This window comes from Rhizobium sp. FG113 (assembly GCF_057809895.1).
Genome location: NZ_JBMDKV010000022.1, coordinates 1 through 56,054, shown reverse-complemented (window position 1 = coordinate 56,054; position 56,054 = coordinate 1). Strand labels below are relative to the sequence as shown.

The 56,054-nt window shown below is 58.1% G+C and carries 58 protein-coding genes and 1 pseudogene (1 of these 59 running past the window's edge); 32 read left to right on the top strand and 27 right to left on the bottom strand.

Annotation, left to right across the window (positions count from 1 at the left end; translation table 11 throughout):
* On the top strand, positions 1-892 hold the 3' portion of the coding sequence (locus ACODTZ_RS31435; RefSeq protein ID WP_489030666.1) for a PAS domain-containing hybrid sensor histidine kinase/response regulator. The gene continues 2,327 nt to the left of window position 1, outside the view; 892 of the gene's 3,219 nt are visible here — the last part of the coding sequence; the start codon falls outside the window, past its left edge; the stop codon is at positions 890-892.
* A 12-nt stretch (positions 893-904) separates the two neighbouring features.
* Here ACODTZ_RS31435 and mnmC2 read toward each other — a convergent pair whose 3' ends face one another.
* Positions 905-1,645, bottom strand: coding sequence for a tRNA (5-methylaminomethyl-2-thiouridine)(34)-methyltransferase MnmC2 (mnmC2, locus tag ACODTZ_RS31430; protein ID WP_489030633.1), 741 nt, complete (start codon positions 1,643-1,645; stop codon positions 905-907).
* Between mnmC2 and ACODTZ_RS31425 the strand changes: the two genes are divergently transcribed.
* From ACODTZ_RS31425 to ACODTZ_RS31380, 10 genes are all read left to right on the top strand, one after another.
* The gene (locus ACODTZ_RS31425; RefSeq protein WP_489030631.1) at positions 1,644-2,822 is read left to right on the top strand and encodes an NAD(P)/FAD-dependent oxidoreductase; all 1,179 of its coding nucleotides are present in this window, start codon (positions 1,644-1,646) and stop codon (positions 2,820-2,822) included. The two genes, mnmC2 and ACODTZ_RS31425, sit on opposite strands and share 2 nt — an antisense overlap.
* Before the next feature lie 223 nt (positions 2,823-3,045).
* Positions 3,046-3,768, top strand: a complete 723-nt coding sequence (locus tag ACODTZ_RS31420) for a DUF1045 domain-containing protein (protein WP_489030630.1) — start codon at positions 3,046-3,048, stop codon at positions 3,766-3,768.
* A 98-nt stretch (positions 3,769-3,866) separates the two neighbouring features.
* A complete protein-coding gene (puuE, locus tag ACODTZ_RS31415; RefSeq protein WP_489030628.1) occupies positions 3,867-4,790 on the top strand; it encodes an allantoinase PuuE in 924 nt (307 codons plus the stop codon).
* Positions 4,790-5,287, top strand: coding sequence for a 2-oxo-4-hydroxy-4-carboxy-5-ureidoimidazoline decarboxylase (gene uraD, locus ACODTZ_RS31410; RefSeq protein WP_489030626.1), 498 nt, complete (start codon positions 4,790-4,792; stop codon positions 5,285-5,287). The genes puuE and uraD overlap by 1 nt, the downstream gene beginning before the upstream one ends.
* A gap of 60 nt (positions 5,288-5,347) precedes the next feature.
* Positions 5,348-5,641: a nucleotidyltransferase family protein gene (locus ACODTZ_RS31405; RefSeq protein WP_489030625.1), complete on the top strand. Its 294-nt coding sequence runs from the start codon at positions 5,348-5,350 to the stop codon at positions 5,639-5,641.
* Positions 5,642-5,682: 41 nt separating this feature from the next.
* Complete coding sequence (locus tag ACODTZ_RS31400; RefSeq protein ID WP_489030623.1) at positions 5,683-5,973, top strand: nucleotidyltransferase family protein; 291 nt, start codon at positions 5,683-5,685, stop codon at positions 5,971-5,973.
* Complete coding sequence (locus tag ACODTZ_RS31395) at positions 5,970-6,332, top strand: HepT-like ribonuclease domain-containing protein (RefSeq protein WP_047506317.1); 363 nt, start codon at positions 5,970-5,972, stop codon at positions 6,330-6,332. Before ACODTZ_RS31400 ends, ACODTZ_RS31395 begins: the two co-directional genes overlap by 4 nt.
* A gap of 1 nt (position 6,333) precedes the next feature.
* Positions 6,334-6,834 (top strand): ureidoglycolate lyase, encoded by a 501-nt coding sequence (locus ACODTZ_RS31390; protein WP_489030620.1) that lies wholly within the window; start codon positions 6,334-6,336, stop codon positions 6,832-6,834.
* Positions 6,831-7,187 carry a hydroxyisourate hydrolase gene (gene uraH / locus ACODTZ_RS31385; RefSeq protein ID WP_489030618.1) on the top strand — a complete coding sequence of 119 codons (357 nt, stop codon included), beginning with the start codon at positions 6,831-6,833 and terminating at the stop codon, positions 7,185-7,187. The genes ACODTZ_RS31390 and uraH overlap by 4 nt, the downstream gene beginning before the upstream one ends.
* 3 nt (positions 7,188-7,190) lie before the next feature.
* Positions 7,191-7,931, top strand: coding sequence for a metallophosphoesterase family protein (locus tag ACODTZ_RS31380; protein ID WP_489030617.1), 741 nt, complete (start codon positions 7,191-7,193; stop codon positions 7,929-7,931).
* Between the two features lie 2 nt (positions 7,932-7,933).
* On the opposite strand, the gene ACODTZ_RS31375 is transcribed toward ACODTZ_RS31380, so the two are convergent.
* From ACODTZ_RS31375 to ACODTZ_RS31330, 10 genes are all read right to left on the bottom strand, one after another.
* Positions 7,934-8,338 carry a type II toxin-antitoxin system HicB family antitoxin gene (locus ACODTZ_RS31375; protein WP_112982988.1) on the bottom strand — a complete coding sequence of 135 codons (405 nt, stop codon included), beginning with the start codon at positions 8,336-8,338 and terminating at the stop codon, positions 7,934-7,936.
* A gap of 2 nt (positions 8,339-8,340) precedes the next feature.
* Entirely contained in the window at positions 8,341-8,418 is a 78-nt protein-coding gene (locus tag ACODTZ_RS31370; protein ID WP_489030664.1) for a hypothetical protein, read from the bottom strand.
* Between the two features lie 362 nt (positions 8,419-8,780).
* Positions 8,781-10,628, bottom strand: a complete 1,848-nt coding sequence (locus ACODTZ_RS31365) for a TniQ family protein (RefSeq protein ID WP_489030615.1) — start codon at positions 10,626-10,628, stop codon at positions 8,781-8,783.
* Positions 10,629-10,630: 2 nt separating this feature from the next.
* Positions 10,631-11,812, bottom strand: coding sequence for an ATP-binding protein (locus ACODTZ_RS31360; protein ID WP_489030613.1), 1,182 nt, complete (start codon positions 11,810-11,812; stop codon positions 10,631-10,633).
* Between the two features lie 306 nt (positions 11,813-12,118).
* Positions 12,119-14,344, bottom strand: coding sequence for an integrase (locus tag ACODTZ_RS31355; protein ID WP_489030611.1), 2,226 nt, complete (start codon positions 14,342-14,344; stop codon positions 12,119-12,121).
* Between the two features lie 18 nt (positions 14,345-14,362).
* Positions 14,363-15,127 carry a hypothetical protein gene (locus ACODTZ_RS31350; RefSeq protein ID WP_489030609.1) on the bottom strand — a complete coding sequence of 255 codons (765 nt, stop codon included), beginning with the start codon at positions 15,125-15,127 and terminating at the stop codon, positions 14,363-14,365.
* Between the two features lie 163 nt (positions 15,128-15,290).
* Positions 15,291-15,974 (bottom strand): hypothetical protein, encoded by a 684-nt coding sequence (locus ACODTZ_RS31345; protein WP_489030607.1) that lies wholly within the window; start codon positions 15,972-15,974, stop codon positions 15,291-15,293.
* A gap of 60 nt (positions 15,975-16,034) precedes the next feature.
* Complete coding sequence (locus tag ACODTZ_RS31340; RefSeq protein WP_489030605.1) at positions 16,035-16,361, bottom strand: hypothetical protein; 327 nt, start codon at positions 16,359-16,361, stop codon at positions 16,035-16,037.
* A 29-nt stretch (positions 16,362-16,390) separates the two neighbouring features.
* Entirely contained in the window at positions 16,391-16,780 is a 390-nt protein-coding gene (locus tag ACODTZ_RS31335) for a hypothetical protein (RefSeq protein WP_112432438.1), read from the bottom strand.
* Between the two features lie 965 nt (positions 16,781-17,745).
* The gene (locus ACODTZ_RS31330) at positions 17,746-18,285 is read right to left on the bottom strand and encodes a type II toxin-antitoxin system VapC family toxin (RefSeq protein ID WP_489030603.1); all 540 of its coding nucleotides are present in this window, start codon (positions 18,283-18,285) and stop codon (positions 17,746-17,748) included.
* 120 nt (positions 18,286-18,405) lie between these two features.
* On the opposite strand from ACODTZ_RS31330, the gene ACODTZ_RS31325 reads away from it, so the two are divergent.
* Positions 18,406-18,600: a hypothetical protein gene (locus ACODTZ_RS31325; protein ID WP_489030601.1), complete on the top strand. Its 195-nt coding sequence runs from the start codon at positions 18,406-18,408 to the stop codon at positions 18,598-18,600.
* 177 nt (positions 18,601-18,777) lie between these two features.
* Here the strand turns inward: ACODTZ_RS31325 and ACODTZ_RS31320 are convergent, their stop codons facing one another.
* Positions 18,778-19,329: an RNA 2'-phosphotransferase gene (locus ACODTZ_RS31320; RefSeq protein WP_489030599.1), complete on the bottom strand. Its 552-nt coding sequence runs from the start codon at positions 19,327-19,329 to the stop codon at positions 18,778-18,780.
* A gap of 530 nt (positions 19,330-19,859) precedes the next feature.
* On the opposite strand from ACODTZ_RS31320, the gene ACODTZ_RS31315 reads away from it, so the two are divergent.
* Positions 19,860-20,459 carry a hypothetical protein gene (locus ACODTZ_RS31315; protein WP_489030597.1) on the top strand — a complete coding sequence of 200 codons (600 nt, stop codon included), beginning with the start codon at positions 19,860-19,862 and terminating at the stop codon, positions 20,457-20,459.
* Between the two features lie 9 nt (positions 20,460-20,468).
* Positions 20,469-22,343 carry an AAA family ATPase gene (locus ACODTZ_RS31310; protein WP_489030595.1) on the top strand — a complete coding sequence of 625 codons (1,875 nt, stop codon included), beginning with the start codon at positions 20,469-20,471 and terminating at the stop codon, positions 22,341-22,343.
* Between the two features lie 28 nt (positions 22,344-22,371).
* On the opposite strand, the gene ACODTZ_RS31305 is transcribed toward ACODTZ_RS31310, so the two are convergent.
* Positions 22,372-23,067: a hypothetical protein gene (locus tag ACODTZ_RS31305; RefSeq protein ID WP_489030593.1), complete on the bottom strand. Its 696-nt coding sequence runs from the start codon at positions 23,065-23,067 to the stop codon at positions 22,372-22,374.
* An 88-nt stretch (positions 23,068-23,155) separates the two neighbouring features.
* Positions 23,156-25,135 (bottom strand): DNA cytosine methyltransferase, encoded by a 1,980-nt coding sequence (locus ACODTZ_RS31300; RefSeq protein WP_489030591.1) that lies wholly within the window; start codon positions 25,133-25,135, stop codon positions 23,156-23,158.
* A gap of 199 nt (positions 25,136-25,334) precedes the next feature.
* Between ACODTZ_RS31300 and ACODTZ_RS31295 the strand changes: the two genes are divergently transcribed.
* Positions 25,335-25,709: a hypothetical protein gene (locus ACODTZ_RS31295; RefSeq protein ID WP_489030589.1), complete on the top strand. Its 375-nt coding sequence runs from the start codon at positions 25,335-25,337 to the stop codon at positions 25,707-25,709.
* Between the two features lie 611 nt (positions 25,710-26,320).
* Here the strand turns inward: ACODTZ_RS31295 and ACODTZ_RS31290 are convergent.
* Entirely contained in the window at positions 26,321-27,817 is a 1,497-nt protein-coding gene (locus tag ACODTZ_RS31290) for a mechanosensitive ion channel family protein (protein WP_489030663.1), read from the bottom strand.
* A gap of 536 nt (positions 27,818-28,353) precedes the next feature.
* On the opposite strand from ACODTZ_RS31290, the gene ACODTZ_RS31285 reads away from it, so the two are divergent.
* Positions 28,354-29,484, top strand: a complete 1,131-nt coding sequence (locus tag ACODTZ_RS31285) for an aromatic ring-hydroxylating oxygenase subunit alpha (protein WP_489030587.1) — start codon at positions 28,354-28,356, stop codon at positions 29,482-29,484.
* Positions 29,485-29,500: 16 nt separating this feature from the next.
* On the opposite strand, the gene ACODTZ_RS31280 is transcribed toward ACODTZ_RS31285, so the two are convergent.
* Positions 29,501-30,427 (bottom strand): LysR family transcriptional regulator, encoded by a 927-nt coding sequence (locus ACODTZ_RS31280; RefSeq protein WP_489030585.1) that lies wholly within the window; start codon positions 30,425-30,427, stop codon positions 29,501-29,503.
* A 122-nt stretch (positions 30,428-30,549) separates the two neighbouring features.
* Here ACODTZ_RS31280 and ACODTZ_RS31275 point away from each other — a divergent pair, with 122 nt between their 5' ends.
* From ACODTZ_RS31275 to ACODTZ_RS31215, 13 genes are all read left to right on the top strand, one after another.
* Complete coding sequence (locus ACODTZ_RS31275; protein ID WP_489030583.1) at positions 30,550-32,058, top strand: amidohydrolase family protein; 1,509 nt, start codon at positions 30,550-30,552, stop codon at positions 32,056-32,058.
* Positions 32,059-32,121: 63 nt separating this feature from the next.
* Positions 32,122-33,318 (top strand): Gfo/Idh/MocA family protein, encoded by a 1,197-nt coding sequence (locus tag ACODTZ_RS31270; RefSeq protein ID WP_489030582.1) that lies wholly within the window; start codon positions 32,122-32,124, stop codon positions 33,316-33,318.
* Positions 33,296-34,288 carry a PDR/VanB family oxidoreductase gene (locus tag ACODTZ_RS31265; protein ID WP_489030661.1) on the top strand — a complete coding sequence of 331 codons (993 nt, stop codon included), beginning with the start codon at positions 33,296-33,298 and terminating at the stop codon, positions 34,286-34,288. Before ACODTZ_RS31270 ends, ACODTZ_RS31265 begins: the two co-directional genes overlap by 23 nt.
* A gap of 75 nt (positions 34,289-34,363) precedes the next feature.
* Positions 34,364-34,705 (top strand): hypothetical protein, encoded by a 342-nt coding sequence (locus ACODTZ_RS31260; RefSeq protein ID WP_489030580.1) that lies wholly within the window; start codon positions 34,364-34,366, stop codon positions 34,703-34,705.
* A 105-nt stretch (positions 34,706-34,810) separates the two neighbouring features.
* Positions 34,811-36,136: an aspartate ammonia-lyase gene (locus ACODTZ_RS31255; protein WP_489030659.1), complete on the top strand. Its 1,326-nt coding sequence runs from the start codon at positions 34,811-34,813 to the stop codon at positions 36,134-36,136.
* A gap of 97 nt (positions 36,137-36,233) precedes the next feature.
* Positions 36,234-37,004: an aspartate racemase/maleate isomerase family protein gene (locus ACODTZ_RS31250; protein WP_489030578.1), complete on the top strand. Its 771-nt coding sequence runs from the start codon at positions 36,234-36,236 to the stop codon at positions 37,002-37,004.
* Positions 37,005-37,028: 24 nt separating this feature from the next.
* Positions 37,029-38,324 (top strand): Zn-dependent hydrolase, encoded by a 1,296-nt coding sequence (locus ACODTZ_RS31245; RefSeq protein ID WP_489030576.1) that lies wholly within the window; start codon positions 37,029-37,031, stop codon positions 38,322-38,324.
* The gene (gene pyrC / locus ACODTZ_RS31240; RefSeq protein WP_489030574.1) at positions 38,321-39,415 is read left to right on the top strand and encodes a dihydroorotase; all 1,095 of its coding nucleotides are present in this window, start codon (positions 38,321-38,323) and stop codon (positions 39,413-39,415) included. Before ACODTZ_RS31245 ends, pyrC begins: the two co-directional genes overlap by 4 nt.
* A 479-nt stretch (positions 39,416-39,894) precedes the next feature.
* On the top strand, positions 39,895-40,665 hold the full coding sequence (gene ehuA, locus ACODTZ_RS31235; protein WP_489030657.1) for an ectoine/hydroxyectoine ABC transporter ATP-binding protein EhuA: 771 nt from the start codon (positions 39,895-39,897) through the stop codon (positions 40,663-40,665).
* Between the two features lie 11 nt (positions 40,666-40,676).
* Positions 40,677-41,357 carry an ectoine/hydroxyectoine ABC transporter permease subunit EhuC gene (gene ehuC / locus ACODTZ_RS31230; protein WP_489030572.1) on the top strand — a complete coding sequence of 227 codons (681 nt, stop codon included), beginning with the start codon at positions 40,677-40,679 and terminating at the stop codon, positions 41,355-41,357.
* Positions 41,354-42,013: an ectoine/hydroxyectoine ABC transporter permease subunit EhuD gene (ehuD, locus tag ACODTZ_RS31225; RefSeq protein ID WP_489030570.1), complete on the top strand. Its 660-nt coding sequence runs from the start codon at positions 41,354-41,356 to the stop codon at positions 42,011-42,013. The genes ehuC and ehuD overlap by 4 nt, the downstream gene beginning before the upstream one ends.
* 68 nt (positions 42,014-42,081) lie before the next feature.
* Positions 42,082-42,924 (top strand): ectoine/hydroxyectoine ABC transporter substrate-binding protein EhuB, encoded by an 843-nt coding sequence (gene ehuB / locus ACODTZ_RS31220; protein ID WP_489030568.1) that lies wholly within the window; start codon positions 42,082-42,084, stop codon positions 42,922-42,924.
* 623 nt (positions 42,925-43,547) lie between these two features.
* Positions 43,548-45,293, top strand: a complete 1,746-nt coding sequence (locus tag ACODTZ_RS31215; RefSeq protein WP_489030567.1) for a hypothetical protein — start codon at positions 43,548-43,550, stop codon at positions 45,291-45,293.
* Positions 45,294-45,380: 87 nt separating this feature from the next.
* On the opposite strand, the gene ACODTZ_RS31210 is transcribed toward ACODTZ_RS31215, so the two are convergent.
* From ACODTZ_RS31210 to ACODTZ_RS31160, 11 genes and pseudogenes are all read right to left on the bottom strand, one after another.
* Positions 45,381-45,983, bottom strand: a complete 603-nt coding sequence (locus ACODTZ_RS31210; RefSeq protein WP_489030565.1) for a response regulator transcription factor — start codon at positions 45,981-45,983, stop codon at positions 45,381-45,383.
* 176 nt (positions 45,984-46,159) lie between these two features.
* Positions 46,160-46,882, bottom strand: a pseudogene (locus ACODTZ_RS31205) (HPP family protein); the annotation flags it as partial.
* Positions 46,875-47,234, bottom strand: a complete 360-nt coding sequence (locus tag ACODTZ_RS31200; RefSeq protein WP_489030563.1) for a hypothetical protein — start codon at positions 47,232-47,234, stop codon at positions 46,875-46,877. The pseudogene ACODTZ_RS31205 and the gene ACODTZ_RS31200, both read right to left, overlap by 8 nt.
* A 216-nt stretch (positions 47,235-47,450) precedes the next feature.
* Positions 47,451-48,455: a GlxA family transcriptional regulator gene (locus ACODTZ_RS31195; RefSeq protein WP_489030561.1), complete on the bottom strand. Its 1,005-nt coding sequence runs from the start codon at positions 48,453-48,455 to the stop codon at positions 47,451-47,453.
* Between the two features lie 346 nt (positions 48,456-48,801).
* Entirely contained in the window at positions 48,802-49,572 is a 771-nt protein-coding gene (locus tag ACODTZ_RS31190) for a CbtA family protein (RefSeq protein ID WP_489030559.1), read from the bottom strand.
* Between the two features lie 12 nt (positions 49,573-49,584).
* Complete coding sequence (locus tag ACODTZ_RS31185) at positions 49,585-49,797, bottom strand: CbtB domain-containing protein (protein WP_489030557.1); 213 nt, start codon at positions 49,795-49,797, stop codon at positions 49,585-49,587.
* Positions 49,798-49,828: 31 nt separating this feature from the next.
* Positions 49,829-50,155, bottom strand: coding sequence for a nitrile hydratase accessory protein (locus ACODTZ_RS31180; protein ID WP_489030555.1), 327 nt, complete (start codon positions 50,153-50,155; stop codon positions 49,829-49,831).
* Positions 50,156-50,165: 10 nt separating this feature from the next.
* Complete coding sequence (gene nthA, locus ACODTZ_RS31175) at positions 50,166-50,807, bottom strand: nitrile hydratase subunit alpha (protein WP_489030655.1); 642 nt, start codon at positions 50,805-50,807, stop codon at positions 50,166-50,168.
* A 2-nt stretch (positions 50,808-50,809) separates the two neighbouring features.
* Positions 50,810-51,547, bottom strand: a complete 738-nt coding sequence (gene nthB, locus ACODTZ_RS31170) for a nitrile hydratase subunit beta (RefSeq protein ID WP_489030554.1) — start codon at positions 51,545-51,547, stop codon at positions 50,810-50,812.
* 25 nt (positions 51,548-51,572) lie between these two features.
* Positions 51,573-52,073, bottom strand: coding sequence for a DUF1097 domain-containing protein (locus ACODTZ_RS31165; protein WP_489030552.1), 501 nt, complete (start codon positions 52,071-52,073; stop codon positions 51,573-51,575).
* Positions 52,074-52,107: 34 nt separating this feature from the next.
* A complete protein-coding gene (locus ACODTZ_RS31160; RefSeq protein WP_489030550.1) occupies positions 52,108-53,079 on the bottom strand; it encodes a CobW family GTP-binding protein in 972 nt (323 codons plus the stop codon).
* 464 nt (positions 53,080-53,543) lie between these two features.
* On the opposite strand from ACODTZ_RS31160, the gene ACODTZ_RS31155 reads away from it, so the two are divergent.
* The 3 genes from ACODTZ_RS31155 (at position 53,544) to ACODTZ_RS31145 (ending at position 56,043) form a co-directional block, all read left to right on the top strand.
* Complete coding sequence (locus ACODTZ_RS31155) at positions 53,544-55,010, top strand: catalase (RefSeq protein WP_489030548.1); 1,467 nt, start codon at positions 53,544-53,546, stop codon at positions 55,008-55,010.
* 9 nt (positions 55,011-55,019) lie between these two features.
* Complete coding sequence (locus ACODTZ_RS31150) at positions 55,020-55,670, top strand: HD domain-containing protein (RefSeq protein WP_489030546.1); 651 nt, start codon at positions 55,020-55,022, stop codon at positions 55,668-55,670.
* A gap of 160 nt (positions 55,671-55,830) precedes the next feature.
* Entirely contained in the window at positions 55,831-56,043 is a 213-nt protein-coding gene (locus ACODTZ_RS31145; protein WP_489030544.1) for a DUF1275 family protein, read from the top strand.
* Positions 56,044-56,054 lie beyond the last annotated feature (11 nt).

Below are 56,054 nucleotides of genomic sequence, written 5' to 3'. Positions count from 1 at the left end.
CAATGTGCGCGGCGCGCGCGTGCTTGTTATCGACGACAACGCGGTCAACCGCCAGATCCTGACCGAGCAGCTCACGCAATGGGGCTTCGATGGCGCGGCCGCCGAAGACGGTGTCGAGGGGCTCGCCATTCTCGAGGAAGCATCCGCACTCGGTGTTTCCATCGATGCGCTTGTTCTCGACTACCAGATTCCCGGCATGAACGGCGCCGATATCGCCCGCCTGCTGCGCGCCGACGAACGCTTCGCCGACCTGCCGATCGTCTTCCTGACCTCGATGGATATCTCGGGCACCGAGAAGGAATTCGCGGCGCTGAACGGCCAGGCGCATCTGATGAAGCCGGCCCGCGCCAACGTGTTGCGCAACACGATCGTCGATGTCGTGCGCACCAACAGGATCAGGCTGGCGCCGACGCTGCGCCCCGTCATCGAGGCGCCGCCGCTTGAGCCTGAATTGTTGCCGGAAGCTCTCAGCGAAAGAGCGCCGCCATCCTTCATCGACGTGCTCGTCGCCGAGGACAACGAGGTCAACCAGATCGTCTTCACGCAGATCCTGCAGGCGACAGGGCTGAACTTCCTCGTCGTCAAGAATGGCGAGGAGGCTGTCGAGGCCTGGGAAGCCTATACGCCGCGCATCATCATGATGGATGTGTCGATGCCTGTCATGAACGGCCACGACGCGGCGCGGCGCATCCGCGAGCTCGAGCGCGGCCAGGGGCACCGCGTGCCGATCATCGGTGTCACGGCGCACGCGCTCGACGCCGACCGCGATCTCTGCCTCGACGCCGGCATGGATGACTACATGGCCAAGCCGATCAGCCCCGAACTGCTGGAAGAGAAGATCGCGCTCTGGCTCGGCAAGGAAGGCCGCGCGAGCGGGGTTTCGCTGAGCTAGGCTAGAGTTGGTCTAGCTCTCGGCGCGCTTGACGCCGCACAGCATTTCGCGCTTGCCGGCGAAACCCGGACGACGCTCGACCGCGAAGCCGGCGGCGCCCAGATTGCGGCGGACGAAACCGGCTGCGGCGTAGGTCGCGAAGGTGCCGCCTGGGACAGTCTTCTCACAGACCAGCGTCATTAGCTCCTGCGACCACATGTCGGCATTTCGCGATGGCGCGAAGCCATCCAGATACCAGGCATCGAAACTCGCCTCGGCCGCCGCCACGCCATCGAGCGCCCGGCCGCAGACGACGCTCAGCGTGGTCTGCTCGTCGAGCTTCAAGGACACGATGCCCTCGGGCTGATCCGGCCAGGCCGAGACCAGCGCGATGCGCTCGGCGTCGATCTCCGGCCAGTGCGACAGCGCGCGGTCGATCTCGTCGCGCCGCATCGGGTAGAGCTCGAAGGACATGAAGTGCAGATGCTGGCCTTCCGCGCGCTTCAGCTTCCAGTTTCTGAAGGTCTCGGCGAAGTTCAGGCCGGTGCCGAAACCGAGCTCGCCAATCAGGAAGCTCTGCGCCTGAGCCCATCGCTCGGGCAGGCCGTTTCCGGCGAGGAAGACATGGCCGCATTCGAGGCGGCCGTCGGTCTGGCAATAAAAATGGTCGCCAAAGGCCGGCGAATAGGGCATATCGCCGTCGCGCCATTCAAGCGGCCGGTTCGCCATCTCAGCCTGTGCCAAATTAATCTGATCGGGATCGATGTCTGTCATGTCAACAGCCGATAGTCCGGCCTTGCCCTCGGGTCAATTGTCCACTGATCTGTTGATCGTCGGCGGCGGCATCATGGGGCTCTGGGCGGCCGTCTACGCCGAGCGGATGGGGATCGACGCGGTGCTGATCGATGCCGGCGTGCTTGGAGGCGGGGCGAGCGGCGGGTTGCTGGGCGCGCTGATGCCGCACATGCCGGACAAATGGAATTCGAAGAAGCAGTTTCAGTTCGATGCGCTGGTGGCGCTGGAGGCCGAGGTGGCGCGGCTGGAGGCCGAGACGGGCCTCTCAACGGGCTATCGCCGCTCCGGCCGCCTGATCCCGCTGCCCAAGCCGCATCTGCGCGATATCGCGCTCGGGCATTCCGGCGATGCCGACAGCCACTGGAATGCCGGCGAGCGACGCTTCCATTGGAAGGTGATCGATACGCCTGATGTATCCGGCTGGCCGGACGCTTCCGGTATGGAGGGGGGCTTCGTGCATGACACGCTGGCCGGCCGGGTGGCGCCACGGTCGCTGACGGGTGTGCTCGCAGCCTTTCTCCGCCGCGCCAGACATGTGCGCATCATCGAGAATTCAGCCCTTCGCGGCATCGATGCCGGACGCGGGGTTGCCGACACCGATGCTGGGCCGATCGCCTTCGGACATTGCATTATTGCGGCCGGTTACCAGTCGTTTCCGCTTCTGGCGCGCGACACGGCGGGCCTGACACAGCCGCTCGGGCAGCCGGTGAAGGGGCAGTCGGCGCTTTTGAAGGCGGATATCGATCCTGGCCTGCCGACCATCTTCCGCGATGGGCTTTATGTGGTGGCGCATGAGGGCGGGCATGTCGCGATCGGCAGCACCAGCGAGAATCGCTTCGACGCACCCTTTTCGACCGACGGACAGCTGGATGTGCTGGTCGAGAAGGCGCGGGCGCTGGTGCCCTTGCTGCGCAATGCGCCCGTTATCGAGCGTTGGGCCGGGCTGCGCCCCAAGGCGATCGATCGCGACCCGATGATCGGTCCGCATCCTGCGCATGAGAAATTGCTGGCGCTGACCGGTGGCTTCAAGGTCAGCTTCGGCCTTGCGCATCGGCTGGCCGAGGCGGTGGTGCATATGGCAACCGGCACCGCGATACCGTTCGCGGTGCCCGAGAGTTTTCAACTGATCAATCATATTCACGTCGCTTCACGCTAAAGTGCCTCGCGATCGCTTGAATTTTCTCGTTTCGCTTACGCTTTTCCGTTTTTCGCTGTCTAATCCTGAATTCAGCGGCCACTTTCGCGAGATATTTGGCAATTCACGTTAAACGTGAATTAGCACTCGCTGTCCTTCGTCAATCTGTCATGCAAATCGCCTATCTGCTTGCAAAACGGCGGCGCGCTGACGAGTCGCGCCTGGTGCCGACGGAGAAAATTGCATGCGATACGCCATATGCTTCACGCCCGCCGCGAATGACCCGCTGTCGCACGCGGCCGCCAATTGGCTCGGCCGAAACGTGTTTTCCGGCGAAATGGTGGAGCCCACGGCAATCCGAGGGCTCAGCATTCACGAGGTCGCCTTTCATACGGCGGTGCCGCGGCGCTACGGTTTTCACGGCGCGCTGAAGGCACCCTTCCGGCTTGCGGCCGATATGTCGGAGCCGCAACTCTTGCGGGAACTGATGCGCTTCTGCGGCACGCTGACGCCGTTTTCCATTCCGCGGCTCGAGGTCGCGCGCACCGGTAGCATCTTCAGCCTGGTGCCTTCGCTGCCCTGCGACAACGTCCAGTATTTGGCGTCCTCGATCGTGCAGCAATTCGACCAGTTCCGCGCGCCGCTCAGCGATGCCGATATCGAGCGAAGCGATCCGGATGGGCTTTCGGCGGCGCAGTTCGCCAATCTGCATCGCTGGGGATGCCCCCATGTGATGGACGAATTCCGCTTCCACATGCCGTTGACCGGTCCGGTCAGCCTGGTCGACATGTCGCGCATCGAGCGTTCGCTGCGCAGCGTTTTCGAACCGGTTCTCATCGATCCCGTGAAGATATCGAACGTGGCGCTGATGGTGGAAGAGGGCAATGGCGGGCCGTTCCGGGTGCATTCGCTGCATCCGATGGGCAAGGTCAGCGCGCGGCGCGAGCGGGTTCCCGTTCCGGCCTAAGCGATTGTGCCATAAAGGCAAAACTCTGTTGCGCAGTTTCCGTCTCGACATTCGCTCTTGAGGTGTTACCGTTCGCCGACTTTCTGGAAGGTGATTTCATGGTATCCGAGACTTACCCGCGCAATCTCGTCGGCTACGGCCGCAACACCCCCGACCCGAAATGGCCCGGCGGCGCCAATATCGCCGTGCAGTTCGTCATCAATTACGAAGAGGGCGGCGAGAGCTGCATTCTGGATGGCGACGCAGCCTCGGAAAACCTGCTGTCGGAGATCGTCGGCGCCGCTCCATGGCCCGGCCAGCGCAATCTCAACATGGAATCGATCTACGAATACGGCTCGCGGGCCGGTTTCTGGCGGCTCTTCCGGATGTTCACGGAGCTCAAGGTGCAGGCGACCGTCTATGGCGTCACGCAGGCCATGGCGCGCAACCCCGAGGCGGTGGCGGCGATGAAGGAAGCGGGCTGGGAAATCGCCAGCCACGGCTACCGCTGGTTGGAATACAAGGATTTCCAGGAAGAGCTGGAGCGCAAGCATATTCTGGAAGCCGTGCGGCTGCACACCGAACTAACAGGCGAGCGGCCCTATGGGATGTATCAGGGCAAGCCATCCGACAACACGCTGCGGCTGGTGCAGGAAGAGGGCGGCTTTCTCTACTCGTCGGACAGCTATGCCGACGATCTGCCTTTCTGGGTGAAGGGCGTGGATGGCAAGCCGTTCCTGATCATTCCCTATACGCTCGAAACCAACGACATGCGCTTTGCCACGCCGCAGGGCTTCAATTCGGGCGACCAGTTCTTCACCTATCTCAAGGACGCGTTCGACACGCTCTATGAAGAGGGTGAGGCGGGCAGCCCGAAGATGATGTCGATCGGCCTGCATTGCCGGCTTGTCGGCCGCCCGGGCCGCGCCGCGGCGCTGAAGCGCTTCATGCAATATGTGCTCGACCACGAGAAGGTGTGGATCCCGCGCCGCATCGAGATCGCCGAGCACTGGCACAAGCACCACAGACCGGAGACCATCTGATGATCGCACGCGACGAATTCATCTCCCGCTTCGGCGGCGTCTTCGAACACTCGCCCTTCATCGCCGAGCGCGCCTTCGACGACGGCTTCGTCGGCGAGACGCTGGATGTCGACCGCGTGCATACGGCGCTGGTTGCGATCTTTCGCGCCGCAAGCCCGGAGGAACGCCTCGGCGTTCTGCGCGCCCACCCCGATCTCGCCGGCCGCCTGGCGATCGCCGGTGAGCTGACGGAGGAGAGCAAAAAGGAACAGGCCGGCGCCGGGCTCGGCCGGCTGAGCCCTGATGAGCACCAGCGTTTCACCGAACTCAACCGAGCCTATGTCGAAAAATTCGGCTTTCCCTTCATCATCGCGGTGAAGGGTCTCGACAAACAGGCAATCCTTTCGGCCTTCGAAAAGCGCATCGACAACAGCCGCGATGCGGAATTCGAAACGGCGACGGCGCAGGTGGAGCGCATCGCGCTCCTGAGGCTCGAAGCGCTTCTGCCGACACGCTGAGCGACACCGCTTTTCTCTTGTCCGTCCGCCGCTTATAGTCGTCGAGAGGGAGCAAAGACGGTGAGACCATCGGAAGTGCTGGAGAGAAACAGGCAGGCGATCCGCGAGGTGACGACGCGCTTCAACGCGACGAACCCGCGTGTGTTCGGTTCGGTGGCGCGGGGTGAGGATCGGGCGGATAGCGATCTGGATATTCTGGTTGATGCGTTGCCCGGCGCGACACTTCTTGATCTCGGTGGTTTGCTCGATGAACTCGAGCAGATGATGCTGGGTACGCCGATACACCTTATGATACCGGGCGACTTTCCCGAAGATGTCCGGCGGCGCGTTCTCGAAGAGGCCAAGCCGATATGAGTTCGACCATTGTTCTTGCCGAGTGGTAACGTGAGAAGATGATGAGACCGTCCGAGGTGCTGGAGCAAAACAGGCAGGCGATCCGTGAGGCGACCAAGCGCTTCAACGCGGCGAACCCGCGTGTCTTCGGCTCGGTGGCGCGCGGCGAGGATCGGGCGGATAGCGATCTTGATATTCTCGTCGACACACTGCCGGGGACGTCTCTTTTCGATCTCGGTGGGTTGTTGGAAGAGTTGAAGGATATTCTGGGGGTGAAGGTGGATCTGGTGACGCCGGGCGGTTTGCCTGAGAACATTCGCGAGCGTGTTCTTTCTGAAGCGACCCGCATATGAGCGCGGAGAGGCTGGTCGATTATATCGGCAGGATGCAGGCCGCCGCCGAACAGGCGCGGATGCTCACCGAAGACATGGACGAGCAGGCTTTCCTGTCCGACGTGCGCACGCAGCTTGCGGTGACCATGTCGCTGGTGCTGCTCGGCGAGGCGGCATCGAGGATCGCCAGCAATCATCCGGAGTTTCCCCGTGAGCATGAGCAGATACCCTGGGCGCAAATCCGGGGCATGCGCAATCTCATGGTCCATGACTATTACCGGGCCGATCTGCCCGCGATCTGGACCACCGTGCGTCGCGACCTGCAGACGCTGATTTCCGAGCTCGAATCCCTACGCCACTGGCGCATACAAGGCGAATGACGTGACAGACTTTCTCGATATCCAGCCGCTGACCAAAGCCGCCTTCGCGCCCTTCGGCGAGGTCATCGAAGCCGATCCTGATACGATGCGGTATATCAACAACGGTACCACGGAGCGGTTTCATGCGCTGGCGTCTGCCGACGTCGTGGGCGAGGGCGCGCGTGTGATCATCAACCTGTTTCGCGGGCAGCCGCGTGATTTTCCCTATGAAGTCGGCATGATGGAGCGGCATCCCCTTGGGAGCCAGAGCTTTTCGCCGATATCAGGACGGCCTTTTCTGGTCGTGGTGTCAGAGGACGACGGCGGCAAGCCGGGGCGGCCGCAGGTGTTCCTGGCGCGGGGCGATCAGGGCGTGAATTATGGGCGCAATGTCTGGCATCATCCCTTGATGTCGCTCGGCGCGGTCAGCGGTTTCCTGGTTGTCGATCGCGACGGGCCGGGCAACAATCTGGAAGAATATTTTTTCGACACTCCCTTTGTCATCAGCGAGCCCATTTCATGACCGGATTGACCACTCATGTCCTCGATACCGCCTCCGGCAAGCCGGCCGAGGGGCTGAAGATCGAGCTGTTTTATATCGAGGCCGAGGTTCGCCGGCATGTGAAGACCGTCGTCACAAATGCCGATGGCCGCGTCGATGGCGGGCCGATTCTTGTCGGCGAGAGTTTCAAGGCCGGGACCTACGAGCTTCTGTTTCATGCCGGCGATTATCTGCGCGGCACCGGTGCAGCACTCCCGCATCCCGCCTTCCTCGATCTCGTACCGATCCGTTTCGGCATCGCCGATGAGAGCGCGCATTATCACGTGCCGCTCTTGATCTCGCCCTATGGCTACTCGACCTATCGCGGGAGCTGAGTGATGCGTTTTGCCGCGATTGCCGATGTGCACGGCAACCATCTGGCGCTGGAAGCTGTGCTTGCCGATATCGAAGCGCTTGGGATTTCCGAGATCGTCAATCTCGGCGATTGCCTGAGCGGGCCGCTCGATGCGGGCAAGGCGGCGACTAGGCTGATGTCGCTCAATGCGCTGACGGTGCGGGGCAATCACGACCGCTACCTGATCGAAAGCCCCGCCGACGCCATGCCCTCCTGGGAGCAGCACGCCTATGGGCAACTGTCGGCCGCGCATCTCGCCTGGCTGCGGAGCCTGCCGTTCAGCGCCGTCTATCGCGACGAGGTCTATCTCTGCCACGCCACACCTGGGCATGACGAAACCTATTGGCTGGAATCCGTCTCGCCAGACGGTCATGTCTTCCTGAAGCCTCTCGAAGAGATCGAGGCGTTGGCCGAGGGGATCGAGCAGCCGCTGATCCTCTGCGGCCACAGCCATGTGCCGCGCATGGTGCTGCTCGGTGACGGGCGCCTGATCGTCAATCCCGGCAGCGTCGGTTGCCCCGGCTACAGCGACGACACACCCTATGAGCACAAGGTCGAAACAGGACATCCGCTAGCCTCCTACTGCATCATGGAAAAGACCGCGTCCGGCTTCGTGCCGCAGTTCCGCACTGTTGCCTATGACCACATGGCGATGTCGCGGCTGGCGCGGGAAAACGGGCGCCCGGATTGGGCGGGTGCGCTGGCGACGGGGTGGGTGCGGTAAAGCTAAGCCGCCGCGTTGCGCTCGATCTCATGCTTCGCGGCCTTGGCGAGAAAGGCGGAGCGCGACAGGCCGGCTGCGGCGGCGACCGCGTCGATGCGGGCCAGAACATCTTCCGGCAGCGTCACATTGATGCGCACGGCCCTGCTGGACGCTGCTTTCAGCGAGACGAGGATAACGACGCCGTCCTTATTCTCTGGGTTGGCCATGACGGTTTCGAGCGAAGAGGGTTGTGGAAGCGTCTCGCCGTCCTCGATCAAGCCTTCGACGTGAAATGCCAGGGCTTCCTCGGCCATTTCGCGCGCCTCGTCCAGTGTCGAGCCAGCCGTGATGGCGCCGGGAAAATCCGGAAAGGAGACGCCGTAGTCGCTCTCCGCGTCCTTGTGGATCAGTCCGATATAGTTGCGCATGATCACCTCAACTTCAGGCCCGACTGGTTCTCGATGCTGCGCAGCGTCCCGATCGGAATGTCCCGTTTGGGATGCGGCACCGTCACGCGGCCTGGCTTGTCCGCATGTTTGAACTGGGTATGACTAAAACTGGCGATTGCTGGCCTTGCGGCCGACCTCGAACCAGCCGGCTTTCAGCAGCAGGGCAATGACGTCGGCGCTCTTCATTGGGCGAAATTATACACAATGATGTGTATAATGCAAACTGAGAAGACAGTTCAGAAACGGCACGGTTTCAATTTTTTCCATTGAAAACATTGGGAAATTTCCAAATCATACCCGAGTAGATGTCATTCCTGTGGTGTCAGATACGACACGATTTCGGAAAAATCGCTGTAAACAAGGCGCAAAAAAGCCCCGACATGCGATGCCGGGGCGTGGTCTGGACTACGATTTTGGCTGACTAAGACTTGCGATTTTCGGACCTATATCTCTCGATCTCAGCGCGGCGGTAGAAGGTTCCGTTCCTTCTCTGACCGATCGCCCATACCGGGTGAATGCCCGAATTTTCCAGTGCGACCTTCAGGTTCCGATGCGGCATCCAACCTTCCGACGCTTCCGAGAGAGTCACGTATTCGCGACGAAACGCAGCATACGCTTTGTGCTCGACCACGTAATAAGGAACGCCATTCAAGCTCTGGGTGACTTCCCTCAGTTCGAAAAGGCCCGAGTAGAACAGCGGCTTGCCGATGGAATATGTCAACCTGAGCTCGCGCAGGAATTCGTGGCATTTAACACCAAGCGATGGCGGTGCGAAGACGAGCCTCACCTGGTTCGCGCTAACCAGCAGCCGATCGATTCCGATGCGCGAAGAATCTTTGCAGAGGTATCTCGTCGATACCTTGCCCTCTAGGATCGCTCCAAAGACTTCGACGATCGAGCAGACCGCCTTATGGGCCGCCGCCCCAACGTGAACCAGTTCCGAGGACTCGTCACGCACTTCAAGACCTCCAACCAGCTTTTCCATGAATTCGTCGACGGCTCTCCGAGAGAACTTCGGCTTGTGTTTCTTCAGTAGCTTCGGCTTCTGCGTCAGCAGACCCGCCTTGATCATCTTCTGCACCGTAGGCAGCGTAACGCCAAGGCGCCGGGTGATCGCTTCGATATCGATCTCATCATGGTACTCGGCTACGGCAGCCGCTACATCCGCGGCGGCGCAAATTACATAGTTGTCCGTTTTCCTACGATCGGCTTTGCTCAGGACACCATGCTGCTCGAGGATGCGACGCAGTGTCCGGCTATCGATACCTGTCTCACGCATTGCAGTGTGCGCGGTATGCCAGTTGCGGACGCCGCCGCCGCCGATGAATGGATCCTCGGGGCCGATCGGCACCTCCGACATCGCGCACTCGCGCACGAAATCGATGAGCGGACGCAGCGCCGGCACTTCAACGTGGTCGGTAAGTACGTCCTGGAGTTCTCCATAGAGTGCGTATCCCTTCGAGAACTTGCTGCGGCTGATGAAGTCCTCATTCAGTTTCGAAAGGCACTCGCGGAATTTGCCCCTGTCCGCCAACAGCTCGAACCCGCTAAGCCGGAGGGCGCGCGACACCGGCACTCTGGCAGCGAGCCGAAGATCAGGACTGCGCGCTAGTCGTTCGATGCGCCCGGCGACAATACAGAGCTTCTGGGCCATTGGGTATGATAGGCCATGAAGAAACTCCAAGGACTGAGCCGATCCGACAGCCAGGCTCTCTGCGAAATACAGGTCATAAGCATGGAGCTGCGCTTCCGAGCAACTCGCGATGGCATGCTCCACCTCCGCTTTTCTCTTGCGAAGATACAACGCAAAATCGAAGCGGTCGCTGTTGGGGTATTTGAATGAGGACGTGAAGATCGGCGTGCTGTGTTCCACACAGATCTCGTTGAAACTCAGAAGCCAATCCCAACGGACGTGCGGTCGAGCTTCCCAGCGTCCGGATCCACTACGGATCTCGCTCTCAATGCAACGCGGGCAGAAACGCGGATTGCGGAGGTTCAGATGCCAACCGTTGAACTCACGATCGCCGTAAGCAACTAGTGTACCTCGCACATGGAGATTTCGTGAGGCCAGCGTCTGCGCATCGATCCCACTGAGAGCGGAGAGGCCTTCAAGCGTTCTGGGATGCATGAGGTGGTGGTCCTGCCGAAAGTTCATGTGCCGGAGAAAGTCGCGGATGCTTGGGGCGGCATTTGCCGCCACAAGCCTGGATACGAACATCTGCAAGGGTTCCGAATCCGCTAGGACCGGCACGTGAGCGAGACGAGCCATGTTCAAGCCTCCTTCTTTCTGGATCTCGACGGCTTGGTCTCGCGCGGCGCCTTGGCGATGACGTGGGCCAAGGACTGGCGGGGGTCGACCTTGTCCCAGTCAGGGACGAGAAACACATTGGCTGACGGGCGGCAACCGAACTTGAAGGCATAGTCGGCGGCATAGTGCTTGATCTTGACTTCGGGTCTCGATCCGGTATCGGGAGCACGATTTTCATGCTCAGTCTGGGCACGTTCCGTAGCCCCCTGGATAGCCTGGATAATGGTGCCGCAAGCACCCTGGTAGGCGTGGATCAGGCGGTGCGCGAAATCGAGGTTGTCCGTTTCGCCGAGTACGAGGCCCTCGTCCTGCACCATGTAACGCTGGAGGGTCAGCAGCGCGTCGCCATCCGCCCGTGTCATCTGCTTAAGCTCCACTACGAAGCTACGATTCCGGAGCTGTGCATCGCCATCTTCCGGCGACAAAAAGAGGCCGAGAGACGGCACACCGGAAAGGATCATGTGAAGGGGCCATCCCGGGATCTGCAAGAGGCTTTTGATGATGTCGGAAACGTTCTGGATTTCGTTGGTCGTCGTCCCCTTCATCACATGCTGCATCTCGTCAATGTGCATGAAGAGAATTCGATTGTTCCGAATGGTCTCCTTCAACAGCTCGAAGAGCTCCTGTTCGGTGAGCTTATGGGAGACGTTCGGGTAGCCGCACGCCTCCAGCGCCTTTCGCGCGAACCCCTTCAACGTGATCGGGCGGGGGCATTCAAACGAGACGAACGGCTTGACCAGTTCTCCTGACGGCCGCCGATAGGGCAGGAACTCCTCGCGCTTCGGAATGTGAAATTCCATTGCACGGGTCTTTCCACTGTCTGACTCTCCGATCAGGAATAGTGCGCGCCGCTTGCCGGATTCTCCGAATGCTGCGGCTGCGGCGTTCTCGCAAAGTTCATCAAGCGCATTTGCGATCAACGCATCCTTGGGCATCGTCACGTACCTTGCCTGCTTCTTGCCTCGGCGCTCAGCACGCATCCGCCTTTCGGGACTCAGGGTCGCAAGCAGGGCGAGGGCTGCCTCGTGGAACTGCGGCATGCCATCGTCGATAGGGGCCATGCCGGCCTCGCTAGTGGGCGAGACGGGCAGGCCGTTGTTGGAGAGAGAGGCGAGGGCGGTATTTTCGAGGAACTGCGTAGGCATGGTGGTGCTCCTTTGGAGTTGGAAGAATTGGACTTGTTGGGTGGGCGGAAGTGGTCGTCAGAGGCGGAAGCGGCTGTCGACATCTTCGACGTAGTTCTTCGCAAGCTTGACGAAGCGTGACAGCGTCAGGGGCGGAGGGGCCTCGATTGAGGTCCGAGGCATGGGGTCGCTACACTTTTCAGCGATAACGGTCGTGAGCGCTGTGGCTGGATGAGGTGGGTATGTTGCGGGCGTGGGATCCATGATTTCTCTCCTGGTCTGATCTTGTTGCGGGCCCGCAAAGGTGCGGGCCGTTTCTTCGAAGCGTCAGTCCTCGATCGAGAAGGAGAACCCGCTCTCCTCGCCGCCATATTCGAGGCCAGACTCTTCCGGTGCCGAGGGGGCTTCGGCTTCGCCGAAGTACTCATTGACCTCCTTCTTGTTGCGGGCGAGGAAGCGGAATTCCTCAACGGATGTCGTGAGCGGATCGTGCGCGATAGCCAGTGGTGCGAGCTCCTTGCCGCTCAAGACGTCCATCGTGATTTCGCGAGCGAAGCGCTCGTGCTCGACCTTGCGGTAGGCAGCCTCACTGGGGATGTCCGTTCCGAGTTCGGCACGGGCTGCTGCGGCGATGCCTACCTCGCGCAAGTGGTTGACCGCGTTGAGCATCGCCGAAAGGTTGATCTCGGCGTTCTTCCCGTGGATGGCCGCGAGGTCGTCTTTCGCCTCCGTCCACTCCCAGACGCTGACACCTTCCGGCAGATGCTCCGCAGTGAGGTCGAGCCACTTGATGCCGTTGTGGAACGAAACGGTGCGAAGGTTGAAGCGATCGATGCGTACCTTCACTTCGACGCTCGGAGAGTTCGGCAATGCCGCGCGTTCGGCCCACAGGCGCTCAAGCTCGCGAGACTGGTAGTGGATGCCGAGGAAGACGATGCCGCGGGCAGAAACCTTGCGCTTGATAAGGGTTCCGAACATGACGCGGCGCTGGCGCTGACTCAGCGGAGGAAGCATTGCGTACTCTCGCGACAGGCGAAGCCACGCATTTGCCGGAGTTTCACCGCCCAAGCCCGTGTGGGGTTCGTTGTGGTAGATATCCACGATCGCACGGGTCAGAGTACGGCAGACCTCGTCAACGTTAAGGACGGCGTTTCCGTCCCCATCGTAGTCACCCCGAGCGTATACGCTGGAGAACGTGCGGCCGTGGAAATAGTCCAGGAAGCGCTGACCGAACGTGCGGAACACGGATTCGATCGTGCCGCGTGCCGATGCCATACCGGCCGGGGGAATGGTGTGTACGCAGTGGAGTGCAGCCAAGGTCTGACGGAACGATGTGTCGATGAAGCCTGCTCCGGCATCGGTAACGAGTTCACGGGGCACGAAGGAGTGGATCCAACGGCTTTCGGTGCCGGCTACTTCCGCGATGTGCTCCTTCTCGGTGACGATCATTTCAAGTGCAGCGATCGAAGAGTGTGCGGAGTTGGCGCGGGTACTGAAACGGAGCGCAACGATGCAACGCGTGGCGACATCGATCGCGACAGTCACCCAGATGCGCACCTTCTTCAGCGCTTCGCGCTGCTTCACCGTCATCTCTTTCCAGATGGGTGTCAGAACGAACCAGGCGTGGAGATCGACCTTCCACTCGTCCATCTCGACACGTTCGCCCGGAGCGAACACCTGAAGGCCATCGCGGACCGGCGCGAACTTCTTCTTGGCGGCGTCCTCGCCATAGCGAGCAGCATGAAGGAAGAATTCGCCCATGCCCTTGATCAGCGCCTCGAAGGCGTTGCGCGACGGCATCTTGTGTTTGAAGTCTTTCTTCGAACTGGCCTTGTTGCGCTTGTCGATCTCCGCCTTCAGCTTCCCGAAGCACGCGCGCATCGACGGGCGCAGTTCGGAGGCGTACATCTGGGCAAATTCGGTCCAGAGCTGGAGGTCGATCGGATTTGCCTTCGAATACGAGCCCGGCCCCTTGCGGCGGCTGACGAGCACAGCCGGGTCGCAGCCGCCTGCCACATAGAGATTGTAAAGGCGACGGAACTGACGAGGGTTCGGAAGCGTGACCAGCTTGTAGTCCTTACCTCCCTTATCGCCCGCCCACTTCGAGACGACGTGGGCTTTAGCCAGCGGACGGAGATACTTTTCCAAGCAGTCGTGGCCGAGGGTCGCCTTGCGCTTCCAACCCATTTCAGCGAGGCGGGGATCCTTCTTGCCGACGATCGTCATCACAAAGTCAAACGCGTCGGCGTATACCAGTGCGCGGCGAGCCTTCTCCGGGTCTACATCGATGATGTCGCGCCCGAGCTTCAGTGTGGAGAGTTCAAGGGTGTCGCGCTCCACCTCGAGCAGGTTCTGCAGGTGGTACATGTACAGCGTCGCATGAGAGAAACGCTGAACGACGCCGTCCTTGTTGCGGAGTTCACTGTGTTCCTTGGTCTGACTGACAACAGTGTAGTCGACGCCCTCGATCTTGACGGACTTGGCATCGCCAAGCCAAAACATGGGGTTGTGGCTGCGGTTGGGTGCGAGGGCGAAGGGATTGTGCATGTTCATGGCTCTGTTCTCCTTGGCTTAGAGCGTGACGATCATGATGGTCGTGTCTTCGATGCGGCCGGGCGCGGCGGGGCGCAGAAGCCCGTCATCAATGAGGCACCAGAGGGCCGTGCGGCGGTGGGCCGGGACATCGGCGCCGGCGAAAAGCGCACGGAAGCGGACGGGCCCACGGACGCCCTTCAGCACTTCCAGCGCCGCATGGCATTCTTCCTCGTTGCGGAGGCGACGCGAGAGAAGGATCTCGCGGGCATTGTGGGCCGCATCGTCTGAGGCAAACTTCTCTGTCACGAAGCTTACGTCGTCCAAGAGGCCGTTCATTCCCTGCTGCTTGATGCGCAGCAGAGTGCCGACAAGGTCGGTCTCAATGAGCTTCAAAATGGGCTTGGTGGCGATGCCGATGCGCTTGCCATTCCGAAGGCGGGCACAGACGTCGAAGGTGTGGCTGTGCTCCACGCCATAGTCGTCCTCGTAGAAGCACGTGGGCTGCTGCGCCTGCAACTCGACGATGTTGCGATTGGTCTGAAGGACGAGCAACGCGTTGCGTTCGACCGAACTCTCGAATTCGAGCACGCGGGGAGCGTTGTTGTTCGCCACCAGGGTGCCGCGGTAGTTGAACGGCGACTTCTCCGCCGGAGTGCGGTTGCCGTTTGCAGGCAGAGGCTCCGGATACTCGATTGCTTCCGTGGGCTTGCCATAAGTAGCCGATGCCGGGATGGTGTAGTCGATCTTGTCGCCGAGGCGGACGCGGACCAGGTGGTGCTTGATGAGATGTTCGCGACGCACGAGATGCTCCTTTGGTTTGTCGTGAAAAATCGGCATGGGGGTCCGTTCGGGGTGGCGATGCCACCCGCGCTCGGCAGGTTTGGTTTTCGGTTGATTGGCCCGCTGGGAAGCGGGGTGAAGCCTTTGGGCGGTGGCTACGGCGGTGACCGCCGTAGCCTGTCGTTTACGCCGCGTCGGCGATAAAGGCGTTGGTTACCCGCTCGCAGAAGAAATTACGCCAAGCGGTTTCGGCAGCTTCGTCGAAGCGCCAGGAGTGGTTCTCACCGATCTGCTCGAGGAGAACCTGAAAGACGTGTTCCTCGAAGCCCTTGAGTTTGAGTGCGAGACGTACAAACTCTTCGACGACGGGTTTATCCTCATCGGTCAGGACGACGTCGACCGGAGCAGGCTGGCACACGGCGATCATCTGCTGCTTCTGCTGGCGAATGCGCGCCATCACGCGACTGACACGTTCCGCATATTCCAGCTCGGGATCGAGCAAAGTCGCGAAGTAATCGCTCCCAGGTCCGGCGACCGGCACATCGCCAGTCTCGAGCTCGGGATCTTCGGCATGACGAAGACGCCAATCCTCAAGGAGCTGCATGAATGCGGTCCAGGCAGGCATCTCCAGCGGAGCGACATTCAGCGCTGCAAGCTGATCATTCAGATCGGTAACGTGCAGCGTGGCGCTGGCCCACACCGAACGCTCGTTATCAGTGCATTCTGCCGCGAGCAAGAGCATGTCCTCGAGCACCTGATCGCGCAGTTCCTCGAACCCGTACTTGCGCTGTACGTCGGCGATCTGGAGGGTGTCGCCCAGTATCTCGATGGCGTCCTGAATTGCCTGTATTGCACTGTGGTACTTCATGGTGGTCTCCGTTTATGGGTGAGGCGTTCTAGCCTGGGGAACGTAATGAAAGCGTGTCGCTCACTGAGCAGGGTCCTTGGCAATTTCAGCGCGGAGGAATGCGACGAAGGTTTCCAGCGACACGCAACGGAGCGGAGGTGCATCCATCTCGGCCAGCCGCTGGTTCATGCCTTTGAATTCGTTCGACAACCAGTTCCAGACTTCATGTTTTGATTCAGGGTGCTCACGTGCCATCCGAAGCGCGGCTTCCAGTCCTTCGCGCTCGACTTCAAGATAGCCGAGCTGCTCGCGCAAGCGGCGCTCTTCCTCGAACTGAGCGGCCATCTTCTGGAAAACTGCTTCGATCTTGGGCTTGGTGGTCGGTGCGGATAAGAGCGGATATTTCATGTCTGTCGTCCTTTTTGTGCGGGGTGTGGTCAGTGGCGATTGATTCCGAGCGCTGCCGCAGCGGTCGATACGAATTCGAAGGTGTCCATCTTGCGGCGCTGTCCGAGGCGCATGTACCGGACGAAATCAGCCGGCATCGACTTCACGATGCGACGGAAAGTCGTCAGCGACGGCTTGCGGACAGGGTGCGTGTTACGAGCCGCGTCCTCATCGACGAGTTCACACAGGATCCGGTAGACCTGGGCGATGCTCGGTCGGGCCGCGTCGGCGTATGCAAGTGCCACGATGCGGTAGAGGTCGATCTCGTTCCACGCGAAGTAGTACTGATGGCGGCGCGCCCAATGCTGGAGTTCGGGGAGAAAGAGGTCCGGGATGCGGTTCCGGACTAAAAGGCGTGCGTCGTCGTTCTTCTGCAGCATTGCGCAGTTCCTTCAAGTTCGTGTCTTTGCGGAGAGGCCAGCGCGATTTCGTCGGCTCGAGGTGAGACTGACGGCAGCCGCTGGACGGAGCGGACCCACAGAGGTCCAATCCGACTGCCGACCATAGTGATCGGCACCCTCAAGCCTCGTGCGAGGCCATCGGTCGGATGCGTTCCGGCGAGACCGGAAAAGTCTTGGCGAAGCTGGACTTCGACAAGGCCCCGTGCCGTCACCTAGGGCGACGACACGACAACATCATTGTCGCGTGCTGCGGATATGCTGGAGGGGATCTTTCGGAGACTGTGACATGCTATTCCTCAATTCTTCAAAGCCGAAAATCGTCTTGCTGAGGGAAGGGGTGGCCTGCTAGAGGTCACCGAAGTCGCATCGATGCCTTAGTTGGCTTGTTGGCCCTTCCGAGCCGTTTGTGTCGATGTGACTTGTTGCATGTCGCTTAGTTCCTGTTTCCGTGTCCCATTCTTGGGATGAGCAAATCCAACACCATCCCGATTTGGATTGCAACAGGTATAGGCTCGAATTTTTCGAGTTTTTAGCAAGCGGATTTTAGAAAAAGCTAAAGTTTTCAGGCTTTTAATATTTTGTTAAACTTAACGATTCACTTGGAAATATGGTTAATACTACAGTGAAACATGCTTTTTCAGTGAATATTAACTAGCAAGGTCCCGGGGTTTTCGTCGAGCCTGGCCATGATTTGTAAAGTTGGTCCCGCTTTGGCACGTACCAAAATCTAGGCAGATGAAGGCCAAGATAGAGAGTCGATCGACGGTCTGGGGTGGCTATTTTTTTCGACCAAGAGACATTTTTTTGGTGGAGAGGTTCAAAATATCGTCTTCGGACGCCGGACCGCGTGTGGCGGGCGTCCCGTTCTCGAACGCGGCACCGCAAAATTTGACGGACGCCGACCCATCCTTTTTTGGTTTTGAGCAGCAGGTAAGCCCTTGCGGTCATCTAAATACGAGGCAGTTGGTCGCGTCCTCCTCTTCCGCAAAATCCCATGAGCGTAACGGCTCGACAAACCACCTCCGCTTCACCGGCTCGTAGAGGCCGGGTAGGGGGAACTCCGAATGTATCGTCATGAAGTCCTGTATGTCGCGCGTGACAATTGGCATCTCGTACCGGATGGAGATTGCAGCGATCGCCGGGTCGCACCCGAAGCGGAGGTCGTCGTCGGAGTTTCCCGATGCCCAAAAGCGCCGGAACCGCGGCACGGTCGCCATGCGTGCGACCAATCGGGAGGCTGTTGAGTCGAGTTGCGCGATGTGGACGTTGGTCCCAAGCATTTTGTCCAGCCAGGAAAGAAGTGGCCTAGCCCGATCGGGGTTGATCTGGCTGAGCATGAACCCTCCGCGCTCCAGTTCGAAGATAGCCGGCGCCGGAATAGCAACTACATGATCGGGGAGGGATGCCAGGAAGCTCCGGACTTCCTTAACCGGGTTTGGCCCCCTGGCGTCGCTTAAGACACTCGTATCCAACAAGAGGTGCATGCCCGTTTCCCCAGCAACCATGGAGTATCGTTCCGGAAGAGGGTTGACGAAGGATTAACGGGTCTAGCAGCATCTTATTAGATGCGGTATCGTGTGGTTGCATGAAAGGATTCGAATTTGATGCCTCGCAAAGCCAAAGAGTGGACGGTTCAGGAAGCGGGACTCGACATCAAGGAGTTGCTTGAGGCTGTCCGCTCGAATGGACCACAGAAGATCGTAGACCCTGTCAGGGGCGTCTTTCTTGTGTCTCAAGTGGAGTCCGGTCAGAAGCCGAGCATCATCGACTTTCTCGTAAGCGGCAACATCGACGAGTAAGCGAACTCGCGTGGTGCCGCCTGGATACTCGCATCCTCAGATGTCGTATCCCTCCATCTTCCAAGTACATGCCTCGGCTACCGGCTATCTTCGAAGGACTGGATTCAGCTTGGTCGGGCTGGAGAGCGAAGCCATCAACTCCTCACCAGGATTTTATTCTAGCCGACTATTGTCGGGCTAGTCGCCCAGAGAGCCATGGAAATCCAAGTACTCGACGGGGACCAAATCTGTGAGCCAGACACTGTTCTCTGCCTGATAGAAGGGCATGCCGAGGTCGAACATTTTTCCTGCGTGGACAGTCAGCACGACCGGACTGCCGTGTCGGCCGCCGACTTTGACCGCTGTATCGCGATCCATCGAGAGATGGACATGCTGCCGCCGCCCCGGGATCAGGCCTTGCTCCCGAATCGACGCAACAAATCCGGCTGCCGTACCATGATAGAGTAGCGCCGGCGGCTTGGAAGGCTGCAGTCCGAGGTCGATCTGGATAGAATGACCCTGTGCAGCACGGATCGACTGTCCGTCTTCGGAAACCGTGAACCGCTTTTTGTCGTTTGTCTTTACGACTGCATCAAGTGTCGGGCGGTCGAAGTCGGGGTATCCTGCTCCACGGATCCGCTTGATTAGCGGCTCGATCGCGGTCCAGCCATTGGCATCCAGCGTCAGGCCTAGTCTGCCCGGATCGTGGCGTAGGACTAAGCTCAGCAACTTGCTTATTTCTTTGGACATGTTGAACCCGATCCTCTTGTGGAAGCGCGCTTCTAGCATCACGAGCTATGCATAGCCAAGTGTTGGTCGCTCCATGCAGCCCGCACGTGGTCCGGTGTTTTCAGGGATGCGTTTGTTGCGGCCGCACATGCTGCAGGCATGCAAGTGCGAAGAAGACGGCTGACAAAGGAAGCCCCGCCGGAGCGGGGCAGGTAGAGAGGAGGTCTCAATCCAAGGAAGGATAAGCCAACTTACCAACCAGCTTCGCTCAGGCAATCGTTATTTAGCGTTCTCTGAAGTAATCCCCAGATGACTTATCGAAAGCGTTCGAAGCCACGGCTGTGGTCCTTGCGAAACACGTATAACGACGGCGTATCGGGTCGAGGAAGCCGTTGGTAGATGGCACCAGAGCAATTTCTTAATTTTCCGTTGACGACCTCAATTCTGTTCACTATATGTTCTCGCATGAAGCTAGATCACCGACAACACCAACAACGCTGATGTGAACGTCGCCCGCCGGCGGCACGACCTCCGTTGTTATAGGTGTTGTCATGAGTTCAGAACGCTTCGAGTCAGGCGCCAGCGATGAAACACGCGCCGAAAAGATCACCCATCCCCCAAGAGCTACTGTCTTCTGCAGCGGCACGCCAGTGTTCCGGTCGCGCGCAGCTCGTGATCTGGGTTGCCTTCTGGATGTTGATCCCGATGTAGAGGGATGGGAATGCCAGGCCGTGCGGCTACGAGTCAACGATCGTTGGCACGCCCCCGACTTCCTCATCACCTACCTCGGCGGGGTGAAGTGGCTGCTCGATGCCAGCGAGGAGGAGGGTGATCGCGCAATCACCGAGGCGGCGATCCGAGAAGGTCACCGGCATCGGTTCATTCCGCGCGAGGAAAGGGAAAGCGGATTCCGGCTCCGGAACGCTCGCGACCTGCTCCGGTACGGCAACTATCGATGCCCTCTCGGTGATCGCATCCGGATAATTGCCACCCTCGACGAAGTCGGTTCGCTCTCTGTCGCGGAAGCCCTCGGCATCTTCAGAGAAGTATCCCCGATGGCAGGCCTCGCTTCTCTGATTCTCCAACGAATGCTGGCGATAGAGCTCGATGATGCTCTCATAAATCCCGACACCATCGTTCGTCGTTTCTAGGAGATTCCGATGCGAAGCATTCCGCTGAGCGAGCGCGCTTCAACGCTCGAAGTGCATACCTATGCCTGCGCAGTCCGCACCGCACTTCGCCGCGGCAGGATATTCCTGGGCCCCAACCGTCTGCTGGGATTGAGGCTGCCAGGCGGGGCATGGATCGACGCGTATAGGGATGCCACCGAAACGATCCTGAAGTCGGCCGGGCTGGAACGGTACGTTATCACGATCCTGCCAGCCGCCCCCAAGCCCGGCGAGGCAGATGCCACTGATGCAATCTACTACACCACATTCAAGGCCGCCGTAGTCATTCTGATTCAGGATGGGGCGACAGTTCCTATCGAGTTGGAGGTCGGCCTCGACGATATCATCGATGTTGCAGATATCCATCCGAGGCATCTGGTTGCAGCGGCCAAATCCTCGGTCGCTCTGGACATGCCGCTCGATATTGCCAGGAAGCTCGCCGTCTATCCCGCGCGCACATTGTTTCTGGCGCTGCGGCCGGGGCGTTCGCTGGATGTCGTTCTCGAGAAGCTGGAAGCGACCAAGGAGGTGAGGTTTGAAAAGCCGAAGCCTTGGAAGCCGCGTCTGGAGGATCTCGAAGGTTATGGAGAGGCCAAGCGGTGGGGACTCGATCTGGCCGTCGATCTAAATGACTGGCGCCAGAACAAGATCACATGGGAAGATGTGTCGTCCGGCCTGTTGCTGAGCGGTCCGCCCGGCACCGGAAAGACCATGTTCGCGGCGGCGCTCGCTCGGTCGTGTGGCGTCAACTTCATCGCAACCTCGAGCGCACAGTGGCAGAGTAAAGGGCATCTCGGCGATATGCTCAAGGCCATGAGGAGATCGTTCCGCGAAGCCGAAATGATGGGGCCGACCATCCTGCTCATCGACGAGATCGACTCCATCGGCGATAGGTCAGCGTTTACCGGGCAGAACATTGACTACAACATTGAAGTCGTGAACGCGCTGCTCGAGTTACTCGACGGTTCCGAGGGCAGAACAGGCGTCGTCGTGATTGGCGCAACGAATTTCCCTGGAAAAGTCGATCCCGCGCTCCGGCGGCCGGGTCGCTTGGACCGGCATTATGAGCTGGAACTTCCAGATATCGATACGAGAGCACAGATTGTCGGACTCCATCTCGGTGCTCACGACATCAGCGCCGACGACATTCGGGCAATTGCAATGGCGACTATCGGACGCTCTGGGGCGGACTTGAAGCAGTATGTCGCCGATGCGAAACGTCAGGCTAGGAGACAGAGTAGAGCAATCGCATCTGCGGACATCCTTGCGCTCATTCCCCCCATCAAGCCACTCGACCGCGATGAGCGTCGGATCGCATGCGTTCATGAGGCCGGGCACGCTGTTGTAGGCCTCGCGTTGTCAGTAGCCGACATTAATCTGGTGGCAGTCGCCAAACAGAAGGTGGCAGGGCAGGCGATGCAGGGCTACGTGCAGTGGAACATTCCATCTCCTTCGTTTCGCAATCGACAGAGCTACTTCAACAAGATTGCCATGCTACTTGGGGGAATTGCTGCGGAGAGAATGGTCTTCGGCGAGCACTCTGATGGAGCTGGTGGTTTCGTCGGCTCCGATCTGCAGATCGCGACCGATCTGGCAACACTCATCGTTGCAGCCTTCGGGATGGGAGACACCATGGCGTACACACACGCACCGACGCCGGAACTCCTGCAGAGGGCCAGGGAGAACGATCCGGGCGTGCGTCACCAAGTTGAACGGGTGTTGTCTGAACAGCTTGCAAGAGCAGTCGATCTCGTCGAGACCAATCGAGCAGGCTTAGAGCGACTGGTCGCGATCCTAGACCAACATGAGGTCGTTTCCGGCGACGAAGTTCGTGCGGCCCTTGTCCACAATCAGACTTGCAACTGAGGAATTGCGTAGGAGCTCCCGATTTTCATCAAGCTCCTCTGCCGAGGTGATCGGCGCGTAGACGCTCCCGCTCCCTTTCCAGGTATTCAGAAAGATGTCCGAGATAGTCGCTATGGCCAGCGAGTTTTTCCATCTCCAACCGCATTGTCCGAAGCTGCATGACTCCGAACTTGGCTTCATTTCGTCCCTGAGCGTCACCGTCCCTTTTTGCAGCTTCCCTGACATTCTTGGTAAGGATAACGAGTGCGTCTCCTCCGGGGATCCGCCTCACGACCCAATGTGCCAGGCTATGACGATGAAGGCGATGCATTTCCAAAGTGTTTGCAGCTTTCACAATGCCTTCGGAGACGTTCGAATTTCCGGTCCAGGCGTCGGCACCGATTTTCAAGTGCGTCAGGACGTCTGCGTCGTTCAACATTCCCGCGAAATCTTGGATGTCCCCGAGATTGATCGCGCGAAGCGCATTCACGGTAGCGCGGGCATTCAAGTCCGCAGCGCAATAAATTTGAATGAATTTGCCAATGAACGCGAAGTCGGCCTCAGTGGGGATCTCGGTTTTTTTGACCCATTCTGCATCTTCCTGTAGCCCTGCGGTGAACTCCCGAAGATCAGCAAGCTGCTCGTCGAACGACTTGGTGCCAACGATTTCCGTGGAAGCCTTGCGGAACAGCCGTGCCCAAGAATTTTTGATCCCGTCCAGATATAATGAGAGCTTTCGTTTCAAAGGTTCGAACCCTTAGAAGGACCTAAAAATGATTATAGGCAACGCCAGTTAATTGCTGGCGCAGTTGGCTGTACTGTACGGGAGCGCATCATACCATTTCCGGAATGCATTCAGATCTCTCAGGGGAGAGCTCTGGCAACAACGGAGGTGCCGATATTTCGACGCGGGGGGCAGTCGTAACCTCACAGGCCAGCAAGGGAGTTCGCATCATCACATCGATATCGAAGTCGACATCCTCAAGCGCAGTATATAGCGCTAGCCCGACCGCCTGCGCCGCGCGGGGTGGAAACGCATTCGCGATCTGCTGATCACGTGCGCCCAATGCGCCTTCGAACACCCATTCATCCGGAAAGCCCTGAATCCTTGCCCGCATGCGTTCCGTCAGCCCCGGCATGAATCCTGGCATCGCCGCCTCCGCCGCCGTCGGAGCCTTTTCCGGCCTCCGGCCCGCGTCGATTTCGATTGTCTTCCAACCATTGGCGAAGTTCTTCGGCGCGTTGCTCCGGTATCCAACTAGCGTCGGCGCGACGACCCCGCGATCAATGAGTCCGTCCCGCAACGTGTTCGTCGATCGACGCCGTGCCGCCCATGCCTCCGCTCCGTCCCAGCCGTTTGCCCGCATCAGGTCGAGGAGGGCATCGCCGATATTCAGCCTGAAATCCGGGGAATGGTCCGGAAGCCTGAACGTCCTAGCGCTCAGGCCCTTGCGGATGCCGACAACGATGATCCGTTCTCGCCTCTGCGGGACGCCCCAATCCTGCGCATCAAGCTTTACGATCTGAATATCGTAACCCGCGCGGCCGAATAGCCGGATCAAGATGTTGCGATAGCGTGCATGCGTCACCTGAGCGAATCCGGAGACGTTCTCAAAGGCGAACATCCTCGGCTGCATCTCGCGAACAGCACGTACACCGGACAGGAACAGCTCGCGGTCGTCGTCCTCGCCCTTTCGAGCCCCGAGGATCGAGTACGGCTGGCATGGAAGACCTCCGACGACAACGTCCACTCCTTCGAATCGGGTAAAGTTTAACTTGCGGATATCGGCCTCGATCACGTTTAGACCAGGCATGTTGCCGCGTAGTGTGGCGGCTGCTTTCGGATTCATCTCGACGGCTGCCAGATGGTCAAATCCGGCCGCGTGCATCCCGATGAGCATGCCGCCGGCACCCGCGCAGAGTTCGACGGCGGTCAGGCGGCGCGGCGCGGAGGTTGCAAGCTTTTCATTGCGCTTGCGCGGTCGTGTATGAATCGGAAGACGACCGACCGGGCTGGACAACACAGAAAGCGCGATGACCATCTCGTGCCGCTCCCGGTCGGTCTCTTCTCCAAAGGCCGTGTAACCTCGGCCAAACTCGCCGCTAGTGATGTGCTGTAGCGCATGGCGGGCGCGTCCAAGACGACGTGCTGGATCGTCTTCATCCAGGTGTGCCCACTCGGCGGCGGTGAGTTGCTCGCTTCCAAACAGCCCATCGAACTCCGCGAGAATTTCTCCCGCAGTCTTCATGCGAACGCGCTTCAGGCGGTCGTAGTCTTCGACGCTTCGTTCAGGATGCAGGTCATAGAGACCTCTCATCAGTGTGGCGACGCGATCATCAAGCGCTCCGACGGCAACCATTGCCTTCACCGACACCGCACGGGCAACCATCTTCGAGCGCTTTGCCTCCCACTGGGCAAACAGGGTAGTGCGATCCAGGCGAAGGCGCTTGCGGATGTTGGAGATATCGACCGACGTGACAACGGTGCCGGCAGCAATCGTCGCAAGCGCGATGTCGCGCGTTTCGGCACTGGCCGTCGCGAGCGAGCGCATCGATGAAAGCGACAAGCGTTTGCGGGCGCTCTTCGGAAGTCGCGCGTCGAGCTTTGAGCGAAGTCCAGCATAGAATTTGATGTCAGCAGGGGTGAGCCCGCACTCGACGCGGAGCTGCTCTTTCACTTCCTTGAGAGGTACTGCTTTCTCAAGGTCTGCGAAAGCATCGGACATCCGCATTGCCAGCGCGATCATGTCTCGCTGCAGAGACATTATCTTAGTTTTCGCTGCGCCGTATGCTTCCGGATCCATTTCTACCATCCCGTTTTCCATGTCGTTTGTCCCATATCGACACGGCTGTTAAAGCCCGGGGAAAGGATTCAATAAAATCCGATCGATTGATGATTTAAGGATTCCTCGGTCTTAACGTCATCGAAACTGCCGCTGATCGATATCGCTGGCACGAAGCAAACTGGGGAACCAAATGAGTCATTCGTCTCCACCGTTGGAAGGCGTCGTTGTGATCATCATCGACGCACCCGAGGCCGCCAAGCACATCGAAAAAGCCTTCGGAAATGTCGGGGCGACAACCTTCGTCGCCGGAGACTATGATGAATGTCGGGCGCTACTGCAGCGGATCTCGCCGCACTTCGCCATCGTCGATCCGTCCATCTCTGAGGGCGGGTCCCAAACCATGGCATGGGCCCTGTTCAGCCACCCACAGTGCAGGACGGTCATATACTCTTCGAATGTCCACGGTCTGACTGGCGTCACGTACAAATGGCTGATCAACAAGTCGCGCCCGGTTTCAGATGTCGTCGATGTCGTTGCGGGAGCCCTCAATGATCCGGCATGGATTGCGAAGGGCGGAGATGATGTGAAACCAGTTCGCTGAAGGTAGGCGGCGCGACAGCTGGCAGAGACACCATCTTGCCCTTACCGTTTGCCCGGAGTACAAACGGCCCAGGAAATCGCGATAACCGGGTCGATCGACGGGTCGGACGGCCGCGAAAGAGCCAAGGACGGCGGGACATGCGCGAAATACCGCACCTCCCGCCGTTTCGATTCTCATCTCGTTCGTCAATCCTTGAATTAGCCGGCGCCCGAGCCCATCTACCGTCTACCACCCAAATCAAGGCCGGCGGCCACGACATGATTGTCGTAGGATACCGTTGTCATGGGGTGACAAGGGCGCTCCCCGATGACCGGGTCGAGCGCCCTTGTGTTTTTGTGATCTCCATTCAGCGTCGGTCGTACGAGGGCATATCTGCCCAGCAACTTAGACGAATACGCGACGCCGTTCTTTTGGAGAGCGCTGAGGGCGATCCGCAGGGTCTGGGTCTCGGTCACGGGGCTAGTGAGCCAAAGACGCGTCTTGAGTTCTCAGGCTCGATCAAGCCTTTCGGAGTGTGGCTCCACGTCAGCAAAGCGCGACATCAATCTCGCTTGGCCAGAACGCGGCCTGACCGCTTCCGCCAAGCGCGCATGTTTGCACAGTTGAGTGAGTCAATGGGGGAGCCTGAACAGGTGCCTTATCTTGGCCGCCAACGAGACCGGATGAGCCTCCGGGCCAGCGCCACCGGCGGCTCTCAGGTGCTCTTCGGTCTCGACGCGCTTCGCCAGGAGCTGGCTCAGTTCCTCTACGAGGGCTGGACGCTCGTGCATCACGCTCGCGAGGTGGTCCTTCGAGATCTCGTAAACGACGACGAAGGTGAGGGCGCGCATCGTGGCGGGCTCCGGCGCCCCCATGAGAACGCCACGCTCTCCGAACAGATCGCCGGGGGCTAGTCTGCTCAACTCCTCGCGGCGCCCTCCATCCTCGTCATCGAGCTCGACCGACACGACCCCGCTGCGTACGATCATGAGGGAAGTCATCGAGGCGTTCTGCTGCGCGATCACGACGCCCTTCTTGAAAGTGCACCGCTTCATGCTGTTTGCGACGGTCTCCATCTCGTCTTCGGTCAGGGCCGAAAACAGCTGGATTGATGTCAGCAGGCGCCATGGCGTTCCGGGGTGTTTCGAGGCCTCCACGGGTGCCGCGTCCATTATGGTGTTTGCTGTTGTCGAGAGTTGAATACCCGCCGCCTTGGCATGGCGATAGACGAGGTCGAATATCTCGTTCTTGGCAATCCCAGTCTGGCCAAGGCTCGATACCTTGAAGGACAGCTCGATTTCGACCGCTGAGCCGTCGAGACCCGTCACAGACACGGATGGCGGCGGAGTTTTCAGGATCGAATTCGCGCTGAGGAGCACGGTTCTCATGGTTTCCTCAATCGCTGCCGGCGTTCGTGTTGGAAGTGCCCTGATAACCACCTTGGAGCCGTGAACAGAGTCGTTGCCAGTGAGGTTGGTCAGCGTGGCTTTCGCGAGGGTGCTATTGGGAACGATCACCAGATCGTTGGTATCGCTCAGAAGATGGGTTGACCGCCAGTTCGTCTCGACTACCTGTCCACGGACCCCACCCTCGATCTCGATCCAATCGCCGACGGAATACGGCCGTCCAAGGTTGAGCGCGATACCTGAGAAGACGTCGTTAAGCGTGCTCTGGAGTGCGAGGCCAAGCACGATTGCGAAAACTCCGGACGTCGCGATCAGAGTGCGGACGGGGAGATCGAATACAAAGGCGATTATGGAGAGCGCGGCTCCGAGATAGATGAATGCCACCAGCAGGTCCTGGATCAGCCGTCCCTCTCGAGGCTTGCGCTCGAAGATGAGGTAGACGCGGACCGAACTGGCGAGAACCATTGCTCCACCAGCCCACCATGTTGCCTTGGCCACGCCGATGAACATCCTATGCGTCAGATCATCGTCCACAACCCCTGCCGTCCAGGGAGCGACGTCGTTGCCCACAAGGAGAATGGTGAGGATCACGAAGAACGCAATGTGGATTAGAAACCGATGTGTCGGGCGCCCGGGAACGATAGTTTTCGCGAAGAGCAGGACGAGGACAAGCGTTACAAATTGGGTAATCGGATCGAGTGCAAGGCTGAGGACGTTGTCCATCAAAGTCATATCGGCGCGGCCTGTTGGATGATGGCCTAATTGACAGCCCAAAGGCATCCTTCGTCAAGAAGGCACATGGTAGACGCTCGCTGAACACTGCAGCCGTCAGATGGTCGAACGTGACTGCGTGGCATCAACCGACTGGCAGTCACCAACTCGTAACAACGCCACTAAATACGGGTCAGCGAGCCGAGACGTCGGCAACGTCGACGCAGCCCGCTGCCTCAATGTCGAAGGCTCGATGATCGACTGGACGGAAACAGGCGGTCCCCAGTGAATCCGACCCCAGGCAGGACAGACTACGAGGCGCGCCTCCTGATCAGTTCGCTCCGTCCGAGCGATAGGCCCCGTGAAAGTCAATTTCGTGCTTTCCGCGCGGCCGACGGGCGTCAACCTTAACCGAGCCAACGCGATCAACAATCCTCCGAGTTACTTTCGAAAAGTTCAAACTGATCCTGAAAAGTTCGCGATCGATAGCGGCGATCAGATGCTGTTTATTGATAGAAGAGGGTAACCGCGAACGGAAGGAATAGACATTGAATTACTTTTCAAAAATTGATCCCGCTGCAGAGCTTCTCGCCAACGTCTCGCTGCCGTTCGAGCAAGCTCGCGCCATGCCAAAGAGTGTCTACACCTCTCCCGAGTTCATGCAGCTCGAGCTCGACAACATCTTCGCGAAAGAATGGATCTGCGCTGGCAGATCGTCGTCGGTGTCCAAGCCGGGGGACTATGTCACCCTCATGATCGCAGGGACACCAGTTGTTGTTATCCGCGATCGACAAGGCGAACTCAGGGCGATGTCCAACGTTTGCTTGCACCGCATGTCCACGCTGCTGGAAGGATCCGGCAACGTCAAAGCGATCGTTTGTCCTTACCACGCTTGGACCTACAACCTGACAGGTGAACTGCGCGGTGCCGCGGGTATGGGGCTCAACACTGGCTTCTGCAAAGAAGACTACAAGCTTCCGCAGTTCCGGTGCGAAGATTGGCTGGGTTGGATCATGATCACTCTCAATCCGGACATCGCGTCACCTTCCGAACGGCTCGCAGACGTTGCCCGACTGGTGGGGCACTATGGGATGGAGAACTATGTAGAGAGCTTCCGAGAGACCCATGTCTGGAACACCAATTGGAAGGTTCTGGCTGAAAACTTCATGGAGAGCTACCATTTGCCGATGTGCCATCGCGAGACTATCGGTGGTCAGGTGTCACTCGAAGAGATGGATTGCCCTGAAGGTTATCCCACGTTCAATTACCACTGGGCGCTCAAGAGCGATGACCAATACCTCGCTCTCGCGCACCCCAACAACAAGCGCCTTTCAGGGGATGATCGTCGACGCACCTATTTGCTGTCGATTTATCCCGGCCTCTTCATATCACTTTCGCCCGGTTACTTTTGGTATCTGGCGCTTCACCCTCGCGCCCCTGGCGAGGTCGATATGATCTATGGCGGCGGCTTGTCTCCGGAATTTCTCGAAGACGAGGATTCCTCCAAGCATTTTGAGGCTCTGAAGGAGCTTCTCGACCACGTGAATGTTGAAGACAAGGGTTGCACGGAGAAGGTATATCGAGGACTTATCGGGTCAAAATCCGAGCCGGGCCACTTGTCTCACCTTGAACGACCTAATTATGAGTTCGCCCAATATCTGGCGGCGATGATCAAGTGAATAAAAGGCCGAGGCTTCAAGCCTCGGCCTTTTCGGTTGCTGACAGAGCGCTGTGATTTACTTCCGACAAAATCTGCGGGATCAAGGTCTGCGCAGCTGTCGACATATCAAGCTTGCTCGAGACCACGAGTGAATGGTGCGAGACTTGCTCCATCTCCGGTGCATTGATTTGCCAAAGCTCACCGTTTTGGACCCAGCTCTCGGCCAGGTGGTCTGGCAGCAACCCGATATATTGCCCTGTCAGCAAGAGAGTAAGCATTGCTTCCATGTTGTTGGCGGTCGCACGTATGTCCATACCCATGAAGCGCTCTTCGTCAGCACGGCCGTGATGACTGCGGAGTATGAATGGGAACGTGGCCAGAGCTTTGCCAACCGCGTCGGTTCTTCCGAAGAGGGGATGGCTTGCCCCACAGTAGAGCTTATGCCGTTCGACCATCAGCCGATGAAAATCCAAGCCTGCGATCGGGCGGACGAATGGGCTTATCGCCGCATGCAGTTCGTTTGCGAGCACTCGCCTTTCCAGTTCCGAGCGGTCTCCAACAGTTAGCTGCAGCTCGACATCGTTATCTAGCTTGTTGAACTTCTGCAGTGCTCTCACGAGCGGAGACTGTGGGTGGGAGACTAGAGAGTCGACGACGCCCAGGCGGACTTTGCCAGTCAGGCGCTTTCGCAGAGTGATGATGCTGTCGAAATGATCGTCCAGGGAGTTCAGCATCCGCTTCGCGTGATCGTAGACCAGATATCCACGGTCGGTGAGAGTGAACCCGCTCCGTCCTCGGTGGCATAGGGTGAAGCCGATCCGTTTCTCGAGCTCAGTCATGTGGACGCTTATGGTTGAGGTAGATGTGTCCAGAACCGTCTGTGCGGCGGCAAAACCGCCTGCCTCGACGACAGCCTTAAACACACGCAAAAGCCGAATATCAACATCAGCGATCCGCGCCATGCAATCCTCCGTCACTTTCGAATTTGTCAAACTGAGATGACATACAATTGCGATTTGTAAAAGCGATTTGTTCGGCGATTTTCAAGCCCGACCGCAACACAGCGCAAACGACGAGGGTACTAATGGCTTCCCTGCTTCTTTCCGGAGGAAGAGTCTTGGATCTCGAGGGAGATGTACATCACCCTGCCGTCCAAGATGTTCTTATCGAAGATGGTTTGATCGTTGCCATGGGCCATGAAGTATCGGAACGAGCTTCTCTCGTCGCGGACGTGCAACGCATCGAAGCCAGTGACAAGCTGTTGATACCGGGTCTCATCAACGCTCACTACCATTCGCACGATGTATTGCTTCGTGGCCGCTTCGAGCAGATGCCCTTGGACGTCTGGGGCCTGTTCAGTTCGCCGACAAACTATAGCCATCCGGCGTCTGGCGACGTGTCAGTCAGAACACTTTTGGGTGCCGCTGACTGCCTGGTGAACGGCGTGACCACCATGCAGGACATGGTGACGGTGACGAATGCCGATGTTGACCACGTCGAAGCGATCGTCAACGCCTACGATCGGTCGGGGGTTCGTGTCTCTCTCGCGCTTCAGATCTCAGATCGCGCACCTGTCGATACCGTCGCGTTTTGGAGCGAGCTGCCAGAGGAAGTCCGATCAAACCTCTCCAACTCTCCGAGAGGCGTCTCTGAACTCCAGCGTCTGATCGAGGGTTCGGTCGATGAGTTTCATCGGAGCCGTCTCACGTGGGCACTTGCACCCTCGGCGCCGCAAAGAAGCAGTGAGGCGCTGCTGTCCTGGGTGGCGCAGGTTTCGGCAGAGAGAGGGCTGCGCGTCTTCACGCACATGTATGAGGCTAGGAACCAGGCTGTGCTTGCGCGTCTGGCTTACGGAGGCTCCTATCTTGACTACCTCGCCAAGGTGGGGCTGCTCAACAAGAACCTGACGATCGCGCACGGGGTGTGGATCGACGCCGACGAACTTGTCAGGTTCGGGAGCGCGGGCGCCAGCTTCGTGTTCAATCCGGTAAGCAATCTCAAGCTCCTCAATGGTTTTGCTCCTATCAGGGAGTACGCGGACGCTGGTGCGAACATCGCGTTGGGTTGCGACAACTGCAGCGGAAATGACGCGCAGAGCATTCTGCAATCAATGAAGATGTTCGCCCTTTACTGGGCAATGCAATCGCCGGCCGGCGAAGAAGGCGCAGCTAGGGAAGCCTTCAAGGCAGCAACACTTGGTGGAGCGCGGGCCTTAGGTCTCGAAGGCCAAGTAGGAAGGATTGCAGTCGGCTACCGTGCAGACATCGTGATGCTGGACCTGAACGCTTCGACCTACCGTCCGCTCAACAGCGCGCTGAACCAGCTTGTCTACGGAGAGACGGGCCAATCGATTACCACGGTTCTGGTCGATGGGAAGGTAGTAGTCGACGCTGGCGAGCTAGTCCATCACCCGTCGCGCCAGCTCAAGGCCGCTGCAGAGGATGTTCTAACCAGATCGCTTCCGGAATGGGAGCAGGTTGCAGCTCGTAACCGCCAGGTCATACCACACCTCCTTTCCTCGTTTGAGAAGGCGCAGGCACATCCCCTTTCGATCGATCGCTACCGTCTGCAACTGAACTGTTCATGCCACTAGGCGGTCCTGACAACTCTGACCGCTTTTTGCGGCAGGCTTTGAAATTACAAGAAAAGGAATGAGATGCGGTTCGCTATAATCGGATGTGGAAGTATGGGGCTCCGCCATTCGGTAGCCCTGGCCGAGCTGAAAAAGGGCGGCGTGAATGACTTCGAGCTGGTCGCTGTCTGTGACAGCAACGAGCAACGGGCAACCGAGCTCGCACGATACTCGATGGAGCTGGGACATCGATCGGTCGTTCCGAACGTCAGCTACGAAAGGATCCTTGAAGATCCTACGATCGACGCGATCTCGGTCGTGCTGCCCACCTGGCTCCATCACATTGTAGGGTCAGAGGCGCTGCTTGCGGGAAAGCACACCATTATCGAGAAGCCCTTGGCGATTTCATCGGCAGCCTCGGCGATGCTCCGTAAGGCCGCGGAGCGCTCTAAGCGCGTTCTCGCGGTGTCGGAGAACTATCGAAGGATCCCTTCGAACCGCGCTTTCGGGTCTCTGGTGAAACAAGGCAAGTTCGGCACGCCACTATCCATGTTCGTGCAGCGGGTTGCATCGCCGGACGAGAGCTACAAGGTCGGCGATCGGTTGGTTCGTGGCGCCAGCTGGTACCGAGAGCCCTCCAAGGCAGGCTCTTATCACGTCTTCGAACTCGGGGCTCACGAGATCGATCTGCAACAATACTGGTTCGGCCCCATCATCTCGGTCACAGGGGTCGAAAAGGCGGTCGCGGGTGCACACAATCGCACTTTGGTCCAAATGCAGTTTGCATCGGGAATGGTCTCCCAGGTGACTTTCGTGGACTCGACGCCGGCCGTCGAGTTCGATCATCGGAAATTCAATGGATCAGAAGGCTCCGCATTCAGCCGCTGCTGGCATGCGTGGCAGGATGGGGAATTCAAGATCGGGGATAAGGTCGGTCCACTCAACGACATGACGGACACCTACCTCAATGGTCTTGATGATGCAGAGCGAGTGAAGTTCTTCGGCGGCGGAAGCTTTGAGCGCACCACGCTCTCGGTTCCCAGTCGGCCGCTGACGTATGGCGTGGGCTCGGCCTTCGCAGACTTCGGCTCGGCGATCAGGCAAGGCCGAGCTCCTGAGATCGGAATTGATGAAGCGAGCGATGTCGTAAGCGTCGGTGAAGCCATCCTCACTTCGATTGCGGAACAGCGTACGGTCGCTATCGATCGGGCACGGCCCGGTGCCGCCAACTTGGATCAGGAGGTAGGCCATCGTGCAGATGACGCTGAAAAAGCCGTCTGATCCGGTCGTTGTGAACGGCGTCGAGGCCAGAGTTTCGGAGCTCATTTCTTTGACACCTGACGTGTTGCAGGTGGAGCTGACGCCTGTGTTGCCAGGTACTTTTGTTGCGTTTGAGGCTGGTGCCCACCTTGATATCACGCTGAGCGCTGATCTCAAGCGAAGTTACTCTCTCGTCAACAAGCCCGGTGAGACGCACCGATATGTCATTGCAGTGAAGCGTGATGCAGCTAGCCGCGGCGGATCCGCCCACGTCCATGAAAAACTACGGGTCGGCGACACCGTCTTCCTGAGTCAGCCGCGCAATGCTTTTCAACTGCGCACGGAGGCCGAGAACTCGGTGCTCTTCGCCGGAGGAATCGGGATCACTCCGATCTGGTCGATGATCCAAGCGCTCAGCTATCGCGACATGCCTTGGGAGCTTTTCTACGCGTGCCGAAGATCCGTCGACGCCGCCTTTCGGTCCGATTTGGAGCACTTGGCCACAAGCTGTGACGGAGCTGTTCATATCTTTCATAGCGACGATGGCGAACTACTGAATATCGAGGAGACTGTCGGCAGGTACTCTGGCAGAGCCGTGGATTTTTATGCCTGCGGCCCCACGCCGTTCCTAGATGAATTTCGTCGGGTTACGGCAGGGCTTCCGGAGGAACGTGTCCACTTCGAAAGCTTTGGAAAGTTGAAACCGCTCGAAAGCGATCTCTCCGGATCTTTCGAGGTTGTCCTCGCTAGAAGTGGCCAGACGCTTGAGGTCTCTCCGGACACTTCGATCCTGGATACGCTTCTCGATGCGGGGTTCGAAGTGGATTTCGGCTGCCAGTCAGGAATCTGCGGAACGTGTGAGACTGCAGTCCTCGGTGGCACGCCGGACCACCGCGACAAATGCCTTTCCGCCGCCGACAAGGCCTCAGGAAGAAGCATCATGATCTGCTGCTCGAGATCGAAAACCAGCCAGCTGATCCTCGATCTCTAGCGCCCTAATGGACACTGAATGGAGCTCCCCGTTCCGCGGGGAGCTTTTCATTTTTTTCGAACCCAGGAGAGTTCAATGTTTACTGACCTTGTCGATCTCGTGAAGCATCATCACTTCGGCATGAAGGCCTATGCCCGCGCGGCTGACGCTGCTTTCGAAGCTGCCGCCAAGGGAGGATCGGGCGCTGCCGGATACTTCCTTCTCGGGACAGTCGCACAGCAAATCTACGATTCGAATTACAGCCTTCCTGTGACATCCGCCGAGGCGGAGCGGATCTTCGAGACCTTCCAGAAGTATGTGCACGCCCTTTCTTCAGAGCGGGATGGAGATTTCGGTCGCGAGATCGCAGCTCTAAACGGTACCGCGCAGCTCATTGCTCGCGATAGCCTAGTATCCGACGAACCCGTTTTAGTTTGAAAAAAGCAAAACGTACACCCTCGAATATTTGAATGTTTGCGAGGTCGGGACGCAGCTAACGTGTCGCTTACGTTACACGTCGAGGAGGAGAAGACGGTGGAGGAAATGACGAAGCAAGAGAGGATCGAAAACGATCCGCTCGGGGAAGTGTGTGTGCCGCAGGAAGCATACTTCGGAGCGCAAACGGCTCGCGCGCTGGCCAACTTCCCTATTTCGGGCGTGACGATCGGGGAACTTCCCCATCTCGTTCGAGCTCTGACGCATGTGAAGATGGCCGCAGCGAAGGCCAACTGCGACGCAGGCGAGCTCTCGCCTGAAAAAAGGGACGCGATAGTTCTCGCCTGCGAGGAAATTCTGGCTGGCGGACATGATCGGGAGTTCGTCGTCGATGTCTTTCAAGGCGGTGCCGGCACCTCGACAAACATGAATCTCAACGAGGTAATTGCTAACCGCGCAAGCGAACTGCTGGGCGGCAACAGAGGGGCCGGGCGCCTGGTCCACTCGAACGACGATGTCAACCGATCGCAGTCGACGAATGATGCATATGCGACCGCAGTGCGTCTCTCAGTGATACCAGCCACCAGAAGCCTTCAAGATGCGCTGTCCGTGCTTGCACGAACTCTCGCAGGCAAAGCGTCTGATTTTGCAGACGTCGATAAGCTTGGGCGAACTCAGCTACAAGATGCCGTTCCAATGACCTTGGGTCAGGAATTCGCCGCCTTCTCGGCAACGCTTTTTGAGGATGTCGATCGGCTTCGCGAAGCGGAGAAGCTCTTTCTTGAGGTGAACCTCGGTGGAACAGCTATCGGCTCTGGCGTTGCCGCCTCCAATGGCTACCGAAGCCGCGTATTGGAATATCTTGCGGACAGTACTGGCCTGTCGGTAGTCCCGGCAAAAGATCTGTTCGAGGCTAGCTGGGACATGGGCGCGTTCATGACGCAGATGGGCCTATACAAGAGAAGCGCCGCCAAGCTCTCGAAAATCGCCAACGACTTCCGGCTGCTTTCAAGCGGACCAACTGGCGGGCTTGGGGAGATTATCCTACCCGCCCTTCAGCCTGGTTCGTCCCTCATGCCTGGCAAAGTGAATCCCGTCGCCGCCGAGGCACTGAATCAGGTTTGTTTCTACGTATACGGGCTCGAAGCCACGGTCGCCATGGCGGCGGAAGCAGGTCAGCTTCAGCTGAACGCGATGGAGCCAGTCATTATCTTCAGTCTCCATCAGGCGGCGAACCTTCTCTCAAAGGCGGTACTGGCGTTCACCAATACCTGTGTGGTCGGAGTCGAAGCAAATCGACACCGCTGCGCAGCTAACCTGAAGGGTTCAACTGCCTTCGCTACCGAGCTGGTGAGCACGATGGGATACGAGGCTGCAGCAAAACTCGTAAAGGACAAACTGTCTGAAATTCAGAGCGCCGCCCGCAGCCCATAAGCACTTTTACTTTCGACAAGCTCAAACTGAGATGAGAATTATAGCCGATCGAACGCGAGGCTCGTGGAAGCTATGTTGTTGCTTTGGGGTTAGAATCGTGCTCAGCCAACAGGGATTCGACTGGAATATAGCGACGCGTGCGCCGGCTGTAGTGCTGCCTGATAGGCCTTCGATCGGAACAATTCTACTAGCAAACGACCAGGCGTTCGAGAGTGATTTCCGCCAATTTTTGGGAGATGACACCGACGTTGATTTGTTCGTGACCCGAATACCTATGGCGTCGAAAGTTACTCGGGGCGCCCTTGGAGAGATGCAAAGCCATCTGAATGCCGCCTGCAATGTGCTGGTTCCGGAGCGAACTCTGGATACGATCGCATTTGCATGCACTTCGGGAACCGTCGTGATCGGCGAGGAGATCGTCACGTCAGCGCTGGAGGCCGCTAGGCCTGCTAGCTCGATCGCAACGCCTACAACGTCGGCACTGAAAGCGTTCCTGGCGCTCGGTGTCAGTAGGATATCAATCTTAGCACCGTATCCGTTGGACGTGGCGGATGTCATTCCGGAACATTTCGCATCCAAGGGAATAGCTATCGACAGGTGTACGAGTTTCAATCTCGCTGATGAAGCGGAAATGAACGCTCTTTCTCCACCGGAAATCGTACAGGCTGGTATCGACGCCATTGATCCGGCGAGCGACGCGCTCTTCATCTCCTGCACAGGGTTACGGACCTTTGACGTGATCTCAGTCTTGGAGATGACGCTCGGGCGACCCGTCATCAGCAGCAATCAATGCCTCGCTTGGGATTGTCTGCGGATAAGCGGTGTGAAAGCCAAGCTTCCTGGCCGGGGCAAACTTTTCACTCTTTGATTTGAAGTTGAGGAATATCCTTCAATGACGGTAATAGCGCCTATCAAGCCATCGGCAGTAGTCACCGAAAACCTTTGGGACAAAACGTTCGCTGCCACGCTCTTTCAAAATCTAGCGTTCGCGACCTCCGACGGAGTGGGGATAACGCGCTCCAGCTATGGATCTGGTGAGAGCGTCGCTCTCGACATCGTCCAAGCAACCGCCGTCGATCTGGGCTTGGAGGTCGCGCGAGACGAGGGAGCCAACCTTGTCATCACACTTCAAGGCAGAGAACCCGACTTGCAGTATCTTGCCTGTGGTTCGCATCTGGATTCCGTTCCTCAAGGTGGAAACTTCGATGGCGCTGCCGGCGTGATAGCCGGATTGGCCGTTCTGGCCGATTTCAAAAGGCGAGGTATCACGCCTCGTCGGACCCTGAAGGTCTTCGCTCTGCGGGGAGAGGAGAGCGCTCGTTTTGGTAGAGCCTACGTAGGATCCTCCGCGCTCCTGGGCAAGTTGAAGGAGGCCGACCTCGAGTCTTGCGACAAAGCTGGCAAGTCACTCGCCGACTGCATGTCCGAAGTTGGCGTCAACATGACGAAAGTCAGGAGTGGCAAGCCTCTCATCGACACGGACGACATGTTTGCTTGGATTGAACTCCACATCGAACAAGGACCCGTTTTGGTGGCGCGAGAGGTCCCGGTTGCGGTTGTTACTGGTATCAGAGGAAATGTCCGGCACAAGGCGGTAACGTGTTTCGGTGAAGCAGGGCATTCGGGGGCCGTGCCGGGGTGGCTTCGTCATGATGCCGTATTTGCCACGTCAACGCTGATTGCTCACATTGATCGGCACTGGAAGACCATGGTGGAACGCGGACGCGATCTCGTCGTGACGTGCGGTGTGATAGGCACTGACCCTGCTGAGCACGCCATTGCTAGAATTCCAGGCAAGGTCAACTTCAGCATCGACATCCGCAGCCAAGACCCAGAGACGCTTGAGGCCTTCTATGACATCTTCATATCCGAATGTGCTCTTGTTTCGGAAGAACGTGGTGTGAAATTCGAATTTGATCGGCGAGTGGACTCGGCGCCCGCTTCCTTGGACGGACAGTGGATCAAGGCATTCAAGTCGGCGATCAAAGGTCTCGGCATCTCCGACGAAGCTATTCCAAGCGGCGCAGGGCATGATGCTGCTGTCTTCGCGAATGCTGGTGTTCCGAGCGCGATGCTATTCGTACGAAATCGCAATGGGTCTCATAACCCGGACGAGGCAATGGAGATTGATGATTTCGTTACAGGTGTTGCGGTCATGAGGAAGGTAATTGAGGATGCGGTGCTATGACTGGCTCTGGCTACGACAACCTTTTTGCCGCAGGCATTGATGCCAACTATCAAGCTGTGACGATCACGCGCCCGGACGACTGGCATGTCCATCTTCGCGACGGGGACGTGCTGCGCGCAGTCTTACCATATACCGAAAGGCAGTTCGCGAGAGGCATCATCATGCCTAACCTCGTTCCTCCGGTCACAACCAGTGTAGCGGCAGCTGAGTACCGCACGCGAATCCTGAACGCGCGGTCACCGGGCTCGGACTTTGAACCGCTGATGACCTGTTATCTGACCGATCATACCCACCCTGATGATATCGAGAGAGGCTTTCTGGAGCGGATTTGGGTTGCCGCCAAGCTCTATCCGGCGGGAGCGACGACGAACGCTCATCATGGCGTCACGGATTTGACGAAGCTGGGCGCTGTTTTCGAGCGAATGGAGAGGATTGGGATGCCACTCCTCGTCCACGGGGAGGTTACTGACCCGACCGTCGATATCTTCGACCGGGAGGCAGTCTTCATGGAACAGATCATGCAGCCTCTCCTACGACGACACGCTGGCCTGAAGGTCGTTGCCGAGCATGTGACGACTGAGGAGGCAGTCGAACTCGTGCTTGCAAATCAAGGGCGAATGGCGGGTTCGGTAACTCCACATCACTTGATGATCAATCGCACGCACCTCTTCCAGGGAGGATTGCGCCCGCACCTTTACTGTCTCCCGGTCGCAAAGCGCGAGCGCCATCGTCAGGCTCTCCGTCGCGCGGTCTCCTCTGGTGCGCCCTGCTTCTTCATGGGAACCGACACGGCGCCACACAAGCGGTCTTTGAAAGAAGCCGCCTGCGGGTGCGCGGGAATGTTTGTGGCTGCCACCGCTTTGCAGACGTACGTGCAGGTTTTCGATGAAGAAGGAGCTCTCCAGCATTTCAATGCTTTCGCTTCCGAAAACGGGCCAACATTCTATGGCCTTCCCATCAATAAGGGGACACTTCAGTTGATCAGGAAGCCGAGCACGGTGATTGGCGCTGTTCCTCTCGACGTTGATGAGATCGAAGTGTTCAGGGGAGGCGAGACTTTGGCCTGGTCCGTAGGTGCCGTCAGCACCTAGCCTTCGTAGCTATATAGTAGGGAAGTGAGAGCGCGCGGTTGATGCCGCGCGCTTCGCCGTTTGAGGGTCCGCTGATCAGTTTGCGAGCGGGTAGGTGGCTTAGCCGGGTTTAGTTTCGAGTATCTCAAACTTTTGGCCCCATCAATTTGGATGTAAATCCCTAATGGTCGTGGTATCGTCACGAACAATAAATAAAGGGAACGAAAACATGCACTTAATCGACGGTGTGCATCCATAGCGGCCTAGCCGCTTGTCAATGAACGATCTAATGATCGGCAATCACTTTCAACAATCCGTGTGACGTTCAAGAACTCCAACATGGGAGCGGCTAGAGCGAAAGCATGAGTTTGCCCTCGATTCTAAGTTAGGAAGCCCGAATGAACGCTCCGACGCATCTATCAGTGAAGACGATCTCCCCGACAGGGCAGGCTATAGTTACCGATTTCCCTGGAAGATTGGCTCGGGCTGCCGAAAATCAGATCGAGTTTCGTGGGATAGAAAAGCGGTACGGTCATCACACGGTTTTGTCCGATCTTACGCTCAATGTCGCCAAGGGCGAAAAGATCTCGCTGATCGGACCCAGCGGGTCGGGCAAGACGACGGTACTCCGGATCCTGATGACCCTGGAAACGATCCAAGGCGGTTCAGTCTGGGTCGATGGCATGCCCCTGTGGCACCAGGAGAAAAACGGTACCCTCGTAAGTGCCTCCGAGAAATACTTGAGGCAGCGCCGTGCGAAAATCGGGATGGTGTTTCAGCACTTCAATCTTTTTCCGCACATGACGGCGCTTGAAAACATTTCCCAGCCACCGAGGATAGTTCTTGGACAAGACCGCGCGGAGGCGGAGGCGCAAGCGTTCGAACTCCTCGACATGGTCGGTCTTCGCGAGCGCGCCCACCATTACCCATCGCAATTGTCGGGCGGTCAGAAGCAGCGCGTTGCAATTGCGCGGGCATTGGCAATGAAGCCAGAGATCATGCTCTTCGATGAGATTACCTCGGCCCTCGATCCTGAGCTTGTCGAGGAAGTCCTGAACGTGCTTCGCGAGATCGGCAGGACGTCGGACATGACCATGTTGCTCGTCACCCACGAGATGACTTTCGCGAAGGAGTTCTCGGACCGGGTGTTTTTCATGGACGGCGGCCGGATTGTGGAGGAAGGGCCGCCGGATCAGCTGTTCTCCGCTCCCACGAACGATAGAACGAAAACGTTCCTCAAGAAGATCATCGCCGCCGGCCAACGGATCTGAGCGAGGAAGCTATGGTTCATTTTCAGACTTTCTTGCCGATGCTGCTCGATGGACTTCTAACAACCATCGAAATCACGCTCGCTTCAGCGATCATTGCTGTCCTCGCTGCCGTACTCTGTGGTATCGCGCGATATGCCGGATGGTGGCCTGTCAGGCTCCTGGTGGGGATATACGTGGAGATATTCCGCGGCACATCATGTTACGTGCAGCTTTTCTGGGCGTTCTTCGTTCTTCCGCTCTTCGGCTTGACGCTCAGCCCGTTTGTCGCCGCGGTGACGATTATCGGACTTAACGTCGGAAGCTACGGCTCAGAGGTGGTTCGAGGCGCGCTCAAAGCAGTGCCACGTGGTCAGTGGGAGGCCTGTCGCGCTCTCAATTATTCCACGTGGGATCGCTATCGATACGTGATTGTCCCGCAAGCGATGAGGCTAGCTCTGCCACCTATGGCAAACCTGATGGTCGATCTACTCAAGATCACGCCGATGGTGTCGCTCGTCACAATCTCGGATTTGACTTATCAGGCAATGGTGGTGCGTCAGCAAACTGGTAGCAGCTTTGCGACCTTCATGGCGATTCTTGTCGTCTACTTCGTCCTGTCGTCGCTGATTATCTCGCTGTTCAAACGACTCGAAGTCCACTTTGCCAAGGGCGCAGACATGCTCGTTTCCACGAAGGAGGCGTTTGCCGCATGACCTTTGACCTCAACTTCACGATAGAAATTCTGCCTGAGCTCCTGCGGGGCTTCTGGATGACGATCAAGGCGACCGTGGGCGGATCCGTTCTCGCGCTGGTTCTTGGATTAGTCTTCGCACTGCTCCGGCGTTCCCCTACAGCGTGGTTACGCACGGGTTCACTTGCCGTCTCCGAATTTCTTCGCCGCACTCCGCTTCTGGTCCAATTGTTTTTCATCTTCTATGTGCTTCCGGAAGCTGGGATCATCATTCCAGCTATCTGGGCGGGGATCCTTGCCCTGGGGCTGCACTCGTCAGCTTACATGGCCGAGGTGTATCGGGCAGGTATCGACGCCGTGCCCAAGGGCCAGTGGGAGGCCGCACTCGCGCTGAATTACAGCCCGGCCAGAACCTGGCGCAACATCATTCTGCCCCAAGCCATTCCACCGATGGTACCCGCGCTCGGCAACTATGTCGTGCTCATGTTCAAGGAAACGGCATTGCTTGCGGTCATCACCGTCCCAGAAGCGATGAATGCGGCAAGAGACATCGGCAACTCGACATACCAATACCTTGAGCCTGTCACGACGGTGGGCGTCCTTTATCTGATCATCAGCATTCCAGTCGTGTTCGCATTGAGAGCAATCGAAAAGAGAACCCATCAGGAAGCTGTGTGAATCCTCTAATCCGCGCACTTTTGCCACGGGTGCACGGATTCTTGTCGGTGGCGGAAGGAACTAAGTAAATGGGGAATAAGAGAATAATTCTGTCTGCCCTGGCCGCAGTTGCTGCAATCGCAACAGTTGGCACGCCCGCATTCGCAGACGAGTCGCTTGAGCGGCTTCAGAAGGCGGGCTTCGTCCAGATTGGGATCGCGCCAGAGCCACCGTATGCGATTGTGGGGTCTGATGGCGTACTCACGGGAGCAGACCCGGATATCTCGAGAGAGGTGTTCAAGAACCTCGGGGTCAAGGACATCAAGGCAAACGTTGTCGATTGGGGAGCGTTGATTCCGGGCTTGATTGCCGGGCGTTTCGACGAAGTCGCAACGGGCCTTTTCATCAGACCTGAACGCTGCAAAGCGGTTTCGTTTTCGCAGCCGCTTCTGTGTACCCGAGAAGGCTTCCTCGTGAAGAAGGGCAATCCACTCGGACTTCACAGCTACGCAGACATAGCATCCAAGGGAGCAAGGATGTCCACCGTCGGCGGCGGAGCTGAAGAAAAGCAAGCGTTGGCAGTTGGGGTTTCCCGGGACAACGTGATGGCAGTCAACGATATCTTCAATTCCGTCGAGTTGCTCAAGAGCGGACGCGTTGACGTGATTGGCTTCCCGGACGTCACGCTTCGTGCTGCGCTTCAGCGTGTCGGTGGCGACGATTTTGAGCTGGTCTCTGATCTCGCTGGTGAGCCGATCCAATGCGCTGCTGCGGCCTTCAAGAAATCAGACGTGGGCCTGCGCGATGCGTTTGACAGAGAAGTTGAAAAGCTGAAACAGTCCGGTAAATTCAACGAAATTCTCGCAAAATACAGCTTCGACCCGTCTCTCGCCCAAAACACCACGCGAGATGCGCTCTGCCAAGCGAAGTAGCACGAGCGGCTCTCGCCGTTTCCGAAATATCCGCCACCGGCAGGCTAGATCTCTGCGGGTGGCGGCACGCTGTTGAGAAGGAGATGCAATTTTGATTGAGCGCGCGATCGGATACCTCGTTTGCCGGGATGCAAAACATCCTGATGAAATCGCAAATGAGCTACCTTCGGGAAAGGTTCTTCTCGTCGTCGTATCCGTAGGCATCATCATGACTGGCATTTTTGTTATTGCAGGATATGCCTAGTTTGTCGTCGATAGGCATGGCGAGAGCATATGTTCGACGTGTGCGAGTCGACGATAGGGCAAAAGGCGTAAATCTCGTCGCTTGCTGCCGGTACAAATCGAGGACCTGACTGCCGTTTGGCTTGCGTTTAAGGGTCGCTTTGAGAATCTGCTGACTGTTGCTTTAATCGCTCAACACGGTGATCCCATTCAGCCATAGCCTTTTGCGACAAGCGGCCTTACTCCCTAGCAATAGTGTACTGAAGGGACGCGGATTTGAAGAGTTTTCGAGGATAGCTGCTGCTTTGTCCACGGACGCTTGAATGCAAAGTTAGACTACCTTTGTAAAACGCGAACTGCTACGATCCGCCTATGTTTCCTTTAGGAAGCGAGACCTTGCGATGAAACTGGATAAACGGTCGTTTCTTTCAGCCACAGCGATCACTATCGCGAGCTTCATTCTTGCGAGAGGTAGAGAGGTGTCTGCAGCGAATACGCCGTCTGGTCTGACCGTCGTCGTGCTGCCGTTCCGTCAGAGCTCGGATTCAAACAAAGCGTACATTGCCGACGGTATCTCGGACGATTTAAGAACGGTTCTTGCCCGCGCACCCGAACTCACCGTCATGGCACGCAATTTTTCGACCGAGAACGAGGAGCAACTTGAAGGGTACGATGGTTACCTTGTCGAGGGCTCCGTCCAAACCAAGGACGATCGAATTTCGGTGAACGCCACCATCAAGCGATCCGGATCTGATGCAGAACTTTGGAAGCGAAGCTTCGACGGGCGTTGGTCTGACATTTTCTCACTGCAACAGCAGCTCGCGAAAGAGATCATCGATCGACTGCATTTGGTGAAGAGTTCGGCGCCGCTTTCCTACGGTGATCATACAGGAATGCTTCTGGTCGATGACACCGCAGGCGCTTCTGCGTCGCATGGGACTTTTGCCTTGATCCAGTCATCTCGTCTGCCTCAGGCGGTCGTCCCGCAGAAAATGGCGGAAAGACCGACGATTACCCCAGCTTCCTACGCCTCGTTTCTACGAGGCCGCGAGCTTGAGCGGATTGGTACAATGGAAAGTCTGAAGGCGGCCCAAGGCTTCTATCGGGACGCAGTAAGTCAATCTCCATCGTTTTCGCGAGCTGAAGCGCAACTGGGCGGGATCAGTTGCACAATGAGTTTAATCGCTCCTGGCCAAGGTGGCGATGGCAACGCTTCTTTTATGGAGGAGCGTAACACGCATCTCTCGAGGGCTAGTGCCTATCCCACCGTTGCCTACTACCAGCTCCTTTCGGACATCTTCATCTTCCAAGGAAAAGCTGATCTGGCAGTTTCAGCGCTTGAGGACGCAGTTCGCATTGATCCGAGCGAGCCGAAGAGCTTAGACCAACTGAGCGAAGCGTTGACTTATGCTGGAAGGCCGACCGAAGCTCTTGCAAGAATTGGCGAGGCTGATCGTATCGATCCTGGCGGCCAAAAATCCTTCAGATCGTTTGCGAAAGGCCTCGCGCACTTTTCACTGATGGACTTCCCACAAACAGCGACTGAGCTCTTGGATGTTGCGCCGGATACGCGCGGTGTAAGTGGGAATTCAGTCTACCTACAAGCGCTTATTCTTCAGATTGCGGTCGCTGGTCATCTTGGTCGAGCTGGTGATATCAGTCGTATCAAATCGGTTCTGGCCGACGAGCTATCCAAACAACATATTGATCGTGGATTGAACGGACAGCTTGCCCAGAGGCTCTTTCCATATCGCGATGCTCCCGATGCTGCGAGGCTTCTGGAGGGGCTGCGCGCGGCCGGAATACCTGAACTAGCGTTCGACTTCGATCCCCGTTCAACTCAGCGAATGTCGGGTCCGGAAATGCAGAGCCTGCTGTTTGGAAAAACGGTCGAAGGTCACTACGGCCCAACGGGGGAGTTGTATCGACGCGAGGTTGACCTAGACGGAACTACGACCGTCACGTTTCCAACGTGGTCTGACACTGGCATTAGCCAAATCGAAGGCGGCGCGCTCTGCACCGCTTTTACCACGGACAGCAGAATGTGCTCTGTCGTATTTCGAAATGAAGGTGGGAACTACAATGACCGCAACGAGTATGTGATCTTTCATGACCGAAGCATGTCGTATTTCTCAGTCCTTAAATAGCAGAGCAGCCTTGCTAACTCTTGCTGCCTCAACCCGGAAGATGAAAGCTTGGTGATCCTCGCAAGAATGGAGGTGGGACAGGGCTTTTCAACTTGACGATGGGACGACATGCGTAACGCTGGTCTGCGGTCTTCCCCTGGCAAGCAATCTCTGTAGTGTTCGTCGGTGCATGTTCAGTTGTCGCGCCGTCTTCATGACGTTCTGTCCGGAACTCTCGAAAATCGTTGTGATATGTTGCCAACGGACAACCTCGGGGGAGCAAAAGTGATCGTCTTCCGGCCCGCCCATGTACTCTTGCAACCCCACTACATGCATTATCATCTCGATTTCAGCGGGCTTCGGTAGAAACTCGGTGGCACCTACCTTGATGGCGGCAACAGCCGAGTTCACGCTGCCGAACGCCGTCAAGACCAGAATGCTGCCGGCTCGGGACGTACCGCGTACCGCCTCTATCATTGGAAGGCTCGACTCGCCACCCAACCAGAGTTCAGTAACGACTATGTCGATGTGCACCAATCGCAACATTTCCAATGCGTCTTGAGGGTTGGTGCAAATCCGAACCTGAAATCCGCGATTTAAGAATGCACTGCCGAGCGTTCGCGCGAACCGAACGTCTTCATCGACGATCAAGACGATTGGCACGGTCGCCGGAAGCCGCAGGCCGGGTTGTGATATCTTTTCGGTGACCATGTTGCCCCTCCTAGTCGATACCTCGCTACTGGGGATATCTTGCGGGAGAGTTCCGGCAACGTCATGTACGCGAATGCCCTCCGTTGTAGGAGATGACCATCGAGAAGCTCGGTGTGTGTGATGCCGCGGGCAGAGTTGTTTCAGCCGTTGCCCGGCTCAGCCGATGCGATACGTCGAGACCGGGCGGCGGCCTCTATTTCGACTTGGCGCACAAGTCTTTCCAAGTCCCCCCGATCGATATCAAATGCCTCATTCAAGGTTGCGAGCGCGGCATCGACGTCGCCTGGCTCGAAATCGAAATGTTGGGCCGGGACCGGATCGGATGTGACTTGTGTGCTGTTGGCCGCGGCGGCGACGTGAGGGTAGTTATGTCGAAACGAGCGATGGAACGCCAAGCCTACGGCAACAAGTATGCAGGAGTTCAGAGCTACGGGAACGAATGGAAACAGCATACCCCAACTGGCTATCACTGGCCCTCCCAGTACGGCCGTCAGCGCAGCAGCACCTCCCGGTGGATGCAGGCACCTCGTGAACGACATTGCCGCGATAGCGAGAGACACACCGACCCCGGTCGCGATTATTGGATCGGCTATGAGTTTGGCGGTGATAACGCCCATGATCGCCGAGATCGTGTTGCCGCCGATAATCGACCACGGCTGCGCAAGCGGGCTGGATGGTACGGCGAACAGCAAGACCGCGGAAGCACCCATCGGTGCCACTATAAACGGCAGATACGGTCCTTGACCGAAAATCCAACCAGAGATCAACCCCGTCACCGCGATGGCGATCAGCGCGCCGACGCAGCCAAGCAATCTGTCTCTTAGGTTTGCGCCTGCAAGGATGGGGTGAAACCAGCGCGATGGCGAAACGCTTTTCTTGCCGTTGTTCAAATCAATCATGGTGGGCCGCGAGCACGGTGCCGTTCTGGTGAAGGTCCTCCCTGGCCGCGGTTCCAGCTGCGGCCAGGGTGTTGGAAAAGTGCGGGAGAATTCCGTACGGACCCCAGACCACGAATGCCGTCGGCCCATAATTCTTCAATGCAAAGAAGCGGTAGTCCCCCGGCGCTCCGGCAGGACGCTCCATGTCGTAAGTCCTGATGTCCTTCTCGATTTCGGTCCCTGTCCGGCGCTCGATGTGGAAGGTTTTGGCCTGGTGATGGCTGAAAAACGGCATGTCCCAAATACGGCCGCGGTCATCGACGTATCCGAAACAGTAATTGGAATTGCCCTCAAGGCGAATGATTTTAGCCATGCTGGAGCCTGTGCACTCTCGTCATCGGGGCGGAGTTTGCGGTGACGGAGCACCGAGACGGATGTCGATCGTCGAGTGGTTCATAGCGCATTCCTTTTGCGGGATTTGGAGCGAAGCGGGCTCAGACACCGCGAACTCGGAGCGTCGTATCACGCAGCGCTGCGGGGCAATTGTGCAAAACGACCATTTGATGCGGCAAGCGCGGTCGGCCCATCGTCAAGAAGATAGGCTCAGGTCGGCCTTTGGTCCGGTACGAAGAGGGGCGGCAGCTTTGGAATGCTGGAAGCGCGATCGATAAGCATTGGGCGTTACGCCGATTGTCTTGGCGAAGACCCGGCGCATGCTATTGACGTCACCGAAGCCGCATTTGTTGGCAATGCGGGCCAAGGGCTGGGTCGTATCCTCGAGCATCCGTCGAGCCGCGTCGGTGCGGGCCGCGGCGACGAATTCGGATGGCGTCACACCGAGCTCCCGGCTGAAGACACGACTGAAATTGCGCGTGCTCATCCCCACTTCCTGGGCAAGCTGCTCGACGGCCAGCGGCAGCATTAGGTTGGAAATGATATACTCCTGCGCCTTCTGAACCAGGGTCGTCTCGGACATCTGGCCTACGAGGTGAGCGCTGAATTGAGATTGTCCACCGGGCCGCTTCATGAACATGACCATGTACCGGGCGACGATCATTGCGATATCGTGCCCGTGGTCTTCCTCGACGAGCGCGAGAGCGAGGTCGATCCCCGACGTGACGCCAGCAGCGGTTATGAGCTTTCCGTCGCGGATGTAGATGGAATCGGCATCGAGTTCGATCGAGGGGTAGTCGCGTCGAAATTTGGCAGCGCATTCCCAGTGGGTTGTCACACGCTTGCCGTCCAGAAGGCCCGCGGCGGCGAGCAGGAAGACACCCGTACAGATCGACCCGAAGCGCCTGACTGTCGGTACGCGTCTTTGAAGCCATGCAATCGTCTTGGGGTCGATTGCCAGGAAGGACGGGTCGCCCGCCACGAGTAGGGTGTCGATCGGCTCGTCCGGATCGTCGATCGTACAGTCGGCGACGAAGCGCAGATTACCTGTGCCAGCGATGGTATCGTCTCCGGTCGACATTACCTTGATATCGTACGCTGTCCTATCACCCAATCTGCGGGCCGCTTCCCAAAATACTTCCGCGGGGCCGACGATGTCGAGAGATTGCACTCCCGGTGGGGATAGGATCACGATGCGCATGGATGCCTCTTTGTCACGGTCGGTCCGTCATGCAAGAATGCAGCCAGACGACCGCGTGGCCAAGACGCGGCGGATCTGACGGCTATTCAGGTGGAAGTTTTGCCGGGCTCCAACTGGCCCGGCAAGGATTTTCGAATCTGTGGCTATATCGAACACGCTACGGTGCCGCCTGAGGGCGTTCATGCAGGGCGACTTCGTAGGCATTTCACCCGCCAACGTCTTGAACGCGAGTCGATGGACGAGGCAGTTGCCGCCGTTCGAGGCCGCGAACTGCACGGCATCTATGTCGTCGCGCCAGGGTGGAGGAGGGGCGATCCCCGATTTCACACCACCCCATCCTTCCCGGCTAGGCACGGGCAGGCCGACGTGCTGCCCTTCCCGTTGACAGGAAGTGCTCGCAGAGCCAGCCGAAGCCCAGACCGAGCGTGCCCCACATGAGAACCTGCGCGGCCATCGACGCCACGCGGAACTTCCATAGCAAGACGGCCGGGAAGGCCTCGGGGACTTCGTTGATCCCGGGAAGCATCAAGCCCGCAAACGCGACAACGGCGAGATATACGGCAGACACGATCAGCGTGGCGTTCCATGCTCCCCACTTCGCGACCAGCCCGCCTCGAAGCCTGGCGGCGAAAATCATGCTGATGACGGAGATCACGATCATCCCGAAATAGAGCTCTGTTCGGATTCCGATCGTGTCTGGGTTGCCTACGGACGGCGGATTAGCAGGGTATTTTAGGCTGGGCACAAGGTAGACAGAGATGAAGCCCGTCAGCGCTACCAACCCGGAGGACGACCGAGCCGAAAGTCCGCCGCCGAAGCGGCCGAACGTGAGAGCAAAGGCGAGAGCGAAGAGACCACCGAATGCCATCGAATACACCACCGTAGCGGTCAGCAGGCCCCAACTTGCCTGTGCCGAGCGGCTTACTAGCTCAGGTTCCTCTTCCGGTATGGGCATGCCTTTGGCGACTTCAACCTGCTCCTTTGCTTCATCCATCTGGGTCTCGAACGCTATAGCCCTGTCGACCTCAGGTTCACCGTAGACCTTGAGGAAGCAGAACGTGAGCAACCCGGCGACGATGCCGACTATCATGCCTCTGACGAGCAAATCTCTGATCATAGAAGTGGCCTCTTAGTGGCAGGGGAAACCCAGCAGGTGGCGACCGTCATGAACGAATTCATGGACATACATCCCGCGGACGATCGAGGTCGCACCTTCTTCGGCGCCGATGAAGTTGATCGCCAAGAGGCACAGCACGCCCGAGAAGATTGCCCAAGGCAGCAGCTCGCGAAGAGGGATCGGCCCTGCGGCAGTTCCGGCATTTGCGTAGATCGAGATAGACATTGTGGGCTCCTGATGGATGAAGCGACGAGGCTCAGGCGGCGAATACAGCCTTGATCTCGTCTGGATGAATGATTCCGGCTTTTACGACGGCCCGTTCAAGGGCCGTCAGGAACTGCTCGTAGTAGTTCCAGGTCGAGCGATCGACGGGGTGGAGGTCCTCCCAATGCTTTATTTCCGCGATGAGTTCATCGCGGAAATCGTCCCACTCGAAATAGCCGTTCTTGGCGAGAGCCAGTGCTATCCCGAAGGACGAGCGCTCCCATTCCGAGCCGAAGCAAAGTGTGCCATTTGCCCGGGGCGGATTGTCGGTTTGCCCCATCATTTCCGTGACGGCGAAGTGTTCGAAGCGGGTCAGCATCTTTTGCTCCTCAGGCGGCCTTTGCCACTGCGACGCCCATCATGGCCTCAGGCGTGACCAAGGCTTGGAGTTCGATCTCGGTCATATCCTCAGTTCCCAGCGGGCGTTCAGGAATGACGAACCAGCGGATCTGGGCGCTCGAGTCCCAGACCTTGATCTCGATCGGGTCGGCGACGTCGACGCCGAACTCCCTCAGCACTGCGCGCGGCTCGCGTGCGGCGCGGCTGCGGAAGGTGGGGTCCTTGTACCAGTACGGCGGAAGTCCGAGGACGGGCCATGGGTAGCATGAGCACAAGGTGCAGATTACGAGGTTGTGCGCGTCCGGGGTGTTGGCAACGGCACGCATGTGTTCGCCTTCAGCGCCAGCCATCCCGTCCGGGAGATCGAGTTCCGCGATCGCCTTGGGAGTATCCTGGATGAGGCGGGCCTTGAATGCAGGGTCGACCCAGGCCCGAGCGACGATCTTGGCTCCGTTGAACGGTCCCATCTTCGTCTCGAAGAACTCCAGGACGGTGTCCACGGTCTTGTCGGTTATGACGCCCTTCTTGATGAGCAGGGCCTCGAGTGCCTTGACGCGGGCAGCGCTGTAGCGTTCGCGATCCTCGCGGTATTCGAAACGGTTCTCGACAGTTGGCTTCTTGGAATCTGACATGGTCATGCGGCCTTCGTTGCTGCGACCGGAGCCTCGATGTAAGCGGAGAACAGGTCGGCATATAAACTGAAGTTGGTTTCGGTGTTGTGCGGCCAGAGGTCACTGGGTTCGAAGCGGACGCAGTAAACTGGCATCGCGGGGCCGACACCGTCGGTTCCGGTGTCGCAGAGGTAGGTGTACGCGCCTTCGTAAACCGTCTCGACCGTGCCGACCTTTCCGCGGAGGAAGCCCGGAAGGCGGGTGTGCTCCACGGAGGGCACGGTGCGTATGGAGACCTTCTGTCCCAGATCGAATTCGAAATTCACCCTAACGTCGCGCTTGGGATCGTCGCCTTCGACGAGATACGTCACAACGCGCTCGTCAATTTCCGCCGCGCCCGCGCTCGGTAGCGGCAGGTCCGGATCGGCGTAGTACTCCTCCGTCAGTGCGTCGAGTTCTTCGGCGCTGATGTATCCCTTCTCGATGAAGTATCCCGAGATACCGCCAAGCCATTTCTCGTAGTATCGGTATTTGAAATAGTCGAACGGGTTGAGGGATTCCGCGCCTTTCCGGAGATCGGCCCACGTCCATACGGTGTTGAAGGACGATGCCGTCTTTGGAAGAGGCAGTTGGCTCGACAGGGCCATCATGGCGGTGTGGATGCCGAAGATGCGGGTTTCCCACTGTTCGACGAAAACTCTTGTTTCCGTGCTCACTGGTCCAAGGCCTTCCAAGCCGCCCAGATAGTGCTGAAGTTTCATTGAACTGTTCCCTTTTCTTATTGGCTCAGGCGAGCGCCGGACGGCCCGACTTCAGCAGCTGCGTGCCGTACTGCGAGATCAATCCGAAAATGCCGCCAAGCAGCATTGCTGCCATGGCCGTTATGGTCGGCTGGTGGATGCCAGGCGTGAGGACCGTCGTCTGAGTTGCCGCCGCGGTGCCGACGAGTGAAGCGAAGCCGAAAACAATAGCTGGAGGGAAATCCAGGATCCTGAGAGCGGAGGTCAGGATCATGGCCGACGTGCCAGCGCCGACGAAAATCGCCGCATAGACGGGATGATCGGGGCTCATCTGAATCAGAAGCAGCGCCAGCGATGCGACGATGATGCCAGTCCAGTTTGAGATGACGGATTTCAGAAAGCCCTGTGCACCGCCGCCGCAAGCGAAAAACGACGCCCAGGCGATGAATGTGACCCAGACGGGGAGTGGAAGGATGGTGGCAGTGATGTAGGTGTCGATTGCTCCGAGAACGCCGAGGCAGACCGTAGATGCGATGAGCGGGGGCATGGAGAAGTCCTTTACATGGCTGGTGGGAGAGGGGTTACGAGGCAATGGCTCGCGGCGGTGCCAGGCAGGATTGCAGACCTGCCCGTAGTTCGTCGGCATTGAGATTGCGTCCAATGAAGACAATGTCGCTTTTGCGGGTCTCTGTCGGAGACCAAGGTTTGCCCGGACGGCCCTCCAGGATCATGTGGACGCCGTGGAAGACAGAGCGGCGGACTTCCTCGTGGAAGTAGAGGACACCCTTCATCCGGAAGAGGTCCTTGCCCTTCTTTTGAACAAGGCGGTTCAGCCAACCGTTCAAGAGGTTCGGATCGAGCGGAGTCGTTTCCCGGATGGCGACGCAGCCGATGCTGGCATCGTGTTCATGGTCGTGCTCTTCGAGCAGGTCCGGCTCGATGGCGAGAATTTTCTTCAGGTCGAAAGCGCCGACGTCGATGATGTAGTTCAAATCGACATTTGCGGACGTAGTGCTGAGGATCGGAGCCAAAGGATTGAACTGGCGGAGGCGTTTCATTGTCCGTTGCAGGTGCTCCGCGCTGACGAGATCGATCTTGTTCAGGATCAGCACGTCGGCAAAGCCGATCTGCTCCACGGCTTCGTCTTGCAGGAGCTGATCACCGACATGGTAGGCGTCCACGACGGTGACGATGGCGTCGATAGCCAGCCTGGCGGCCAAGGTCTCGTCGAGGATGAATGTCTGGATGACCGGAGCTGGGTCCGCGAGGCCGGATGTCTCTATGACGATACGGTCGATCTGCCTTCCCGAGGCCAGGATATCCTTCAGCGCTTTGACTAGATCATCGCGCACCGTGCAGCAGATGCAGCCATTGTTCAGCTCGACGATTTCCTCCTGGGTGTCGACGACCAGCATACCGTCAATCCCGACGTCGCCGTATTCGTTGACAATCACCGCAATCTTCTCGCGATTGCCGTTGAGAAGATGGTTCAGGAGCGTGGTTTTGCCCGAGCCGAGAAACCCGGTGAGAATGGTGATCGGTATCTTGTGCATAGTATTCTCCGCTTCAGGCAAAGCTTCGCCGATCGCGTGAGAAGCGCGTTTTGGTATCGGTCAAATTTTGCTTTCAGTTTTTTCTGCCGGGGACCGTCTTGGTCGGTATGTCAAAAGCATTACAGCGATAATTTGCTGCACAGCAATGCGACGGCCACAGCAGATTCGGCCAAAGAGCAGCGGTTTTCGGCCATTTTTCTGGCTCTTATTGCGCATTCCTAATTGTTGTGCATGGGGCCTAAATATTAGACATGGATGGCTTATTTTGATCGCACGGTCGATTGCACACACTTTGTGCAACTTGAACATAGCGTTGCGATTGCCGTTGACGGAAGGAGGGGTTCGGCTTTGTCCACGCCGACGTCGACGACAATAGGATTCAATGAAACGTAGCTTCATCCAATACCGGACAATGCCAACTCTGGTTTTCTCGCCCTCACTTTCACGGTGAAGAGGGTGAGACAATGGAATACAAAGGTCCCAGGAAGAAGCTGACCACCGCGTCCGGTGCTCCGGTTCCCGATAACTACAACATCGAGACGGCAGGTCGCCGCGGTCCGGCACTGCTGCAAGACGTCTGGCTTATTGAGAAGCTGGCTCACTTCGACCGCGAAGTTATCCCCGAGCGGCGGATGCACGCCAAGGGTTCGGGTGCGCACGGCACATTTACCGTTACCCATGATATCACCAAGTACACGAAGGCAATGATCTTCAATACGGTGGGCAAGAAGACGCCGATGTTCGCCCGCTTCTCCACCGTTGCCGGAGAACGTGGTGCCGCCGACGCCGAGCGCGATATCCGGGGATTCGCCCTGAAGTTCTACACGGAGCAGGGCAACTGGGACTTGGTCGGCAACAACACCCCGGTCTTCTTCTTCCGCGACCCGCTCCGTTTTTCGGACCTCAACCACGCGATCAAGCGCGATCCGCGCACAGGAATGCGAAGCGCCCAGAGCAACTGGGACTTCTGGACGCTTCTTCCGGAAGCGCTCCATCAGGTCACCATCGTTATGAGCGAACGCGGCCTGCCTGCGAATTTTCGGCAGATGCACGGGTTTGGCAGCCATACCTACAGCATGATCAATGCGGCGAACGAGCGGCACTGGGTCAAGTTCACGATGAAGACCCAGCAGGGCATCAAGAACCTGAGCGACGAGGACGCCACGACGCTGATCGGTACGGATCGCGAAAGCCACATGCGTGATCTTTTCGAGAACATCGAGGCCGGGAATTTCCCGAAGTGGACGATGTATATCCAGGTCATGACCGAACAGCAGGCTGCGACCCATCCGGTCAATCCCTTCGATCTGACGAAGGTCTGGCCTCACGCGGACTACCCGCTGATCGAAGTCGGCGAATTCGAGCTCAACCGCAATCCCGACAATTGGTTCGCGGAAGTCGAGCAGTCCTCTTTCGCACCGTCGCATGTCGTTCCCGGCATCAGCTTCTCTCCGGACAAGATGCTGCAGGCCCGTCTCTTCTCCTACAACGATGCCGCACGCTACCGCCTTGGCGTCAACCACCACCAGATTCCGGTCAACGCCCCTAAATGTCCATTTCATTCGTATCACCGCGATGGCGCGATGCGCGTGGACGGCAACATGGGGGCGACCGCGAGCTACGTTCCGAACTCGCTCCAGGAATGGGACGACCAGCCGGACTTCAGCGAGCCGCCGCTGCCGATTGAAGGCACGGCCGCCCACTGGGACCACCGCGTCGACGACGACCACTACGAGCAACCCGGGAATCTGTTCCGTAAGATGAACCCGATGCAACAGCAGCTGCTGTTCGACAACACCGCCAGAGCCATGTCCGGCACTACGGTGGAAGTCCAAGAACGTCATATCAACAACTGCACCAAAGCCGATCCTGCCTACGGAGCAGGTGTGGCCAAGGCGCTCGGCTTCGGCACAAAGCAGGCCGCAGAATAAGGAGCTACCATGAGCGAGACACCTAAGGTAATCGCCGGCATCAAGATGCCGGACAGCGCAATGGCCAAGGCCGCGACCGAGCTGGTCCGCGATACCGAGACCGAAATGGTCTACAACCACTCTAACCGCGTGTTCCTGTTTGGAGCGCTGACGGGCGAGCGGAAGGGGATCAAGTACGATCCGGAACTGCTCTTTATCGGAGCTATCTTCCATGACATGGGTCTGTTCGACAGCTATGCCAGCGAAACGGATCGTTTCGAAGTCGATGGTGCGAACGCGGCCAAGAACTTCCTCAAGTCCTACGACGTTCCCGAACGCGACGTGGACGACGTCTGGGATTCGATCGCCCTCCACACCACTCCCGGCGTGCCTGAACATAAGCGCCCCACCGTCGCGCTCGTGACGACAGGTGTCGAAATGGACGTGCTTGGCATCAAATACAAGGAGTTCACGGACAGCCAGCGCGAAGAAGTCTGCAATTGCTTCCCGCGTGGCCTCAAGTTCAAGCACAGCATTCTGTCCGCGTTCTGCTACGGCACGATCAGAAAGCCTGAGACCACATTCGGAAACGTTAAGGCCGACGTTCTCAGCTACATGGACCCGACCTACAAGCGCGGCAATTTCGTCGACATGATCCTGGGCTCTGACTGGGAAAGCTAATCCGGGACTAACTCGGTCAGCTGAGCGCGGCTTCCTCCAAGGCCGCGCTCTTTTCGTGTCTAGTCGAGAAATGAGGGAAGGCTAGGGCCTACCCTGCAAGTAAGCATCAGCGTGCGACCGTTCGGCTTGCAAGCAAGGCGATTGTCCGGATTGGAGTATCATGGGTACACAGAGCGTTGGTTCGTCGCATCGCCATCCGCCAGCACCCGTGGCGGGAAGTTTTCCGCTGGCGCTATTATTGAGCTGCGCTGGCGGCTACCTGGATGCCTTTACCTGGGTCGGTCATGGCGAAGTCTTTGCGAACGCCCAAACAGGGAACGTCGTACTGTTAAAGCGTGTCGCATCTATTCAGCCTCATATCCTGCTGCCTTGAAGAAGTTTCGG

Bases quoted from the DNA above. Each gene is read 5' to 3' on its own strand.
- mnmC2 (WP_489030633.1), bottom strand. From the start codon at position 1,645: ATGACAGACATCGATCCCGATCAGATTAATTTGGCACAGGCTGAGATG.
- ACODTZ_RS31315 (WP_489030597.1), top strand. From the start codon at position 19,860: ATGAGTTCAGAACGCTTCGAGTCAGGCGCCAGCGATGAAACACGCGCC.
- ACODTZ_RS31145 (WP_489030544.1), top strand. From the start codon at position 55,831: ATGGGTACACAGAGCGTTGGTTCGTCGCATCGCCATCCGCCAGCACCC.
- ACODTZ_RS31355 (WP_489030611.1), bottom strand. From the start codon at position 14,344: ATGAACATGCACAATCCCTTCGCCCTCGCACCCAACCGCAGCCACAAC.
- ACODTZ_RS31270 (WP_489030582.1), top strand. From the start codon at position 32,122: ATGCGGTTCGCTATAATCGGATGTGGAAGTATGGGGCTCCGCCATTCG.
- ACODTZ_RS31320 (WP_489030599.1), bottom strand. From the start codon at position 19,329: ATGTCCAAAGAAATAAGCAAGTTGCTGAGCTTAGTCCTACGCCACGAT.
- ACODTZ_RS31165 (WP_489030552.1), bottom strand. From the start codon at position 52,073: ATGCCCCCGCTCATCGCATCTACGGTCTGCCTCGGCGTTCTCGGAGCA.
- ACODTZ_RS31335 (WP_112432438.1), bottom strand. From the start codon at position 16,780: ATGCTGCAGAAGAACGACGACGCACGCCTTTTAGTCCGGAACCGCATC.
- ACODTZ_RS31210 (WP_489030565.1), bottom strand. From the start codon at position 45,983: ATGGTCACCGAAAAGATATCACAACCCGGCCTGCGGCTTCCGGCGACC.
- nthB (WP_489030554.1), bottom strand. From the start codon at position 51,547: ATGAAACTTCAGCACTATCTGGGCGGCTTGGAAGGCCTTGGACCAGTG.
- ACODTZ_RS31260 (WP_489030580.1), top strand. From the start codon at position 34,364: ATGTTTACTGACCTTGTCGATCTCGTGAAGCATCATCACTTCGGCATG.
- ACODTZ_RS31180 (WP_489030555.1), bottom strand. From the start codon at position 50,155: ATGCTGACCCGCTTCGAACACTTCGCCGTCACGGAAATGATGGGGCAA.
- ACODTZ_RS31275 (WP_489030583.1), top strand. From the start codon at position 30,550: ATGGCTTCCCTGCTTCTTTCCGGAGGAAGAGTCTTGGATCTCGAGGGA.
- ACODTZ_RS31345 (WP_489030607.1), bottom strand. From the start codon at position 15,974: ATGAAGTACCACAGTGCAATACAGGCAATTCAGGACGCCATCGAGATA.
- ACODTZ_RS31375 (WP_112982988.1), bottom strand. From the start codon at position 8,338: ATGCGCAACTATATCGGACTGATCCACAAGGACGCGGAGAGCGACTAC.
- ACODTZ_RS31255 (WP_489030659.1), top strand. From the start codon at position 34,811: ATGACGAAGCAAGAGAGGATCGAAAACGATCCGCTCGGGGAAGTGTGT.
- uraD (WP_489030626.1), top strand. From the start codon at position 4,790: ATGATCGCACGCGACGAATTCATCTCCCGCTTCGGCGGCGTCTTCGAA.
- ACODTZ_RS31365 (WP_489030615.1), bottom strand. From the start codon at position 10,628: ATGGCTCGTCTCGCTCACGTGCCGGTCCTAGCGGATTCGGAACCCTTG.
- ACODTZ_RS31245 (WP_489030576.1), top strand. From the start codon at position 37,029: ATGACGGTAATAGCGCCTATCAAGCCATCGGCAGTAGTCACCGAAAAC.
- ACODTZ_RS31190 (WP_489030559.1), bottom strand. From the start codon at position 49,572: ATGATCAGAGATTTGCTCGTCAGAGGCATGATAGTCGGCATCGTCGCC.
- pyrC (WP_489030574.1), top strand. From the start codon at position 38,321: ATGACTGGCTCTGGCTACGACAACCTTTTTGCCGCAGGCATTGATGCC.
- ACODTZ_RS31195 (WP_489030561.1), bottom strand. From the start codon at position 48,455: ATGCGCATCGTGATCCTATCCCCACCGGGAGTGCAATCTCTCGACATC.
- ACODTZ_RS31380 (WP_489030617.1), top strand. From the start codon at position 7,191: ATGCGTTTTGCCGCGATTGCCGATGTGCACGGCAACCATCTGGCGCTG.
- ACODTZ_RS31395 (WP_047506317.1), top strand. From the start codon at position 5,970: ATGAGCGCGGAGAGGCTGGTCGATTATATCGGCAGGATGCAGGCCGCC.
- ACODTZ_RS31155 (WP_489030548.1), top strand. From the start codon at position 53,544: ATGGAATACAAAGGTCCCAGGAAGAAGCTGACCACCGCGTCCGGTGCT.
- ACODTZ_RS31160 (WP_489030550.1), bottom strand. From the start codon at position 53,079: ATGCACAAGATACCGATCACCATTCTCACCGGGTTTCTCGGCTCGGGC.
- ACODTZ_RS31265 (WP_489030661.1), top strand. From the start codon at position 33,296: ATGACGCTGAAAAAGCCGTCTGATCCGGTCGTTGTGAACGGCGTCGAG.
- ACODTZ_RS31360 (WP_489030613.1), bottom strand. From the start codon at position 11,812: ATGCCTACGCAGTTCCTCGAAAATACCGCCCTCGCCTCTCTCTCCAAC.
- uraH (WP_489030618.1), top strand. From the start codon at position 6,831: ATGACCGGATTGACCACTCATGTCCTCGATACCGCCTCCGGCAAGCCG.
- ehuB (WP_489030568.1), top strand. From the start codon at position 42,082: ATGGGGAATAAGAGAATAATTCTGTCTGCCCTGGCCGCAGTTGCTGCA.
- ACODTZ_RS31290 (WP_489030663.1), bottom strand. From the start codon at position 27,817: ATGGACAACGTCCTCAGCCTTGCACTCGATCCGATTACCCAATTTGTA.
- ACODTZ_RS31330 (WP_489030603.1), bottom strand. From the start codon at position 18,285: ATGCACCTCTTGTTGGATACGAGTGTCTTAAGCGACGCCAGGGGGCCA.
- ACODTZ_RS31280 (WP_489030585.1), bottom strand. From the start codon at position 30,427: ATGGCGCGGATCGCTGATGTTGATATTCGGCTTTTGCGTGTGTTTAAG.
- ACODTZ_RS31215 (WP_489030567.1), top strand. From the start codon at position 43,548: ATGAAACTGGATAAACGGTCGTTTCTTTCAGCCACAGCGATCACTATC.
- ACODTZ_RS31420 (WP_489030630.1), top strand. From the start codon at position 3,046: ATGCGATACGCCATATGCTTCACGCCCGCCGCGAATGACCCGCTGTCG.
- ACODTZ_RS31150 (WP_489030546.1), top strand. From the start codon at position 55,020: ATGAGCGAGACACCTAAGGTAATCGCCGGCATCAAGATGCCGGACAGC.
- puuE (WP_489030628.1), top strand. From the start codon at position 3,867: ATGGTATCCGAGACTTACCCGCGCAATCTCGTCGGCTACGGCCGCAAC.
- ACODTZ_RS31400 (WP_489030623.1), top strand. From the start codon at position 5,683: ATGAGACCGTCCGAGGTGCTGGAGCAAAACAGGCAGGCGATCCGTGAG.
- ACODTZ_RS31325 (WP_489030601.1), top strand. From the start codon at position 18,406: ATGCCTCGCAAAGCCAAAGAGTGGACGGTTCAGGAAGCGGGACTCGAC.
- ACODTZ_RS31425 (WP_489030631.1), top strand. From the start codon at position 1,644: ATGTCAACAGCCGATAGTCCGGCCTTGCCCTCGGGTCAATTGTCCACT.
- ACODTZ_RS31300 (WP_489030591.1), bottom strand. From the start codon at position 25,135: ATGGTAGAAATGGATCCGGAAGCATACGGCGCAGCGAAAACTAAGATA.
- ACODTZ_RS31340 (WP_489030605.1), bottom strand. From the start codon at position 16,361: ATGAAATATCCGCTCTTATCCGCACCGACCACCAAGCCCAAGATCGAA.
- ehuC (WP_489030572.1), top strand. From the start codon at position 40,677: ATGGTTCATTTTCAGACTTTCTTGCCGATGCTGCTCGATGGACTTCTA.
- ehuD (WP_489030570.1), top strand. From the start codon at position 41,354: ATGACCTTTGACCTCAACTTCACGATAGAAATTCTGCCTGAGCTCCTG.
- ACODTZ_RS31310 (WP_489030595.1), top strand. From the start codon at position 20,469: ATGCGAAGCATTCCGCTGAGCGAGCGCGCTTCAACGCTCGAAGTGCAT.
- ACODTZ_RS31200 (WP_489030563.1), bottom strand. From the start codon at position 47,234: ATGGCTAAAATCATTCGCCTTGAGGGCAATTCCAATTACTGTTTCGGA.
- ACODTZ_RS31185 (WP_489030557.1), bottom strand. From the start codon at position 49,797: ATGTCTATCTCGATCTACGCAAATGCCGGAACTGCCGCAGGGCCGATC.
- nthA (WP_489030655.1), bottom strand. From the start codon at position 50,807: ATGTCAGATTCCAAGAAGCCAACTGTCGAGAACCGTTTCGAATACCGC.